The organism is Vibrio sp. B183, assembly GCF_000740665.1.
Taxonomy (GTDB): Bacteria; Pseudomonadota; Gammaproteobacteria; order Enterobacterales; family Vibrionaceae; genus Vibrio; species Vibrio coralliilyticus.
In genome coordinates this window covers 1-56,809 of sequence record NZ_JPQB01000039.1, presented here as the reverse complement: position 1 = coordinate 56,809, position 56,809 = coordinate 1, and the positions used below count along the sequence as shown (strand labels likewise).

General features: G+C 45.7%; 52 protein-coding genes, 1 tRNA gene and 1 pseudogene. 39 read left to right on the top strand and 15 right to left on the bottom strand.

Annotated features, from left to right (window positions below; all coding sequences use genetic code 11):
* Positions 1-50: 50 nt before the first annotated feature.
* Positions 51-127, top strand: a tRNA-Trp gene (locus IX95_RS25075).
* A 570-nt stretch (positions 128-697) separates the two neighbouring features.
* On the opposite strand, the gene suhB is transcribed toward IX95_RS25075, so the two are convergent.
* A complete protein-coding gene (gene suhB / locus IX95_RS25065; RefSeq protein ID WP_006959833.1) occupies positions 698-1,501 on the bottom strand; it encodes an inositol-1-monophosphatase in 804 nt (267 codons plus the stop codon).
* 178 nt (positions 1,502-1,679) lie between these two features.
* On the opposite strand from suhB, the gene trmJ reads away from it, so the two are divergent.
* The 12 genes from trmJ (at position 1,680) to fusA (ending at position 12,377) form a co-directional block, all read left to right on the top strand.
* Positions 1,680-2,405 carry a tRNA (cytosine(32)/uridine(32)-2'-O)-methyltransferase TrmJ gene (gene trmJ, locus IX95_RS25060; RefSeq protein ID WP_031342476.1) on the top strand — a complete coding sequence of 242 codons (726 nt, stop codon included), beginning with the start codon at positions 1,680-1,682 and terminating at the stop codon, positions 2,403-2,405.
* Between the two features lie 118 nt (positions 2,406-2,523).
* The gene (gene iscR, locus IX95_RS25055) at positions 2,524-3,030 is read left to right on the top strand and encodes a Fe-S cluster assembly transcriptional regulator IscR (RefSeq protein WP_029235945.1); all 507 of its coding nucleotides are present in this window, start codon (positions 2,524-2,526) and stop codon (positions 3,028-3,030) included.
* A 29-nt stretch (positions 3,031-3,059) separates the two neighbouring features.
* Positions 3,060-4,274, top strand: a complete 1,215-nt coding sequence (locus tag IX95_RS25050; protein WP_019274075.1) for an IscS subfamily cysteine desulfurase — start codon at positions 3,060-3,062, stop codon at positions 4,272-4,274.
* Positions 4,275-4,325: 51 nt separating this feature from the next.
* Positions 4,326-4,709 (top strand): Fe-S cluster assembly scaffold IscU, encoded by a 384-nt coding sequence (gene iscU, locus IX95_RS25045; RefSeq protein ID WP_004412993.1) that lies wholly within the window; start codon positions 4,326-4,328, stop codon positions 4,707-4,709.
* A 67-nt stretch (positions 4,710-4,776) separates the two neighbouring features.
* Positions 4,777-5,100 (top strand): iron-sulfur cluster assembly protein IscA, encoded by a 324-nt coding sequence (iscA, locus tag IX95_RS25040; RefSeq protein WP_006959829.1) that lies wholly within the window; start codon positions 4,777-4,779, stop codon positions 5,098-5,100.
* A 55-nt stretch (positions 5,101-5,155) separates the two neighbouring features.
* Positions 5,156-5,671 carry a co-chaperone HscB gene (gene hscB, locus IX95_RS25035; RefSeq protein ID WP_021455722.1) on the top strand — a complete coding sequence of 172 codons (516 nt, stop codon included), beginning with the start codon at positions 5,156-5,158 and terminating at the stop codon, positions 5,669-5,671.
* Between the two features lie 19 nt (positions 5,672-5,690).
* On the top strand, positions 5,691-7,544 hold the full coding sequence (gene hscA / locus IX95_RS25030; protein WP_038164974.1) for a Fe-S protein assembly chaperone HscA: 1,854 nt from the start codon (positions 5,691-5,693) through the stop codon (positions 7,542-7,544).
* 13 nt (positions 7,545-7,557) lie between these two features.
* Positions 7,558-7,896, top strand: a complete 339-nt coding sequence (gene fdx / locus IX95_RS25025) for an ISC system 2Fe-2S type ferredoxin (protein WP_006959826.1) — start codon at positions 7,558-7,560, stop codon at positions 7,894-7,896.
* A gap of 23 nt (positions 7,897-7,919) precedes the next feature.
* A complete protein-coding gene (gene iscX, locus IX95_RS25020) occupies positions 7,920-8,114 on the top strand; it encodes a Fe-S cluster assembly protein IscX (protein ID WP_006959825.1) in 195 nt (64 codons plus the stop codon).
* Positions 8,115-8,276: 162 nt separating this feature from the next.
* On the top strand, positions 8,277-9,575 hold the full coding sequence (pepB, locus tag IX95_RS25015; RefSeq protein WP_038164971.1) for an aminopeptidase PepB: 1,299 nt from the start codon (positions 8,277-8,279) through the stop codon (positions 9,573-9,575).
* A gap of 58 nt (positions 9,576-9,633) precedes the next feature.
* A complete protein-coding gene (ndk, locus tag IX95_RS25010; RefSeq protein WP_006959823.1) occupies positions 9,634-10,062 on the top strand; it encodes a nucleoside-diphosphate kinase in 429 nt (142 codons plus the stop codon).
* Positions 10,063-10,289: 227 nt separating this feature from the next.
* Positions 10,290-12,377 (top strand): elongation factor G, encoded by a 2,088-nt coding sequence (gene fusA / locus IX95_RS25005; protein ID WP_038164967.1) that lies wholly within the window; start codon positions 10,290-10,292, stop codon positions 12,375-12,377.
* A gap of 88 nt (positions 12,378-12,465) precedes the next feature.
* On the opposite strand, the gene IX95_RS25000 is transcribed toward fusA, so the two are convergent.
* Positions 12,466-13,398, bottom strand: a complete 933-nt coding sequence (locus IX95_RS25000; protein WP_038164964.1) for a LysR substrate-binding domain-containing protein — start codon at positions 13,396-13,398, stop codon at positions 12,466-12,468.
* Between the two features lie 98 nt (positions 13,399-13,496).
* Here IX95_RS25000 and IX95_RS24995 point away from each other — a divergent pair, with 98 nt between their 5' ends.
* Entirely contained in the window at positions 13,497-13,703 is a 207-nt protein-coding gene (locus tag IX95_RS24995; RefSeq protein WP_019274081.1) for a DUF1127 domain-containing protein, read from the top strand.
* Here the strand turns inward: IX95_RS24995 and IX95_RS24990 are convergent.
* The 3 genes from IX95_RS24990 to IX95_RS24980 all read right to left on the bottom strand — a co-directional run bounded on the left by IX95_RS24990 (position 13,700) and on the right by IX95_RS24980 (position 17,269).
* Complete coding sequence (locus tag IX95_RS24990) at positions 13,700-14,608, bottom strand: LysR substrate-binding domain-containing protein (RefSeq protein WP_019274082.1); 909 nt, start codon at positions 14,606-14,608, stop codon at positions 13,700-13,702. The genes IX95_RS24995 and IX95_RS24990 overlap by 4 nt on opposite strands.
* 101 nt (positions 14,609-14,709) lie before the next feature.
* Entirely contained in the window at positions 14,710-16,395 is a 1,686-nt protein-coding gene (locus IX95_RS24985) for an AMP-binding protein (protein WP_021455726.1), read from the bottom strand.
* Between the two features lie 136 nt (positions 16,396-16,531).
* Entirely contained in the window at positions 16,532-17,269 is a 738-nt protein-coding gene (locus tag IX95_RS24980; protein ID WP_021455727.1) for a helix-turn-helix domain-containing protein, read from the bottom strand.
* A gap of 503 nt (positions 17,270-17,772) precedes the next feature.
* On the opposite strand from IX95_RS24980, the gene IX95_RS24975 reads away from it, so the two are divergent.
* The 15 genes from IX95_RS24975 (at position 17,773) to IX95_RS24905 (ending at position 30,465) form a co-directional block, all read left to right on the top strand.
* A complete protein-coding gene (locus IX95_RS24975) occupies positions 17,773-17,940 on the top strand; it encodes a hypothetical protein (RefSeq protein WP_038164961.1) in 168 nt (55 codons plus the stop codon).
* Positions 17,941-18,031: 91 nt separating this feature from the next.
* Positions 18,032-18,184 (top strand): Flp family type IVb pilin, encoded by a 153-nt coding sequence (locus IX95_RS26725; RefSeq protein WP_171353332.1) that lies wholly within the window; start codon positions 18,032-18,034, stop codon positions 18,182-18,184.
* A 26-nt stretch (positions 18,185-18,210) separates the two neighbouring features.
* Entirely contained in the window at positions 18,211-18,735 is a 525-nt protein-coding gene (locus IX95_RS24965; protein WP_019274088.1) for a prepilin peptidase, read from the top strand.
* A gap of 16 nt (positions 18,736-18,751) precedes the next feature.
* Positions 18,752-20,098, top strand: a complete 1,347-nt coding sequence (locus IX95_RS24960) for an ATPase AAA (RefSeq protein ID WP_038164953.1) — start codon at positions 18,752-18,754, stop codon at positions 20,096-20,098.
* On the top strand, positions 20,095-20,838 hold the full coding sequence (cpaB, locus tag IX95_RS24955; RefSeq protein WP_019274090.1) for a Flp pilus assembly protein CpaB: 744 nt from the start codon (positions 20,095-20,097) through the stop codon (positions 20,836-20,838). Before IX95_RS24960 ends, cpaB begins: the two co-directional genes overlap by 4 nt.
* A gap of 8 nt (positions 20,839-20,846) precedes the next feature.
* The gene (locus tag IX95_RS24950; protein WP_021455733.1) at positions 20,847-22,310 is read left to right on the top strand and encodes a type II and III secretion system protein family protein; all 1,464 of its coding nucleotides are present in this window, start codon (positions 20,847-20,849) and stop codon (positions 22,308-22,310) included.
* Between the two features lie 11 nt (positions 22,311-22,321).
* Positions 22,322-22,591 (top strand): hypothetical protein, encoded by a 270-nt coding sequence (locus IX95_RS24945; RefSeq protein ID WP_038164950.1) that lies wholly within the window; start codon positions 22,322-22,324, stop codon positions 22,589-22,591.
* Between the two features lie 17 nt (positions 22,592-22,608).
* Positions 22,609-23,838: a Tad domain-containing protein gene (locus IX95_RS24940; protein WP_038164946.1), complete on the top strand. Its 1,230-nt coding sequence runs from the start codon at positions 22,609-22,611 to the stop codon at positions 23,836-23,838.
* Positions 23,835-24,278, top strand: a complete 444-nt coding sequence (locus tag IX95_RS24935; protein WP_051912659.1) for a TadE/TadG family type IV pilus assembly protein — start codon at positions 23,835-23,837, stop codon at positions 24,276-24,278. The genes IX95_RS24940 and IX95_RS24935 overlap by 4 nt, the downstream gene beginning before the upstream one ends.
* Positions 24,275-24,760 carry a TadE/TadG family type IV pilus assembly protein gene (locus IX95_RS24930; protein WP_038164939.1) on the top strand — a complete coding sequence of 162 codons (486 nt, stop codon included), beginning with the start codon at positions 24,275-24,277 and terminating at the stop codon, positions 24,758-24,760. Before IX95_RS24935 ends, IX95_RS24930 begins: the two co-directional genes overlap by 4 nt.
* A gap of 11 nt (positions 24,761-24,771) precedes the next feature.
* Positions 24,772-25,995, top strand: coding sequence for an AAA family ATPase (locus IX95_RS24925; RefSeq protein WP_038164936.1), 1,224 nt, complete (start codon positions 24,772-24,774; stop codon positions 25,993-25,995).
* A 28-nt stretch (positions 25,996-26,023) separates the two neighbouring features.
* Complete coding sequence (locus tag IX95_RS24920; RefSeq protein ID WP_038164933.1) at positions 26,024-27,502, top strand: CpaF family protein; 1,479 nt, start codon at positions 26,024-26,026, stop codon at positions 27,500-27,502.
* Positions 27,503-27,513: 11 nt separating this feature from the next.
* Positions 27,514-28,482 (top strand): type II secretion system F family protein, encoded by a 969-nt coding sequence (locus IX95_RS24915; RefSeq protein WP_038164931.1) that lies wholly within the window; start codon positions 27,514-27,516, stop codon positions 28,480-28,482.
* A 1-nt stretch (position 28,483) separates the two neighbouring features.
* Entirely contained in the window at positions 28,484-29,431 is a 948-nt protein-coding gene (locus tag IX95_RS24910) for a type II secretion system F family protein (RefSeq protein ID WP_021455741.1), read from the top strand.
* A 14-nt stretch (positions 29,432-29,445) separates the two neighbouring features.
* Positions 29,446-30,465, top strand: a complete 1,020-nt coding sequence (locus tag IX95_RS24905) for a tetratricopeptide repeat protein (RefSeq protein WP_038164926.1) — start codon at positions 29,446-29,448, stop codon at positions 30,463-30,465.
* Between the two features lie 55 nt (positions 30,466-30,520).
* Here IX95_RS24905 and chrA read toward each other — a convergent pair whose 3' ends face one another.
* Entirely contained in the window at positions 30,521-31,666 is a 1,146-nt protein-coding gene (gene chrA, locus IX95_RS24900) for a chromate efflux transporter (protein ID WP_038164923.1), read from the bottom strand.
* Positions 31,667-31,770: 104 nt separating this feature from the next.
* On the opposite strand from chrA, the gene IX95_RS24895 reads away from it, so the two are divergent.
* Positions 31,771-32,679 (top strand): LysR family transcriptional regulator, encoded by a 909-nt coding sequence (locus tag IX95_RS24895; RefSeq protein WP_038164920.1) that lies wholly within the window; start codon positions 31,771-31,773, stop codon positions 32,677-32,679.
* On the opposite strand, the gene IX95_RS24890 is transcribed toward IX95_RS24895, so the two are convergent.
* Positions 32,660-33,763, bottom strand: coding sequence for a phosphatase PAP2 family protein (locus IX95_RS24890; protein WP_038164916.1), 1,104 nt, complete (start codon positions 33,761-33,763; stop codon positions 32,660-32,662). The two genes, IX95_RS24895 and IX95_RS24890, sit on opposite strands and share 20 nt — an antisense overlap.
* A gap of 78 nt (positions 33,764-33,841) precedes the next feature.
* Positions 33,842-34,852 (bottom strand): transcriptional regulator MelR, encoded by a 1,011-nt coding sequence (gene melR, locus IX95_RS24885; protein ID WP_038164913.1) that lies wholly within the window; start codon positions 34,850-34,852, stop codon positions 33,842-33,844.
* Between the two features lie 332 nt (positions 34,853-35,184).
* Between melR and IX95_RS24880 the strand changes: the two genes are divergently transcribed.
* The 3 genes from IX95_RS24880 (at position 35,185) to IX95_RS24870 (ending at position 40,345) form a co-directional block, all read left to right on the top strand.
* Positions 35,185-36,537, top strand: a complete 1,353-nt coding sequence (locus tag IX95_RS24880; RefSeq protein WP_038164910.1) for an alpha-glucosidase/alpha-galactosidase — start codon at positions 35,185-35,187, stop codon at positions 36,535-36,537.
* A 58-nt stretch (positions 36,538-36,595) separates the two neighbouring features.
* Complete coding sequence (gene melB / locus IX95_RS24875) at positions 36,596-38,026, top strand: melibiose:sodium transporter MelB (protein ID WP_038164907.1); 1,431 nt, start codon at positions 36,596-36,598, stop codon at positions 38,024-38,026.
* Between the two features lie 75 nt (positions 38,027-38,101).
* The gene (locus tag IX95_RS24870) at positions 38,102-40,345 is read left to right on the top strand and encodes a hypothetical protein (RefSeq protein ID WP_038164904.1); all 2,244 of its coding nucleotides are present in this window, start codon (positions 38,102-38,104) and stop codon (positions 40,343-40,345) included.
* 51 nt (positions 40,346-40,396) lie between these two features.
* Here IX95_RS24870 and ygjK read toward each other — a convergent pair whose 3' ends face one another.
* From ygjK to IX95_RS24855, 3 genes are all read right to left on the bottom strand, one after another.
* Positions 40,397-42,772: an alpha-glucosidase gene (gene ygjK, locus IX95_RS24865; RefSeq protein ID WP_038164901.1), complete on the bottom strand. Its 2,376-nt coding sequence runs from the start codon at positions 42,770-42,772 to the stop codon at positions 40,397-40,399.
* 340 nt (positions 42,773-43,112) lie between these two features.
* Positions 43,113-43,451, bottom strand: coding sequence for a DUF5329 family protein (locus tag IX95_RS24860; RefSeq protein WP_038164898.1), 339 nt, complete (start codon positions 43,449-43,451; stop codon positions 43,113-43,115).
* An 11-nt stretch (positions 43,452-43,462) separates the two neighbouring features.
* Entirely contained in the window at positions 43,463-44,479 is a 1,017-nt protein-coding gene (locus IX95_RS24855) for an MBL fold metallo-hydrolase (protein WP_038164895.1), read from the bottom strand.
* 149 nt (positions 44,480-44,628) lie between these two features.
* Here IX95_RS24855 and IX95_RS24850 point away from each other — a divergent pair, with 149 nt between their 5' ends.
* A complete protein-coding gene (locus tag IX95_RS24850) occupies positions 44,629-45,240 on the top strand; it encodes a TetR/AcrR family transcriptional regulator (protein WP_038164891.1) in 612 nt (203 codons plus the stop codon).
* A gap of 68 nt (positions 45,241-45,308) precedes the next feature.
* Here IX95_RS24850 and IX95_RS24845 read toward each other — a convergent pair whose 3' ends face one another.
* The 4 genes from IX95_RS24845 to ebgR all read right to left on the bottom strand — a co-directional run bounded on the left by IX95_RS24845 (position 45,309) and on the right by ebgR (position 51,732).
* Entirely contained in the window at positions 45,309-46,736 is a 1,428-nt protein-coding gene (locus tag IX95_RS24845; protein ID WP_019274111.1) for an amino acid permease, read from the bottom strand.
* 101 nt (positions 46,737-46,837) lie between these two features.
* Complete coding sequence (locus tag IX95_RS24840; RefSeq protein WP_038164888.1) at positions 46,838-47,290, bottom strand: beta-galactosidase subunit beta; 453 nt, start codon at positions 47,288-47,290, stop codon at positions 46,838-46,840.
* Between the two features lie 2 nt (positions 47,291-47,292).
* Entirely contained in the window at positions 47,293-50,382 is a 3,090-nt protein-coding gene (gene ebgA, locus IX95_RS24835; RefSeq protein WP_038164885.1) for a beta-galactosidase subunit alpha, read from the bottom strand.
* Positions 50,383-50,745: 363 nt separating this feature from the next.
* Positions 50,746-51,732, bottom strand: coding sequence for a transcriptional regulator EbgR (gene ebgR / locus IX95_RS24830; protein WP_038164881.1), 987 nt, complete (start codon positions 51,730-51,732; stop codon positions 50,746-50,748).
* A 340-nt stretch (positions 51,733-52,072) separates the two neighbouring features.
* On the opposite strand from ebgR, the gene galE reads away from it, so the two are divergent.
* The 5 genes and pseudogenes from galE to IX95_RS26170 form a co-directional block, all read left to right on the top strand.
* A complete protein-coding gene (gene galE, locus IX95_RS24825) occupies positions 52,073-53,092 on the top strand; it encodes a UDP-glucose 4-epimerase GalE (RefSeq protein ID WP_038164878.1) in 1,020 nt (339 codons plus the stop codon).
* A 61-nt stretch (positions 53,093-53,153) separates the two neighbouring features.
* Complete coding sequence (locus IX95_RS24820) at positions 53,154-54,206, top strand: UDP-glucose--hexose-1-phosphate uridylyltransferase (protein ID WP_038164875.1); 1,053 nt, start codon at positions 53,154-53,156, stop codon at positions 54,204-54,206.
* A gap of 111 nt (positions 54,207-54,317) precedes the next feature.
* On the top strand, positions 54,318-55,478 hold the full coding sequence (galK, locus tag IX95_RS24815) for a galactokinase (protein ID WP_038164872.1): 1,161 nt from the start codon (positions 54,318-54,320) through the stop codon (positions 55,476-55,478).
* 9 nt (positions 55,479-55,487) lie between these two features.
* Entirely contained in the window at positions 55,488-56,546 is a 1,059-nt protein-coding gene (gene galM / locus IX95_RS24810; RefSeq protein ID WP_038164868.1) for a galactose-1-epimerase, read from the top strand.
* Positions 56,547-56,714: 168 nt separating this feature from the next.
* Positions 56,715-56,809, top strand: a pseudogene (locus IX95_RS26170) (IS200/IS605 family transposase); the annotation flags it as partial.

Genomic DNA, 56,809 nt, shown 5'->3' with positions numbered 1-56,809 from the left:
CCGTCCGCTCCGCCACTTATTCGAGAGTCGTCTCACTAAACACGAACTTTAGGGGTGTAGCTCCAATTGGCAGAGCAGCGGATTCCAAATCCGCGTGTTGGGAGTTCGAATCTCTCCACCCCTGCCATCTTCAAGGCTCTAGTCGAAAGACTAGAGCCTTTTTCATTTTCTCAGAACATCAATGTTTCAATTGACAGAACTGCGGGTGTCATCGTTACCAACAAGGCGGGCTGATCGTTGTAATTTCTGTAGCGTAAGTCAGAGCTCAAACTAGGTGTTTCTGATGAAAGGCCGCATTGGATAGGGTGTCAGTCTTTCAAGTTCAAGAGCATTGATTTGTCCACGCTTATTGGGTGCTTTTAGGCACAACTTTTTACTCCGATACGTTTATAAAGACTGGCCTTATAGTCGGGATTCAAGTCATAAGTGATATGCTAAGTATTGGCTGTTTCCGTATCTGTTTGCGTAGACATCTTGACCTGAGAATAGTGCCGCTAACCTGCTCTCAAGACACCATAGCGTTCATATCTTTTGTTGTAAAACATGCTGACTCAACTGTGTTTGAAAGAGTTCGGTATAACCAGAGAGCTGCCGGGTTTGATGCACTGAAAGCGAACCTTAGTGGGTTCGCTATTGGAAACAAAAAAGCCCGCTCAATAGAGCGGGCTTGATGATTCAGCTGCGACAGAGCTTAATATTACTTTAGCAATGCTTCATTGCCATTCTCACGAATGTGTTTAAGGATACCTTTTACACCGCGAGCACTTGAAGCTACAACGTTACCTGATTTTACGTAGTCTGTACCGCCAGCAAAGTCAGTAACAATAGCACCTGCTTCACGAGCAATCAGCTCACCTGCAGCAATATCCCATGGCTTAAGGCCAAGCTCAAAGAAACCATCGACACGGCTTGCAGCAAGGTAGCAAAGGTCTAGAGCAGCAGAACCAGTGCGACGGAAGTCAGAACAGTCAACGAATAGTGCTGACATGATCTTAAAGTAAGACTCTGAATGCTGTTTTTGCTTGAATGGGAAGCCCGTTGCTAAAACGGTACCTTGTAGGTCTTTTACCTGCTTGACGCGAATACGAGCATTATTAAGTTGTGCGCCAGAACCTCGTTGAGCGGTGAAAAGCTCATTTAGCATTGGGTCGTATACACAAGCGACTTCTGTTTTGCCTTTGATGCGTACAGCAATAGACACAGAGAAATGAGGCAAACCTTTTACAAAGTTTGTAGTGCCATCCAGTGGGTCGATGATCCATTGTACTTCGTCATCTTTACCTTGAAGAAGGCCTGACTCTTCACCAATTACAGTGTGATCAGGGTAAGAGGCTTTGATCGTATCGATGATGATAGCTTCTGCTTCTTTGTCTACGTTAGTAACGAAGTCATTGACGCCTTTTTGAGTCGATTCAATCTTCTCAGCATTTTCTAAAGATTTAGCAATATGGTTGCCTGCTTTTCGTGCAGCACGAATAGCAATGTTAAGCATTGGATGCATACTAATTTCCCAACGGATGTTAAAGAACAGAAAAACGGGCGGCAGTATATCAGATAAACACCGAAATGGAAGTGGTTATTTTTTGAACTTTTGGTTTTATTCCAGCAAAGGGTCTGACCATTTTACTCAGGTATATGGTAATATCGCGCAGTTCGAAATTACGTCTTGGAAAACACCAATGCTAAACAATGTCAAAGTTGTACTTGTTGGAACCTCTCACTCAGGAAATATTGGCTCGGCCGCACGAGCAATGAAGGTCATGGGGCTGACTAACTTAGTACTTGTTGACCCACAGTGTGAGATAGATGAACAGGCAATAGCACTTGCTGCTGGTGCAGCAGACATTGTTCAAGCTGCATTGGTCGTCAACACGTTAAATGATGCTGTGGCTGACTGTAGCCTTGTGGTTGGCTCAAGTGCGCGTTCACGTACTTTAGAATGGCCAATGCTAGAGCCCCGTGAATGTGGTAAGAAGTTCGTTGAGCAAGGAGCAACATCTCAGGTCGCGTTGGTGTTTGGTCGTGAGCGTACTGGCTTAACAAACGAAGAGCTTCAGACGTGTCATTATCATGTTTGCATTCCTGCTAACCCAGAGTACAGCTCTCTTAACCTGGCAATGGCTGTCCAGACGCTTAGCTACGAAGTTCGCATGGCTTACTTAGAAAAGCAGCAGAGCCAATATCAGCCTAATGAAGTTGTAGAATATCCAAGACATAAAGAATTGGAAATGTTCTTTTCGCACCTTGAAAAAGTGGCGACTGCGACCCAATTTATTAGCGACGAGCAGCCTGGAAAAGTAATGAACAAGCTGCGTCGACTATTCAATAGAGCTAGGCCGGAAGCGCAAGAGCTGAATATTCTGCGTGGTGTCTTGACCTCAATTGAGAAAAAAATTAATCAATAAATTAACCATGAAAAGTACATGGCTAAATACCTGAGTAAAACAGTCAATTAAATACTTGACCAATTTACTCAAGTATGAAAAACTTCATACCACATAAACGATGTGGATATGGTGTTATATGAGACTTACATCTAAAGGAAGATACGCAGTTACAGCCATGTTAGATGTGGCTCTGCACTCACAACAAAACCCAGTACCTTTGGCGGATATCTCTGAACGCCAAGGCATTTCGCTTTCTTACTTGGAACAATTGTTTTCAAAGTTACGTAAAGCAGGGTTAGTTGCCAGCGTTCGTGGACCAGGTGGTGGTTACCGTCTGGGAGCTGATGCTAATACTATCGCTATCGGTACAGTGATTGCGGCTGTAGATGAATCCGTTGACGCAACAAAGTGCAATGGTAAAGGCGATTGTCAGGGGGGAACGCGTTGTTTGACGCATACACTTTGGCGTGATTTGAGCTCTCGCATCAGTGACTTCTTGAACAACATCACTCTCGGTGAGTTGATGACAGATAACGAAGTCCTAGAAATTTCAGACCGACAAGATCTTGATCTTACGGTTAAACATGGGTTTTCTAACAAGAATTCTAACACCGCGCCCATCGGTGTAAATGTCCGCTCTTAAGCGGTTTGCCTGTTACATTGGAGTAGAGAATGAAACTGCCTATTTATCTAGATTACTCAGCGACTTGTCCTGTAGACCCTCGTGTAGCTGAAAAAATGGTTCAGTACATGACAATGGACGGTACGTTTGGCAACCCAGCATCGCGTTCACATCGATATGGCTGGCAGGCAGAAGAAGCAGTCGATACTGCTCGTGAGCAAATTGCTGATCTACTGAATGCCGACCCTCGCGAAATCGTCTTCACTTCTGGCGCGACAGAATCAGATAACCTAGCTATCAAAGGCGCAGCTCATTTCTATTCTAAGAAAGGTAAACACGTTATTACGTGTAAAACTGAGCACAAAGCGGTTCTTGACCCATGTCGCCAACTAGAGCGTGAAGGTTTTGAGGTAACTTACCTTGAGCCAGAATCTAATGGTTTGATTGATCTCAAGAAGCTTGAAGCGGCAATGCGTGAAGATACTGTGTTGGTTTCGATCATGCACGTGAACAACGAAATTGGCGTGATTCAGGATATCTCTTCTATTGGTGAACTTTGCCGTGAACGCAAAGTCGTTTTCCACGTTGATGCCGCACAGTCTGCGGGTAAGTTACCAATCGATGTGAAGGAAATGAAAGTAGACCTTATCTCACTGTCTGCGCATAAAGTTTATGGCCCTAAAGGTATCGGTGCACTATATGTTCGTCGTAAGCCACGTATCCGCCTAGAAGCGCAAATGCACGGTGGCGGTCATGAGCGTGGTTTCCGTTCAGGTACACTGGCTACTCACCAGATTGTTGGTATGGGTGAAGCATTCCGTATTGCTAAAGAAGACATGCAAAAAGACTACGATCATGCGATGGCATTACGTAATCGTCTATTTGATGGTGTTAAGGATCTTGAAGCTGTCACAGTAAACGGTTCATTTGAACAGCGTGTACCGCATAACCTAAACATTAGCTTCGCTTTCGTAGAAGGTGAATCATTGCTGATGTCTCTTAAAGATCTCGCGGTTTCTTCTGGTAGTGCTTGTACTTCTGCAAGTCTTGAGCCTTCGTATGTTCTTCGTGCGTTAGGTCTGGACGATGAACTGGCACACAGCTCTGTTCGATTCTCATTCGGTCGTTTTACATCTGAAGAAGAAGTAGATTACGCAATTGAACAAATCCGCGTAGCGGTTACTAAGCTGCGCGACATGTCTCCTCTATGGGATATGTACAAAGAGGGAGTGGATTTAAGCACAGTTGAGTGGGCTCACCACTAATCACTGGCTAACGCTCCAAGGATAGTAATAGAGGATTCGAGGTAAATAATCATGGCATATAGCGAAAAAGTAATTGATCACTACGAGAACCCACGTAACGTTGGTTCGTTCGATAAAGAAGACCCAGCGGTAGGCAGCGGCATGGTTGGCGCGCCGGCTTGTGGTGACGTAATGAAGCTTCAAATCAAAGTAACACCGGAAGGGATTATTGAAGATGCGAAGTTCAAAACTTACGGTTGTGGTAGTGCGATCGCATCGAGCTCACTGGTTACTGAGTGGGTAAAAGGTAAGAGTATTGATGAAGCTGCGGCAATCAAGAATGCAGAGATTGCTGAAGAGCTTGAGTTGCCTCCAGTGAAGGTACACTGCTCAATTCTTGCTGAAGATGCAATCAAAGCAGCTGTTGCTGACTACAAGAAAAAACACCAAGAATAAGTAATCTGTATATAATGGGAGCCTAAAGCTCCCATTCCGTTCGCTAATCAATAAACTAAGGTGCAGTATGGCCATCACAATGACAGAAACCGCGGCAAGTCGCGTTAGAACATTCCTTGAAAACCGAGGTAAAGGGATCGGTTTGCGTTTGGGTGTGAAAACGACAGGCTGTTCTGGAATGGCTTATGTTCTTGAGTTTGTTGACGAGCTTAACGAAGAAGACTCAGTATTCGAGCATTCAGGCGTCAAGGTCATTATTGACCAAAAGAGCCTTGCGTATTTAGATGGCACTGAGCTTGACTACGTTAAAGAAGGGTTGAATGAAGGTTTTGAATTCAACAACCCAAATGCTAAAAGTGAATGTGGTTGTGGTGAAAGCTTCAACGTATAATTGATAGCGCCTGCAGGCCATGCTTGCAGGTAGATTACCAAGGACCGAATTCTCCATGAATTACTTTGAATTGTTTGGGCTACCAAGTCAGTTTCAGCTGGATGGTAGCCTTCTTTCTTCACAATTCCGTGAACTTCAAAAACGCTTCCATCCAGATAACTTTGCCAGCGCTTCTGAGCGAGACCGTCTTATGGCGGTTCAGAAAGCTTCGGAAATCAACGATGCTTATCAAGTCTTAAAAAAACCTCTGTCTCGTGCTGAGTATATGCTGGCAGAAAACGGCGTTGATATTCGTGGTGAACAGCAAACCATGAGCGACCCTATGTTCCTAATGGAACAGATGGAATTACGTGAAGAACTTGAGGACATTCCATCTAGTTCAGATCCAGAAGACGCACTATTCGATTTTGACAGCAAGGTGAGCAAAATGTACAAGCAGCACCTGAAATCGGTAGAGCAGGAACTGAATGATGGCCTCTGGCAACAAGCGGCTGAGCGTGTACGTAAGCTCAAATTTATCGCCAAATTAAAAAATGAAATCGAGCTAGTGGAAGAGAAACTCCTCGGCTAGTTAAAGATAAGGACCAACCATGGCACTACTTCAAATTGCAGAACCAGGTCAAAGTTCGGCACCACATGAGCACAAACTGGCAGCCGGTATCGATCTCGGTACGACGAACTCTTTGGTGGCCTCTGTTCGCAGCGGCGATGCAACGACATTAAAAGACGAGCAAGGGCGCAGTATCCTGCCATCAATTGTCAATTATGCCGGTGAACAACCTGAAGTAGGTTATGACGCCAAAGCACAGGCGGAAACTGATCCACAAAACACCATCATTTCAGTGAAACGCCTAATTGGCCGCTCATTGAGTGACATTCAGACTCGTTACCCAAATCTACCTTATCAATTTAAAGCGAGCGGCAACGGCTTACCAGTGCTTCAAACAGCAGCAGGTGACAAAAACCCGATTGAAGTTTCAGCAGAAATTCTCAAATCGTTGGGTAAGCGCGCCGAACAAACACTGGGCGGAGAACTGGCTGGTGTTGTGATTACAGTGCCTGCGTATTTTGATGATGCTCAGCGCGCAGGTACAAAAGACGCGGCTAAACTGGCGGGTCTTCATGTTCTGCGCCTATTAAATGAGCCGACTGCGGCAGCGATTGCTTACGGTCTAGACTCAGGCCAAGAAGGTACTATCGCAGTTTACGATCTCGGTGGCGGTACGTTTGACATCTCTATTCTTCGATTATCTAAAGGTGTCTTCGAAGTTCTGGCGACTGGTGGTGATTCAGCATTAGGCGGAGATGACTTTGATCATCTTCTCGCTGAGTTCTTGATTGAAAAAGCAGGGATCCAAACGGATCTAACCGCGGAGCAGAACCGCATTGTTTTAAATGTCGCCACAGAGACCAAAATTGCATTTTCACAACAAGATAATGTCGACGTTGAGGTGCTTGGTTGGACTGGCTCTGTATCCCGTGAAGAGTTTGAATCTTTAATTCGTCCACTGGTGAAAAAGACGCTGATGTCTTGTCGCCGCGCACTAAAAGATGCCGAAGTAGATACGGATGACGTGCTTGAAGTGGTGATGGTCGGTGGCTCGACTCGTACGCTGTTGGTACGTGAAATGGTCGGTGACTTTTTTGGCCGTACGCCACTAACAAGCATTAACCCTGATGAAGTGGTAGCGATTGGTGCGGGCATTCAGGCTGACATTCTCGCTGGTAATAAGCCAGACTCTGAAATGTTGCTTCTTGACGTGATTCCACTGTCTCTAGGTATTGAAACCATGGGTGGATTGGTCGAGAAAATTGTTCCACGCAATACCACGATCCCGGTTGCTCGAGCGCAAGAATTTACGACATTTAAAGATGGTCAGACTGCAATGAGTGTTCACGTTGTTCAAGGCGAGCGTGAAATGGTCGATGACTGCCGTTCATTGGCCCGTTTCTCATTGAAAGGCATTCCTCCAATGGCCGCTGGTGCTGCTCATATTCGAGTGACTTACCAAGTTGATGCTGATGGCCTTCTTTCGGTCACTGCAATGGAAAAAAGCACAGGGGTTCAGTCCGAAATACAAGTTAAACCGTCTTATGGCTTGAGTGACGACGAAGTGGCAAACATGCTGCGTGACTCAATGACGTATGCGAAAGACGACATGATGGCGCGTGCACTGGCTGAGCAGCGAGTGGAAGCTGATCGTGTCATTGAAGGATTACTTGCTGCAATGCAAGCAGACGGTGATGACTTACTGTCTGAAGCAGAAAGAGAAGCCCTGATTAAATCGATTGAATCATTGATTGAACTGCGCAATGGCGACAGTGCGGATGCCATTGAGCAGGGAATCAAAGACACTGATAAAGCGAGCCAGGATTTTGCTTCGCGCCGTATGGATAAATCGATTCGAGCTGCGCTGTCAGGTCAATCGGTAGATGATATTTAAGAGATAAGAAGTTATGCCTAAGATTATAGTATTACCACACGAAGATTTATGCCCAGAAGGTGCGGTACTAGAAGCAGATACTGGTGAAACTGTACTGGACGTGGCGTTGAAAAATGGTATCGGTATCGAGCATGCGTGTGAAAAGTCATGTGCGTGTACTACATGTCACATAGTGGTTCGTGAAGGTTTTGACTCTTTGGAAGAGAGTGACGAGCTGGAAGACGATATGCTGGACAAAGCATGGGGCTTAGAGCCTGAATCACGATTGGGTTGTCAGGCTAAAGTTACCGACGAAGACTTGGTGGTTGAGATTCCTAAGTACACATTGAATCACGCGTCAGAAGATCACTAATCTCACATATAGGAAGTGTAATCATGAAATGGACAGACTCACGAGACATCGCGATTGAGCTTTGTGACAAATTTCCGGAAGTGGATCCAAAGACAGTACGTTTCACCGATCTTCATCAGTGGATTCTTGAGCTGGAAGATTTTGAAGACGAACCTAACCGTTCGAATGAAAAAATTCTTGAGGCCGTGATTCTGTGCTGGATGGATGAAATGGATTAGAACTGACCGGAAAAGTCTTTCTAGTTAACAAATTTTACTAAAAATAACGGGCCTTAGTGCCCGTTTTTTTATCAAATTGACATTTTAACCCTACAAAATGCTAACATCCGAACGTTAAGCTAAATGGCGTAGACAGCGCTAATTAAAAGACAAGGAGAAACCATGTCTACACAGATGTCAGTATTTTTGAGCCAAGAAGCCGCCGCTCCGCATTGGGGTGAAAAAGCCATTCTTTCATTTTCTGAAAGCAGCGCAACGATCCACCTTGGAGAAGGTCATGATCTTGGCGCCGTTCAGCGTGCGGCTCGTAAGCTGGATTCTCAAGGTGTCGCGTCTGTTTCTCTTGAAGGTGCAGGCTGGGACTTAGAAAGTGTTTGGGCATTTCACCAAGGTTACCGTGGGCCTAAAAAGAAGAATACTTTAGCGTTACCAGAGTTGGTTGAAACAGCTCAGGCTGAGCTAGAAGCGCGCATTAAAGCGACCGAATTTACCCGCGATATTATTAACAAACCTGCGGAAGAAGTAGCGCCTCGACAACTGGCGACAATGGCTGCTGAATTCATCAAGTCAGTTGCGCCAGAAGGCACAGTAAAAGCACGCATTGTGAAAGATAAAGACCTGCTAGCCGAAGGCTGGGAAGGCATTTTTGCGGTAGGACGTGGTTCTGAGCGCACTTCAGCGATGCTGCAACTTGATTACAACCCAACAGGTGATGAGAACGCACCGGTTTGGGCGTGTCTTGTAGGTAAGGGTATCACATTTGATTCTGGTGGTTACAGCATCAAACCTTCAGGTTTTATGGCAGCAATGAAAGCCGATATGGGTGGTTCTGGTACGATCACTGGTGGTTTAGGTCTGGCTATCATGCGTGGCCTGAACAAGCGTGTGAAACTGATTCTTTGCTGTGCTGAAAACATGATTTCAGGCCGAGCTCTGAAGCTTGGTGATGTTATTACCTATAAGAACGGTAAAACGGTCGAGATCTTGAATACTGACGCGGAAGGTCGCCTAGTTTTGGCTGATGGTTTACTTTATGCCAGTGAACAAAACCCTGAGTTGATCATTGATTGTGCAACGCTGACTGGCGCTGCGAAAAACGCACTGGGCAATGACTACCACGCATTGATGAGTTTTGATGAAGAGCTTTCTCAGCAGGCGCTATCCGCAGCAAAAGAAGAGAAAGAAGGCCTATGGCCTCTGCCGTTGGCAGACTTCCACCGTGGTATGTTGCCATCGAATTTTGCTGATCTGTCTAACATCAGCAGTGGTGATTATTCTCCTGGTGCCAGCACTGCAGCTGCTTTCTTGTCTTACTTTGTTGAAGACTACAAAAAAGGTTGGTTGCATTTCGACTGTGCTGCCACGTACCGTAAATCAGCAACGGATAAATGGGCTGCAGGCGCGACTGGCGTTGGTGTGCGAACCCTAGCTGGTTTACTGATTCAGCAAGCAAACAAATAATTCTAAGAGGTCTTGAATGACCTCTTGAAACAAAACAAAGAAAATAAAAGGATACCCTATGGCTCTAGAAAGAACTTTTTCTATCATCAAGCCCGATGCAGTAGAACGTAATCTGATTGGTGAAATCTATCACCGTATTGAAAAAGCGGGCCTTCAGATTATCGCTGCGAAAATGGTGCAGTTAACTGAAGAGCAGGCGAGTGGTTTCTATGCAGAGCATGAAGGCAAGCCTTTCTTCCCTGCTCTGAAAGAATTCATGACTTCTGGACCTATCATGGTTCAGGTACTTGAAGGTGAAGACGCTATTTCGCGTTACCGTGAGCTAATGGGTAAAACCAACCCAGAAGAAGCGGCATGTGGTACGATTCGCGCAGATTACGCATTGAGCATGCGCCACAATTCAGTACATGGTTCAGACAGCCCTGAATCAGCGGCTCGTGAGATTGAGTTCTTTTTCCCACAGGCAGAGATTTGCCCACGCACCTAATTGAAATCTAGCCCTAACTTGAGGTGCTGCGTAAGGTTATATACGCAGCACTTTTTGTTCTAAAGAAGGTTAGGTACGCGGGTTGAATTGACCAAGAAAGCTCACCATTTACTGCTAGTATTGGTGAGAAAAGTTTTTTTTATTCACATATGCACGCAAAGCTATCAGTCTTGACAGATTGTGATATACTCTGCGCGCAATTTATACCTTATAAACAGAGTAAGACAATGGCAGATTTATCAAAGTACAGAAACATTGGTATTTTCGCGCACGTTGATGCGGGTAAAACTACCACCACTGAGCGTATTCTAAAGCTTACTGGTAAAATCCACAAAACTGGTGAAGTACACGACGGTGAGTCTACAACTGACTTCATGGAGCAGGAAGCTGAGCGTGGTATCACAATCCAGTCTGCTGCCGTAACTTGTGAGTGGAATGGCCACCGCCTAAACGTTATCGATACTCCGGGACACGTTGACTTTACAGTAGAAGTATACCGTTCACTTAAAGTTCTTGACGGTGGTATCGGTGTATTCTGTGGTTCTGGTGGTGTTGAGCCTCAGTCAGAAACTAACTGGCGCTACGCGAACGATTCAGAAGTTGCTCGTCTGATCTTCGTAAACAAACTAGACCGTATGGGTGCAGACTTCTTCAACGTTGTTGACCAGGTTAAGAACGTTCTTGGTGCAAACCCACTAGTAATGACTCTGCCAATCGGTCGTGAAGACGATTTCGTTGGTGTTGTAGACGTACTAAACCGTAAAGCTTACGTTTGGGACGAAACTGGTCTACCAGAGAACTACGAAGTTCAAGACATCCCTGCTGACATGGTTGATGATGTAGAACAGTACCGTGAAGAGCTAGTTGAAACTGCTGTAGAGCAAGACGACGACCTAATGGAAGCTTACATGGAAGGCGAAGAGCCATCTATCGAGCAACTAAAAGCTTGTATCCGTAAAGGTACTCGTGACCTAGCGTTCTTCCCAACGTTCTGTGGTTCTGCGTTCAAGAACAAAGGTATGCAACTTATCCTTGACGCTGTTGTAGATTACCTACCAGCTCCAGCAGAAGTTGATCCTCAGCCTCTAACAGATCCAGAAACTGGTGAGCCAACTGGCGAAGTTGCTACTGTATCTCCAGATGAGCCTCTAAAAGCGCTAGCATTCAAGATCATGGATGACCGTTTTGGTGCTCTAACATTCGTACGTATCTACTCTGGCCGTCTGAAGAAGGGTGACACTATCCTTAACTCAGCAACTGGTAAGACTGAGCGTATCGGCCGTATGTGTGAGATGCAAGCTGATGAGCGTAACGAACTTACTGAAGCGCAAGCTGGTGACATCATCGCTATCGTTGGTATGAAGAACGTTCAAACAGGTCACACTCTATGTGATCCTAAGCACGAATGTACTCTTGAAGCTATGATCTTCCCAGAACCAGTAATCTCTATCGCTGTAACGCCAAAAGACAAAGGCGGTTCAGAGAAGATGGGTATCGCTATCGGTAAGATGGTTGCAGAAGATCCATCTTTCCAAGTTGAGACTGACGAAGAGTCTGGCGAAACTATCCTGAAAGGTATGGGTGAACTTCACCTAGACATCAAGGTAGATATCCTTAAGCGTACTTACGGCGTTGAGCTAGAAGTAGGTGCTCCACAGGTAGCTTACCGTGAAACTATCACTCAAGCAGTTGAAGATAGCTACACGCACAAGAAGCAGTCTGGTGGTTCTGGTCAGTTCGGTAAGATCGACTACCGCATCAAACCAGGTGAGCCAAACTCTGGCTTCACGTTCTCTTCAACAGTTGTTGGTGGTAACGTACCTAAAGAATTCTGGCCTGCAGTTGAGAAAGGTTTCGCATCTATGATGGAAACTGGTGTTCTAGCTGGCTTCCCAACTCTAGACGTAGAAGTTGAACTATTCGACGGTGGTTTCCACGCAGTTGACTCTTCAGCTATCGCTTACGAAATCGCTGCTAAAGGCGCATTCCGTCAGTCTATGCCTAAAGCGGGTGCACAACTTCTTGAGCCAATCATGAACGTTGACGTATTCACTCCAGAAGACAACGTTGGTGACGTAATTGGTGACCTTAACCGTCGTCGTGGTATGATCAAAGACCAACAAGCTGGTACTACAGGCGTTCGTATTAAAGCTGACGTTCCTCTATCAGAAATGTTTGGTTACATCGGTCACCTACGTACTATCACTTCTGGTCGTGGTCAGTTCTCTATGGAGTTCGGTCAATACGCACCATGTCCAGCAAACGTTGCTGAGCAAGTAATCGCAGAAGTTAAAGAGCGCAACGAGAAGAAGTAATTTTTTACGTTAGCTAGATAACTTTAAAGCCCCTGAAGCGAAAGCTTCAGGGGCTTTTTCTTTATGGGGGATCCATTTTTGTGTTCTCTCACCTAGGGCTGCGAGTATCAATGATCTCCAAGTCACTAGGGTGCTCTTTCTGACATTCTTCGACTTGGCTGAAAATCCAGTCACAGAATTGACGGATTTTCTCACGCTTAAAATAGGCGCTAGGGGCACAAAGGAAATAGTTGTAGTCCGTTCTCTGAGCGAGGTTCCCTATGCGGACTAATTTGCCTTCTTCAATGTATCTCTGAGCCAGGGTATGCTTGGCTAAAGCCACTCCTTGTACGGCCAGTGCCCCTTCCAGAACAAAATGCGAACCGTTGTATTTTAACGTCGGTTTCGAGGTCTTATGACCAACGTTTTGTAGCCATATCCCCCAATCAAGATCTCTCCAGTAATCCTCGATCAGCTCAGCGCCCGTTAAGTCACTAAGATCATAAATACCATGCCTTTCTTGGTAGATTGGGTGGCATACAGGGTAGAGCAGCTCTTCCAGCATGAGTTTGGATGTTAGATTCGGGTAATTTCCCGGCCCATAACGAATGCATAGATCAAGGTTAGATCGTTGAAAGTCCACCAGTTCGCTGGTGGGTTCAATCATGAGTTCTTGTTCTGGGTGTAGAGCTCTGAAATGACCGATTCTTGGTACAAGCCAGTGTTGAGCAAAAGAAGGCAGTGTCGAAATAGACAATAAGTTTGGGTTAGGGTCCGAATTGATTTGTCGAACGCCATCCTGAATGTGTTCAAAGCCTTTTCGTGCTTGCTGATAAAGAATCTCGCCTTCCGCAGTAAGCTGCACTTTTCGGTGCTGGCGCACAAAGAGTTCTACGCCCAGAAACTCTTCTAGCTGACGTATTTGTTGGCTGATTGCAGCGGCAGTGACAAACAAATGTTCAGCGGCTTTCTTAAAGCTACCTAATTGTGCTGCTGTGTAAAAGTAATACAGTCCTTGTAAAGGAGGGAGGCGATCTTTCACTTAAGTTTTCCTTAACTAAAGGTCAAATTCCATCGTTTGAGAGTGATGCGATATTGTCCGATTATTAAGTTAAATCTTAATAAAGGCAAGGTGAAGTTATGGAAACTACTGCTAAATCTCCAACGTGCTCAATTGATGAACGTCTTTCCTTAAGACAGAAATTCTTAACTAAAATCAAAAGATGGCGACGAAATTACCGTACTCGACGCCAGCTCAATCACTTGTCTGGGCACATGCTACGTGACATTGGTGTTGAGCATGAAGAGGCGGCACGTGAATCTCGCCGGCCATTTTGGGATGACTAGCTCTGTTGTTCACTGATTTCACTCTGGAGCCAGTTAACAAACGCTTGGATACGTTTTTTACGCGGAGAATCTTCACTATAGAAAAGATTGAATTGGATACCCGGTGTCATGCCAATATCAAAAGGTTTGACTAACAGGCCTCGCTCTACGTAATCACTGGCGAGAGAGTCAGAAGCAAGACAGGCTCCATGGCCAGACATCACGGCTTTCATCGCATGGTCAAAGGTACTGACTTCCATCCAACGAACGGAGTTTTTGCTCATGCTGACACCTGCTTGAGCGAACCATGACTCCCATGGATAGCCTCCTGATTCATAGTGAATTAGCCAGCATGCTTGGAGTTGGGATGGCTTTTTTAAATTAATAGACTTAGCAAGGTGAGGAGAGCAAAACGGATAAATCGTTTCTTCAAATAAAAACTCTTTGTGGAAGGATTTGTTGCTTTCTATGTCGAGTTGTTCGCCTTGCCAGATAGCGAGATCCGCATCACCTTGCTTTAAATTTGGTGCATCACAGCTAGTAAGGATGCGAATCGGAATGTTCGGGTGCTGAGTGGAAAACTTCCACAGCCTAGGTAGTAACCATCGGGAAGCAAACGAAGGCGTTGAATTAACGCACAGTAGGCCTTCTATGGGTTCACTTTGGATCTGATTTAACCCTGTGATGATATGTTCGAAACCATGAGATACGTGCTTGAAGAGTATTTTGCCTTGTTCAGTCAAGCGCATTTCTCGTCCGTCACGGACAAAGAGTTTGCAGCCTAGTCCATCTTCCAATTGACGTATTTTTTGGCTAACCGCAGCTTGACTGATAAACAGCTCTTCTGCTGCGCGACTATAGCTATTCAGTCTAGCGGCCACTTCGAAATAACGTAGACCTGGTAGATGATGCAACCTTGCATCCATAATAATTCCTTTCGTTGAGCTCCCTTATGGCTAAGCATCATAATCTCAATTGATAAAAAAGCAAAAAGGAGAGCTCTCGCTCTCCTTTTACCTATAGGTTTTTAGTCTTCCCAGACGACGAGTTGACCCTTAGGCCAGTTATGACCCACGTCGTGGTATTTTTGCTCAAGGACATGACGTTTGATTTTCAAAGTTGGAGTGAGGATGCCATTTTCAATACTCCATGGGTCTTTGATCATGAGAACCCCTTTAATCTGTTCATGAGACTCTAACTCTGCATTCATTCTTTCCACTACCTTCTTCGTGGTTCTTTCATATCGCGCACGATCGAAGTTAGGGAAGTCGTGAGGGACTACCAATAGGATAGGAGCCGGGAGACCTAGGCCGATTAGACACATCATTTCTACACGGCTGTATTCAAATAGCTTTTTCTCAATAGGCACAGGTGCAACAAACTTACCTTTAGCTGTTTTGAAAGTGTCCTTTTTACGGCCTTGGATGGTTAAGTAACCATCTGCGTCGATAAAGCCGATATCACCCGTGTGAAGCCAGCCTTCTGAATCAAATGACTCTTGAGTAGCAATATCGTTTTTGTAGTATCCAGAAAACAGACCTTTGCCACGAACCATGATCTCTTCATCTTCTGCGATCTTAAGCTCGATCCCTGGGCCTGCATTACCGACTGAGCCAATTTTATCTGCTCTGAATGGGTAGTTGAGGGTACTGTATGCGAATGACTCGGTCATTCCCCAAGCTTCGGTAATGTTGAGGCCAACGCTATGGTACCAGTTGAGCAAGGCTGGAGAGACGGGAGCAGACCCACAGCCCAAAACGCGAGCCTGATCCAGTCCAAGACCGTCAGCGAGTTTCTTCTTAATCAAGGAGTTAACAAAAGGAATCTTGAGCAGGATATTGAGTTTCTTCTGCGGTAGTTTGTCTTGAATGCGTTGCTGGAATAAGGTCCAAAGGCGTGGCACCGAGATAAACAGTGTAGGGCGGTGCATTTTGACGTCTTCGATGAAAGTATCAAGGGATTCAGGGAATGCAGTCGGGACTCCACCCATGATGGAAGAACCAAAGATGTACACGCGCTCAGTGATATGCGCCAGCGGTAAATAAGAGAACAAACGGTCATTTTCCTGAATGCCGATATGATCGATCAGTTGCTGTACTGACCAGCTAAATGCGCCATAGGTGAGCATCGCGCCTTTTGGTAAGCCGGATGTACCTGATGTGTACACCAGCGACATTAACTTATCATCGTAGTGTTCAGGACGAGCATTGCTTGGCTGAGATTTAGCAATTAAGTCGTTAAAGCTGTGCTGACATTTCGGTGCTGTATCGTATGGAAGCGAAATGCTGATTAGATTTGGCATTGCATCCAGTACTTGCTGAGTTGCAGCAGCATCGTCAAGCTTACCGCCAATTAGCGCTTTACTTTCACTATGAGTGACGCAGTACTCAATGGTGTCGGCCCCCGCTGTTGGGAAGATGGGGACGCTGACAAAATCGCCCAGCATCATTGCCAAGTCGCAAATAAACCATTCAGCACAGTTTTTCGAGACCAGAGCCACTTTATCGCGAGGTTGTATACCTAACTCTTGTAAGGCTGATACCAGCTTTAGTGCTTTGTCAGCAACTTCTGCATAGGTGAACTCGACGAATTGACGGTTAATAATCTGTTTTAGATACACTTCATTTGGGCGTTCCTCTGCCCAGCGAAGGATCATTTCATTTGGTGGTGGGAGAGCACAAGTCGTTTTGCTTAACTCGTTAGGCTGAATCATTTTCTAACTCCATGTTATTGGCAAAGTTATGGTATTTTTTATATTGTTAACAGCTTGTTAACTTTAGCACGCGGGGTGAAAAAGAGGGAAGTATTAGAGGGTAGTTCAACAGGAACTTGTGACCGTGATGTGAAAACTAATGTAGCTGGCGGTAGATGGCCGGACTGAAGCCCGTTTTTTTCTTAAAGATGCGAGAGAAATAGGATACGTCATTGTATCCACACTGGAAGGCAATAAAGGAAATTTTGTCTTTTCTTTGTTCGCTAAGTAATTGCTTAGCAAGGTTTATTCTTTTAAGTGTGAGGTAGTCTCTAAAACTGACGCCTATCGATTTATGAAAAAATCTAGAAAAATATGTGACAGAGTAATGACAGTACTCGGCGATATCTTCTTCACGAATAGTTCGCGAAAGGTTTTTGTCTATGTACCTAAGAATTTCGACTAGATCCTTACTGATCTCTTTCTGCTCAGAGATAGCTGGAAGTTTATGGATCTCTAAGATCTCTTGGTGCTTATTGAACTGGTAGTAAACCTGCTTGCTTAGCTCTTCTGCCCAGGGCTTCGCCGACTTACCGTTAAGATCAAGCGTTGAGAACACGACTTCAAGTTGCTCAACTTCTGGATCTAAATGCTCACGATAGAGCAGAACGAGATGTTTGTGTAAGTTCTGACAGAGCTTCGCGGTGGTTAGAAACAGAGAGTCAAAGTTTTCTTCGTAGAAAAAGAAACAGAAGTCGATATCAGATTCACTCAACACGGAAACATCATAGCCATAGTCAAGAAGATGAAAATACCTCTCTAGATCTCTCACCGTATCTTTATCAACGTAACTTATTGATTGGCCTAGCCAATATCCTTTATGTAACACATCCACTGAAAGCGTATTCCTAAGTCATTGTTCTAGTGCTCTATTAATAAGGTTAGGTGAGAGGCGAGTAATCTCAACTACTACTTTTCTATCAATTTTTATCCCTAAACTACTGTCAATTTGCATACGTTATTGAGTTGTTAGTAATTATTCTTAAGTTTTGTTGAGATCAGGATCTCCTTTTTTGTATTGGTTAGATCTTGTCAAGTATCAAAAATGATACAAGAAAAAAATAATTCACCGGACCTCGAAAGAGATTATTACTGGAAAATATTTATTTTTACAAAACAGTATATTATGAATTTTTTCTTTGTGTTTTAAATTAGGGTAATAAATCTAAATTATGACCTAAGTATTATTTTTATTTCATTTTTATTCCTTTATTTAAGCAAACATATGGCAAAAAAGTACCAAAGATGGTTAAAAAAATCCTAACTGTTATCTGATGAAATATCTAAATTAAAGGTTAAGCGAGACAGCTTAATGTACTTTCAGAAAGGAGACAGGTCATGAATAAAGTACTAACTAATATCAAAGCATTTCTTAAGGATGAAGAAGGTTTAACAGTAGTTGAATACGTTGTCGGTGCTGGTCTTTTAGTTGCAGGTCTAACAGGTATTTTTACCACCTTTAGTAGCACACTTACTACTCAGCTTGGAAGCATATTTACCAGTTAACTTTCGATGGCTAACCTCAGCGTAGTTAATGATTCAGACCCATGGCAGTGGCCGTGGGTCATTTGTGCGTTTGTTGAAGGAGAGTGGCATCGTGAAAAGTATAAAACGTTTTTTAGATGATGAAGAAGGCCTTACTGTTGTGGAGTATGTTGTTGGTGCTGGCCTGATTGTGGTGGGTTTTGCAGGTTTATTTGTTGCTTTTAGAGGAATACTGACAACTGAATTTGCATCTATATTTAGTTAGTGAATTAGGACGCAAGGAGCGGTTAAATGAACTTACTTATATGGACTGTGTTGTTTGCTGTAGCCGTCTCCGATGCCAAAGAACATCGTATTCCTAATACTTTGTTATTAGCTGTTGTCGTTTTGGTTTTTATTAATATTGTTTTTCTTATTCAAGATTTTTCCCTTCTATTTTGGTCATTTATAACTGGTATTACTTGCTTTATTTGTGCGCTACTTCTTTACTTTTTAAAAGTGATGGCTCCAGGAGATGTAAAACTTTTGGGTGTTATTGGTTTCTGGTTAGGCACTGAGCATATTACGCAAGCTATATTTTGGATTGCAGTTTCAAGCGTAATAGTTGGTATTTTCTATGCGTTATTGAGAGTGGCAGAGTCCCCGGAAAAAGCTAAAGCACTGTTTAACAAATACTCCCTTCTGGCCATGTATGGTGAATCTGAAGCGAAATTAGCTGGCGATTCACCGAAAAGAAAGATGAGTGATCACTATAGGATGCCGTTTGCACCAGTCGTTGTGTTAGGGATTGCGCTTTACTTTTATTTTTTGAATTAAATGACAAGGAGTCATTATGGTTCAGGTTACGTCTCCAAAGCGACATAGAACTGAGCTTACTCCGCAAGCTCCGGAGCCTCCGGTCCCAACCACTTTCGATGATTTGGGTATACCCAAAGCTGTGGTCGAAAACCTTGTTATCAAACACATTGCTGCCTACCCAAAATCAGATATTCTCCAGCTTACAAAACTCCTGTGTATAAATAGCCATCTGATTGAAGATATCATCGCTGGCTTGAGAGCAAAATCATTAGTCGAAGTGTTTCAAGCTGCTTCAAGTTCCTTTTCCGTTCAATCCAGTGGTCACGTTCGTTATGGCCTATCAGAGTCGGGTATGCAAGAGGCTGATACAGCTTTCATTAAAGATGCTTACCTTGGGCCTGTGCCTGTATCTCTCAATGCTTACAGTGAAATGGTTACCGCTCAGGATGTGAGAGCGCAAATGGTAAACCGGGATGATGTTGAATACGCATTATCTGATGTGCTTGGCGCTCATCGAATGGTTGGAGTATTAGGTCCCGCGATTAACTCAGGTCGAGCGCTACTTTTGTACGGGAGTGCAGGTTCGGGCAAAACTTTTGTCGCGACTAAAATTCTAAACTCGTTAAACACATCTATCTATGTTCCCTACTCAGTGTTTGCCGCGGGTAACATCATAAAAGTGTTCTCGCCTCAACATCACAAACGCGTTCGCAGTGATGAACTTCATTCCATTACGTTTAGAGAGCATTTCGACCGTCGTTGGGCATTGTGTGAGAGGCCAAGTATTCAGGTGGGTGGTGAACTGACCATGGACATGCTGGAGGTCAACCACAGTGAACACAACAAGGTGTGGATGGCTCCGCTTCAAATGATGGCCAACAACGGCATTTTCATTATCGATGACTTAGGTCGCCAACCCATGCCAGTCGATACATTGCTTAATCGCTGGATTGTTCCAATGGAGTATTTCTATGACTACTTAAATCTTCCAAATGGCCAGCAAATCAGTATTCCATTTATCCTTACCCTCGCATTCTCTACGAACTTAGATCCGGAAAAGATCAGTGACCCCGCATTTTTACGCCGTTTGGGCTACAAGATTCAATTTGGGCCGCTACTAGAAAATGAATACAGAGAATTGTGGGGAATCATTTCTAAATCGAAAGACCTCTCCATAGCGGATGGGTGCTTTGACACATTATTTGACTTACATCGTCAGCATAACGTGGGCTTTTATCCTTGTTTGCCCAAGGACATAGTCGGTATCAGCCGAGATATCATCATTTTTGAAGAAGTTGAGCCAGTTATCTCCCCTGAAATAGTAAGCCGCGCGTGGGAAGTGTATTTCACAGCTGATGGCAAGGGAGGAGGTGCTCGATGAGTCGGAATCAGGTGATCTTACTTTTTTTACTCTCTATTGCATTTGGTTTAGGTGCCGTATTTTTCGCTAAACAATGGATGGACAGACAAATGCAGCCTCAAACAGAAGTTGAGGTAGTTGAAAGAGAGCCCGTGATAGTGACTACCCAGGAAATCCTAGCGGGAAGTGTCATTGAAGAGCAGCACATTACCACTAAGCTGCTTGAAAAAGCATGGCGCGATGAATTTCAGTTTTCTAACGCAGAAGACCTAGTGGGCCAAGTGGTGGCAACGACCATTTACCCTGGAGAAATAGTGACAATCCATCGTTTGGCGATACCTGGGGAAGGATCCACGTTAGCGTCTTTGATCCCAGAGAATAAACGTGCGGTCACCATACGAGTGAATGATGTTATTGGTGTGGCTGGATTTCTTTTGCCTGGCAACAAAGTCGATGTACTCAACACGATCAAATACAGCTCAACATCAGCCTCTACGGTGACAGTTCTTAAAGAAATCAAAGTATTGGCTGTAGACCAAACGGCAAAAACAAAAGAGAACAAGCCGATTATCGTTCGTGCTGTGACGTTGGAAGTGTCTCCTAGAGAAGCAGAGAAGTTGTTATCTGCTCAGAGCAAAGGTGAAATTCAGCTTGCTCTACGTAATCCTCATGAAGAAGAAAAAGTCGTCAAACGCTACGTTGCACCTAGTGTCACCATTATCAAAGGCACCGAATCTCGCAACATCAGAGTTAAGGACTGAGGTGAACCATGCGAAATCTAATAATTCTAATCTCATTATTGTGTTTCAGTGCAGCTGGTACCTATGCGGCAACCCAATCCAGTAAAGCGGTACGGGTTCCTCATCATAAATCCACTCATGTGACTTTAGCCGGTAAAGCTAAGCGAGTTTCTTTGGGTGATCCAGAAGTGCTGGATATTGTGATGCTTAAATCCAATGAAGTTTTCTTAATCGGTAAAAAGCTAGGTTCAACAAACCTGATGGCTTGGGATAGCCGCGGACGGTTGATTGAATCGATCAATATTGAGGTCACCCATGATCTCAATAGCTTAAAAGCGAAGTTATTTGAGTTCTTACCGGATGAAGAGATCAAAGTACACAGTGCTCAGAATCGTCTTATTTTAAGTGGTCAAATCAGCAATCAGGCGGCAATGAATATTGCGTTAAGGGTTGCAGAAACCTATGCCGCTGGTGAAGAGGCAGATAAGCAGACCATTTCGCTGAGTCAGCAAGTTGAGAAAACGGGCGTCATAAATTTAATGACGATTGGTGGTGCTCAGCAAGTGATGCTGGAAGTGACCGTCGCTGAAGTACAAAGAAGTTTGGTCAGAAAGTTTGATGCGAACTTCCACTTTCTACAACAGAGTGGTGACTTTTCATGGGGAGGCACCTCTGCTGGTGGCTCGTTACCTACTACAACCACCGCGGTTTCTCCGGTCTTCAATTCGCCAACCATTGAGAATACAGGCTTGCTTGGCTCTTTCATCGATAGCAATACCTTGTTCTCATTTGCTTTAGATATTGCTAAGCAAAACGGTTCAGCGAAAGTTCTGGCTGAACCTAACTTGACGGCACTAAGCGGTGCAAAAGCAGAGTTTCTGGCTGGTGGTGAGTTTCCTATCCCAGTGCCGGATGATGACGGGATCACTATTGAGTACAAAGAATACGGTGTGGGTTTGAAATTTATTCCAACGGTATTAAGCGACAAGAAGATCAACCTCAACCTTGCAATCGATGTCAGTGAAATTGCCAATACATCTTCATTAACGCTTAGTCCTGATCTGACGAATACGACCTATGTTATCCCTCCTATTACAAGACGAAGTGCATCTTCGACGCTAGAGCTAGCCGATGGCCAAACCATTGGTATCGCAGGCCTAATTAGCGAAAACGTAAGGGATATTGTGGGAGAAATGCCAGGCTTTAGTGATATCCCAATCTTAGGGCAAATGTTTAATAGCCAAGAATACATCTCAGGTGAAACTGAGCTGGTTATTTTAGTGACTCCAAGATTGGCAAGGCCTGTGGATAGAAACAAAGTTTCACTGCCAACAGACTCCTTCGTTGAGCCAAATGACTTTGAATATTACTTGCTAGGCCGTGGTGCATACATTGCCCCGGACAGTCCTCATCAGACTCAGCAGGTAAAAGATGAAAGCTTTATTGACCACTCTAAGGGTGGAACAGAAGGCACATTTGGTCACAGCTTATAGGGACGATTAGCATGAATAATAATCTATTAATCATTAGCGCTTTTTGCTCATCATTATTGCTCTTGGGTTGTGTGAATAACGCTGAAAGACTAGGTGCTCATGTAGCGAAACTTAAAACTGAGCAAACTTATAATTTGAATGCCACCCGAGATAATTTGGGTGTCATTCCAACGGGCAGTGGTGAGCGAATGGAAGGGGCTTATCAGGTTTATACCGGTAAACAGGATATGGATCTGGAAGGGACCGAAAGTCAATTTGTTGAAGAAGGGCAGAGTAAATAGCCCTTAAGGAAACCACTATGAATTTGGCAAGGCGATGTCGGGGAACGCCAAACCGGCAAAAAGGCTTAGTATTAGTCATGGTCACTGTTGCGATGCTCTCTCTGATGGGTATCGCAGCCTTGTCAATAGACGTAAACCACGCAATTCTGAACAAAACACGATTGCAAAATAGTGTTGATGCGGCGGCACTGGCTGCGGCAATTGTTATGGATAGTGAAGGGACAAATGCAGATGCCACATCTGCGGCCAATACCACATTGAGCAATATGGCTGGTGCGACAGGTAATGATGAGATGGACTTTTCGTCTGCCAGTGTGTCCATTGAATATTCCAATGACCCCAGTATTTTCCCTCAGGCAAGCTACGACGCTAACTTGGATACTTATGTTCGAGTCACTGTAAGCTCTTACCCACTAGATAACTTCTTTGCTGGTATTTTTGGAGTCAATAAGCAGCTAGGGGCTAGTGCGGTGGCCGGTCCAAGTCCAGGTGCGGCTGCTGTGAATGTTGTACCTATGGCAATATGCGAAGGAGATGATGGAGGTTCGGCTGGTTATACACCGGGAGATTTGTATGCCCTCAAGCTAGCCGACCAAAACCTAAGCTCTATGGGGAGTGGTAACTATCAACTTTTGGATTTTGGATCCGGTGCGAGTACTGTCAGGCAAGGTCTAGCCGGTGAATATGCGGGTAGTGTTGGCATTGGGGATATTGTGACAACTAAACCGGGTAATTCTATTGGCCCTGTTGGTCAAGGCTTGAATACACGTTTGGGTATATATGGTGGTGGTGGTGTTTCCTCCAGTGATTACCCACCAGATATTTACGTAAAAGAGCCATCCACTCCTGCCACACTAGATAACGATGGCAATATTGTCTATGCCGATACTAGCGGTGCTGGAGGAACGCCTTGGAGCTACGATGATTACCAAGATGCTTTGCCCGATTGCACGGGGGATTCCGATTGCCGAATTGCATCGGGAGGCCAACATGATAGAAGAATTTTAGCTGTTCCAATTGTTGACTGTTCTACTGCGAGTGGGGGGACAACTTCATTTACGGTTACTGCTCTAGGGTGCTTTTTCATGCTTCAAGAAGCACCATCCAGTAACGGTAGTAAAGAACCGGTGTTTGGTGAATACATTGATGATTGTTCCGCTAGAGGAGGGAATCCAGGTCAGAACTCCAGTAGTGATGGACCTTATCTCATTGTGTTGTACAAAGATCCTAGTGGGGAGGAATCATGATGTATCCAATTATCTCTCTAAGGCATCGAACTCAAAAAGGTTTAGCAGCAGTTGAGATGCTTATCGCCGTCCCTGTCTTGATGATGGTTTTAATGTCCATCACAGAGTTTGGGAACGCATTCATCCAATATGCAACGCTAAATAAAATGGCGCAGAGCGGTATTCGTTACGCGACTGCTGGGGTTACAGGCACAGCAACTTATGATCAAATTGCAGATGTTGATGAGATCAAGAATATGGTTGTATATGGCCATACAGGTTCAGGTTCAACGTCTTTGATGTCAGGAATCAGTGCTTCAGATGTGTCGGTTAACCATGCCAGCGGATATGTAACGATCACGATAAACCATACCTATACCCCGCTTATTTCTGGTTTTAGTTCATCAATTAACTTTAGTGTTCCCCTCAATGCCTCTGCCACGATGAGGACAGCGCCATGAAGATGCAAAAAGGGGTCACGATCATTGAATTTACCCTAGTGTCGACCACGTTGTTGCTCATCATCTTTGGTGTGATTGAAGTGGGGCGCTATGTGTATTCGCTGCAAGTGGTAAATGATATGACACGCGTTGCGGCACGTCTTGCCGTTGTGTGCCGTGTGGAAGACCAAAACGACATACCAGGGCTCGCGTTGTCTGATAACGCGCCAGTTGGTTTTACGGCAGCTAATTTAACCGTGGAGTACCTTGATGCTTCAGGAAATGTTGTTACGGGAACTCTGACAGATAACGATGTGTTTTCTACAATTGAATATGTAAGGGCGAGAGTTGTTGATTTTGATTACCAATTTACAGGTTTACTAAGCTTTGTCAGCTTAACGGGATTATTGGCCGTACCTGAATTTGAAACGACTCGTCCGAGGGAGAATTTGGGGCATCATCGAGAGACGCCGACAAATCCAGCCAATAGCACGGATTGCTAGGAGAAACATATATGGGAGAGGCGGTTAAGCTAACTCCAAATGGAGAGAGTCCTATCAGATTAAAAACGAGCTTAACAGTTTGGGTATTCTATTCGTCTGATGCTTTTCATCTGCACATTAGCCATGAGCTTTCAAAGTGCCAAAGCATTAGCTTCGAAATGATCTCGTTCCATGGATTGGTCGTGGGGAACCTTGCTCATTTTTCTCCACCTGATCTTATTTTTGTTGAAACTGGGCCTAACTGGGCACAGAAAATTGTTGAGCTGCAGCAGTTTGAAGCACCTGAGTCTCATGATGGTAATCATGATGCCTCACTGATTGTCTTTGGTAATGAAAGTGATAATGGGGCGCTCAAAATTGCATTGCGCATAGGGGCTGCTGACTTTATTTCTGACAAGGCGACTCTCGAAGAGCTCGTTCCTCTTTTAAAAAACGTCGCCGAAGAAAAAGTGGCGAATCGCAATCTTGGTGAGTTATTGGTGTTTATGAACACCAAAGGTGGGGCTGGGGCGTCTATGTTGGCGCTCAATACTGCAATTACGGTGGCCCGAAGGCATCCTGATGAAGTTTTGCTCCTCGATTTGGATATGCAGTTTGGAGTGATTGAAGACTATCTGAACGTCAACAGCACTTATGGGTTAGCGGATGCTATTGCCAATGTTGCTGATTTGGATGATGTATCGCTAGGTAGTCTGGTGACTAAACATGAATCAGGGCTACATATTATTGGTTTTAAAAGAGAAAATAGCCACGATAACTTTGATAAAGCCCACCATATGAACAAGTTAATCCCATTGCTGAGGGAGCGCTACCCTTACGTTATCGTTGATTTATCTAGAGGGTTAGACCGACTGTTTGCATCGGTGATATCCCCTGCAACAAAAATATTTCTAATTACCCAGCAAAACTTAGTAGCGATTAAAAATACCACTCAACTTTTAAAACTGCTTACGTTTGAATTTGGTGTTGCCAAAGAGCAGATGGAGGTGGTGGTTAATAGATATGAAAAACGTCAGTCAATCAAACTCAAAGATGTAAAGGATACTGTAGGTAATATTGAAGTTCACACTGTGCCCAATGAGTTTAAGGTTGCTATCGAAAGTGCCAATCTTGGTCGTCCATTTATTCAAGCTAAGAAAAGCAGCTCAATCGCTAAGTCTGTCAGAAAACTTGCCAACACTCTATTACCCGACCAGGAAGTCAAAAAAGGTTGGTTCAAAAGACTATTTTCATAGTTGGCATTGTGCATAAAAGGGACTCTTTATGTTTTTTAAAAGGAAAAATATAAACCCAGAACTACAGCAAAAAGTTGCCGAAGCAGAAGAACAGCAAAAACCACAGCAACAAGATTTGACCCCTACGGTTACTTTAGACGTTCAGGTAAACACGGAAGCGACTGAAACCTTTCAAGAAAGGCGAAAGTTGGAAGCTGAAGCCAAAGAGCATGCTGTTGAAGAGGCGAAGAAGCAATTAGAACAAGAATTAGCGGTTAAGCATTATTATCACCAGAGATTGCTTGAAACTCTTGACTTGGGACTGTTGGCAAGCTTAGAGAAAGACCGAGCCAGAAAAGAGCTACATGACGCTATCGTGCAACTGATGGCGGACGATCAGACACACGCTTTAAGTGCTGAAGGTCGTAAACGGGTGATACAACAAATCGAAGATGAGGTGTTTGGTCTCGGCCCGTTGGAGCCACTGCTCAATGACCCTACTGTTTCCGATATCTTGGTTAATGGACCAAAGCATGTGTTTGTAGAGCGCAGAGGTAAGCTTGAGCTGACGCCTTATACCTTTCTTGATGAGCGTCATCTAAGAAACATCATCGACCGAGTGGTTAGCCAAGTTGGTCGACGCATCGATGAAGCCTCACCAATGGTGGATGCGCGTTTAATCGACGGCTCTCGTGTTAATGCCATTATTCCTCCTTTAGCTCTCGATGGCTCATCGGTGTCTATACGTCGCTTTGCGGTTGAAAAGCTCAATATGGACAATCTCCTGAACTTCAATTCCTTATCACCGGAAATGGCAAAGTTTGTGGAAGCCGCCGTTCGGGGGGCGATGAATGTGCTGATTTCTGGCGGTACCGGCTCAGGGAAAACCACAACACTGAATATCTTTTCTAATTTTATCCCATCTGATGATCGCATTGTCACCATAGAAGACTCCGCTGAACTTCAACTTCAACAGCCACACGTGGTGCGTTTAGAAACTCGACCTGCCAACCTTGAAGGTAAAGGTGAAATCACCCAGCGAGACTTGGTGAAAAACTCCTTACGTATGCGACCAGACAGAATCGTGCTTGGTGAGGTTAGGGGCGCTGAAGCGGTTGATATGTTGGCGGCAATGAATACGGGGCACGATGGCTCTTTGGCAACCATTCACGCCAATACACCACGCGATGCTCTTTCGCGGGTTGAGAATATGTTTGCGATGGCGGGCTGGAACATGTCGGCCAAAAACCTTAGGTCCCAGATTGCTTCTGCGATTCATCTTGTCGTTCAAATGGAGCGTCAAGAAGATGGTAAGCGTCGTATGGTGAGTATTTGTGAGATAAACGGCATGGAAGGCGAAATCATTACCATGTCCGAAATATTCAAATTCCAGCGAAAAGGAATGGACGAAGAAGGCAACGTCATTGGTCACTTTACTGCGACTGGGGTTGTCCCTCAATGCCATGACCAATTGGCTAAAAAAGGGATGCATTTGCCATTTGATATTTTTAATGAGTCTTACTCATAAGGAGGGGAGTCATGCAGCAGGATGCCACGCTATTTTTCATACTATTATTCTTTGCGGTTGTATTCATATCGCAGGCACTGATTCTCCCAGCTGCGGGTAGCAAGGCGAAGCATAAGGAACTGTCTGACCGACTGAGAGAGTCCCAATCTAAGTTAGACGAAGAAGCTCGTTCTTTACTCCAAGAGCACTACTTGAAGAGTTTGACGCCACTGGATAGAAAGCTTGTCAAGATAGAGGTGTTTTCATCGCTAAAGAAAATGATCGAGCTTTCAGGCTATGACTGGAGTTTAACTCAGACTCTGATGGTGACGTCTATTTTGTCTGTTTGTGCTTTTTTCATTGTCTTGTTAATCGGTCAGCCAATCTATGTTGGTGCAGCAGCAATTGTGGGTGTCTGGGTATGCCTCTACTTTTGGCTCAATAAGAAAATTTCGGATCGGCTTTCAGCGTTTGAGGAACAGCTTCCAGAAGCGTTAGATATTATGAGGCGTATGCTTCAAGCCGGTCAGCCCGTAACGCAAGCGTTCAATGAAGTAGGGACAGAGATGCCTGCTCCGATTGGTATTGAGTTTAAGAATACCTTTAACCTTCTTAATTACGGTTATGACATGCGTATGGCGATCATGCAGATGGCAGAGCGGACTCCAACGGTCTCTATGCTGGCATTTTCCAGTGCAGTGCTATTGCAGAAGGAGACTGGGGGGAACCTGTCGGAAAACCTCGAAAAAGTATCTAAGGTGTTACGTTCAAGGTTTAAATTACAGCGAAAAATCAAAACGTTGTCGGCTGAGAGTCGTTTGTCTGCCTGGATTCTAGTGCTGTCTCCTTTTGTGTTGTTTCTGTTCCTTAGCTTTATTAACCCTGGGTATGTCGAGCCGTTATACACCGATCCAAGAGGAATGACTTTGGTGAGTGGTGGTGTCGTTAGTTTGTTTATTGGTTCTTTGTGGATCCGCAACATCATTAATTTTGAGGTGTAGCATGGAGAACTTATTTGAACAATTTACCGCTTACAACCTAGATGAACAGACTGTATTTCTCGGGCTCATTCTACTCGCCACCATCTTGATTGTGTTCACTTTGTCTTTGTTGTTGGTTGGCTCCAAGTCGCCATTGAGAGCTAAGTTAGAACAACTAAGGGACTCGACTCGTGCTGACAAACTGAAAAAAGGTCGTAAGTTTGATAACACGCTTGAGTCACTAGCACCAATGATGAAACCTTCTAACTCAAAAGAGAGTGAAAGTATTCGTCAAAAGCTCATGCATGCTGGGTATCACGACGCTAACGCTTTGACCGTTTTTTATGCCTTCAAGGGGATGTCACTAGTTGTTGGTTTGGGAATGGCTGCTGGTTTTTATTTTCTCGCTCCTGATATGTCGATGTTGAACTTGGTAATGGCAGTCAGCGCAGGCGCGGGTTTGTATGCACCAAATATGGCGCTTAACTACAAAGTTGAAAAGCGTCAGAAAAAAATTCGAGGCGGTATTGCCGATGCATTGGATTTGCTGGTGGTATGTACCGAATCCGGGCTGGGTTTTAACTCCGCGCTTCGAAGAGTCGCTGATGAGCTCACTATCTCTCACCCAGACTTTGCGGATGAATTGGATACTGTGTGTGTCAAGATTAATGCAGGTATTGAAATGTCAGATGCGTTTGAAGACCTGATCGAACGTACTGGTCTGAATGAAATTGCAGGGCTGGTTACCATGTTGGCTCACGCTTCGCGTATTGGCGGCAGTTTATCGCAAACATTGCGTGAATATACGGAAGACTATCGAGATAAAAGAAATCAGGAAGTCGAAGAAATTGCAGCAAAAATTCCAACAAAAATGATTTTCCCATTGTTGCTGTTTATCTGGCCATGCTTCTTTATTGTAGCGATTGGCCCATCTATGTTGCTGTTCACTTCGACTTTAGGTAATGGCTAATTAAGGAGCAAGTTATGAAAGGACTTCATCTTATAGTGCTCTCTCTGTCTATGTTGTTTTTGACAGCTTGCGCATCCAATGAACCGAGTATCGATACCTCGCTATATGAAGGTAAGCCAATTGATTCTCTGTCCTCCGATGAGCCGCCCAAAACAGAGCAAGAAGCGATTACACGAGGTGACACCGCGTTAAGTGCGGGAAATAGCGACTTAGCTCTCTACGAATATATTCGCTCTTTATCGTTTGAGAACGGCCAGTATAAAGACCGTTCTCTGTACAACATCGGTCGAATTCATCAGTCGAGAGGAAATTTGTCCTTGGCTGAGAAAGCCTACTTGTTAGCTGTTGAGCAAAACCCGAACAATATTGAGGTGTTGGAGCAGTTAGGAACGATCTACAGCAAAACGGGTGATTTAGATTTGGGTAAGAGCTATTTTCTTCGCTCAATTAATGCCGATCAGATTCGCTTCAAGAGCAACAAAACTCTCAATGAAAAGGACTTGGTGAAACCGCAGGAAGTAATCGAACTTAAAGTCGATCACTACTCACCTGAATATGCATATATGGGCCTTGGTGTGATTGCAGATTTGAATACAGATCATAAATTGGCACAAGCGTTTTATAAACAAGCCTTGAGCATAAAGCCGGATTCAATCAAGACCTTGATAAACGTAAGTTACTCCTTTTATATGTCGGGTGACTATCGCAAAGCGCAACGTTTCGTTTTACAAGCACTGAAAAAAGACCCGCAAAACGAAAAAGCACTGAATAATCTCGCGTTGATTTACTTGGGTAAAGGTGAGATTACTCGTGCAGTGAACGTGTTCTCTAAGCATATGGAAAAGCCAGAAGCCTTAAACAATGTCGGATATTTCTTGATCCTACAGGGTAAACCCGATCAGGCGATTCCGTACTTGCAGCAAGCAATAGATACCAAAACTTCCTATTACAAGGTAGCGAATGAAAACCTTGAAAAAGCATTGGCTATGGTAAGGGAAGAGAAAGCTGCGGAAGTCGTTGCCGTAGCAGAATAATAAAAGGGAGAGCTTTAGCTCTCCCTTTTGCTTAGTTTAGTTTCTTGCCTTGTCGTTAAGCGAGGTACCCACCTGCAATACCCGCTGCCATAAAGAAGATGACCATCCAGACAATCGGCAGTTTCAGTTGCTTAAGCAGATAAAAGCCAATCAGAACAAATGAAATATCAATTGGGCTCATGACCGCGCTGGTAAATACAGGCTGATAGAGAGCTGCAACCAATAAACCTACAACGGCTGCATTTACGCCGTTTACAGCCCCCGATACCTTGGGCATCTTGGCTAAGGATTGCCAGTTTTTCAGCACACCTAAAAGTAGTAAGAAGCCTGGTAAAAAAACACCCAGAGTGGCAATCAATGCACCTGCAATAGGAGCTTGTGGTAACAACTCATAACCAATGTAAGTAGCAAAGGTAAACATTGGCCCCGGTACTGCTTGAGCCGCAGCATACCCTGTCAGAAAAGCGTCCTGACTGAGCTGGTCACCGACAATATTCTGTAGTAATGGTAGGACAACATGCCCCCCGCCGAATACCAAACTGCCTGCTTGGAAGAAATCGCTGAATAACTCTAGAGCAGGTAAGCTTTGAGCAACAAAAGGCAATCCAACAATCAGCACAACAAATAAAACAAGAGGGAACACCGATGGTTCAAAACGTGTCTGGGGGCCTTGTTCTTGACTGCCCAAGTACTTCATACCGACAAGCGCTGCGATAACCAGAACCAACATTTGGGTAGCAATACCGGGGAAGACCAAAAGTGATATGGCGGTAATTAAGCACAGAGTGACCGATAGCCTCTCCTTACAGAAGTTCTTGTACATTCCCCATGTGGCATCTGCCACAACGACAACCGCTAAAAGCTTTAGACCATGGACGATATTTTGGAATAGGGAAGTCTCCGTTAGCTGACTGCTGAGTACAGCGAGAGCCAGCATGATAAGAACTGAAGGGAGGGTAAAACCCAAAAATGCCATGCAGGCGCCGGGCAATCCGCCGTGTTTGTAACCTAGAGCAAAGCCAACCTGACTGGAACCAGGTCCAGGCAGAAACTGACTCAGAGCGACAATTTGTGCGTACTCTTTATCGTCAAGCCATTTGAGCTTTTCAACAAAGGTATTGCGAAAATAGCCGATATGGGCAGCGGGGCCGCCGAAGCTTATCCAACCAAGCCAAAAAAAGGTTTTAAAAATAGACAACATCGTCTGGTTACTCTTAGAACAAATACTGCGCATACTGTAAGAAATGTACTAAAATGATTCCAATTAATAGTTTTAATATGATGTATGAATAATATGGGATTGCTGTGAAAGAGTTTAATTGGAAAGGCGTTGACCTCAATCTCTTGGTCGCCTTTCAGGCTTTATACGATACACAAAGCGTGAGCCTAGCGGCTCAGGAGTGTTATGTCAGCCAATCAGCTATGAGCCATACCCTACAACGTATGCGTACTTTGTTTGATGACCCCCTCTTCGAGCGTGTAGGCGCACGTATGGAACCGACACAGCGCTCTCATGACATGGCTCCACTTGTTCATAATCTATTGGCGAGTATTAAAAACGATTTATTGAGTAAGAAAGGTTTCGACCCCAAAAGCTATCGTGGTGTATGGAAAATTGGCTTGACGGATTATGCTGAGCAACTTTTTGCCCCGATATTATTTGATGCGATTAAGAACGAATCGCCTCATTCACAAATTAGCTTTTTTAACGTGAACAGAAGCAACTACCAATCGATAGCAGATAGCGAACAGATCGATGCAATCATTGGTAGTATTGATGACCATAATCGTCGTTTCGTCTCTCAATATCTCTATTCTGAACGGCATTTGTGTTTGTTTGACCCACTTACCTTCGATCATCAGAACCCTTTGACGCTGGAACAGTTTGTGTCTGTTGAACATGCGCTAGTTAGCCCAGATGGCAGCTTGGAAACTCAGGTGGATAAAAAGCTGGCTAAAATGGGTCATGAGCGAAGAGTTGGTGTGGCCTCTCGAAATTTTTTGACCATTCGGAAGTTGTTGATTGGCCGGAAGATGGTTTGTATCGTCCCGAAAAGATTTGCGGAAATGGAAATGTATAACCACAGCTTAAAAGCGGTTGCCGCTCCCTTGGAGGTACCGGACTTCGACATTAAGTTGTTGTTTCTTAGCGCTAACCAGTATGAAGAAAAGAGTATCTGGTTACGCAATATCGTTACACGAGTTGTGAAGTAATTGTTCGGCGGAATCGAGTCTGCAGCCATCCGACTAGCTTCCAAATTACGATTGTCAAAATAAAGCTCAAGTATCCGTCGATTGCGTAATGCCACGCGAGGTGGACGGAGCCAATTTGTATGGCTAACGCATAGCTCCACATGACGAACCCTAGTTTTCTATTGCGTCGATAAGCGGCCAGCGCCATGGCGACAGCTATCGCTACATGCATGCTCGGCATCGCTGAGATACCTCCTCCAATCCCCGGCTCTTCGCTTATGTGCATTTGCCAGAGAGTATCCTGAACATTTAACGCCCATAAGCCGAACCAGCCATTCTGAATAAGTTGCTGATTCTGCACCTCAAGCCTTTGCATTAGTTGTTCATATTGAAGCGCTTGAGGATCTAGCAAGTGTAGGTAGCAAGGCCCTGCTGAAGATAGAAGTATGGCGCCAACTCCCCCAATAAGAAGCCAGCTGGTAAGAAAGGTGATAAGGAATTGGGTCCGTAGTTTGGTCAGGTCCCGTCGAACAATAAAAAATAGTACTGAGCCCCACATGAGTAGGAACCAAAGATGGTAAAGAAAATTAAGCAAGCTTGTTGCGAACGCGCTGCTGAAGAGGGAGTGCGTCAGCTCCCATGGTGAGTATCCTAGGTGAAGCCACTTGTCTAGGTCGTAGAACAGTGCATCGTATTGAAATGGGTTAATTTCAGGAATCAGTGGCTTGAGAAATGTATAGCTGGAAAAAGTCAGGTTGAGCGCCAACACCAGTAGAATAAAACTGACCGCTTGAGATAGAGGCTGAAAGAACCCTTTTATCGCTTGAAAGAAATGAGCTAGTGGATGCGGTGTTTTGTGGTAAAGCAAATACAAAAAATAGCCGCTTGCCCAAACTAGAAACGAGACATAACAAACTTGAACTAATGTTGCGAGATAGATAAAAGGGTTGAAATCAAACTTAGTGTCGTTACCGAGAAGGAAAGACAGCGCATATAAGAGTAACGTGGTTACAAACACATACCCATAAAGAAATCGGTCCTGATAAAGAGCCGTTTTTATATGTTGCCATTGCGAGGATTGCGAAGTCTGAATCAAAGGTTCCATTTAAAATGAAGGTCTTATTGTTCCTCATCTAAGTGTAGAGCAACTCTCCCTGAGTGGAATTAGATACCGATAGCGTGTCTATTTTTCGATATTGTGACTGACCACTAAGGGTCGCTTACCATCACAGGCACCCTTCTCTAATTGATTAAGCGGGTTGGCGTCTTTCCAGCCCCAGCGATGATCTTCTCGACTTAGCTTACGATACTGAGTGGGTGTGACCTCCATACATCGACGGAAGGTATCGTAAAATCGGCTGATGGAGTTAAATCCTACCGTAAGGGAAATGTCGAGTATGGTTCGTTCCGTATCACTCAGCAGCGCACGCGCATGATTGATTCGCATCGCAGTGATGTATTGCTTGATGGTCATTTGCATGGTGCGCTGAAAAATAGTCATGGCGTAATTGGCGTGCAAGCCTGCATAGTCAGCGACCTTTTGTGCTGTAAGCGGGGTATTGTGGTGTGTCGCAATGTACTCCAGCATCTGGCTGACATAAAACTGCGAGTGCTTTGAAGTATTGCTCTTCGCGGCCTTATCTGCGCGACCTGTTGAAAGTTGCTGCCAACCATCGAGACAGACGCGTTTGAGCATCAATCCAATTTCATCGGTGACTAACTGCTGGCGACTTTCCGACGGGTGTTGACTCTCTTCTGCCCAGCGAGCAATTTCAAATTCGCTGATTAAATTACAGGACTTAGATTGCAGCACAGCGCCATGGGTAAGTTGGCTCACCAGATCACGGTTAAGCGGCCAAGACATAAAATGATGAATTGGAATATTGATGATGCCCATGTTGTGGCTTGCGCCAGGGTCAGTGAGACGGTGTGGCACCGAAGCCCAAAAGAGTCCAATACTGCCATTTTTGAGGTGAATTGGGCTGCCATTCATCATGTACTCTACGTTGTCACCAAACGGAATATTAACTTCGATTTGCCCATGCCAGTGGTAACCGGGCATCGCGTGGGGCGCACGCATCTCCACATCAATTTTTTCGTAAGAGGAATAGAGTGACAATGGGCTGACCGAGACACATTCTGAGGAGTACTGCTCTTGAGCAGTCACAGAGAGTAGGTCGTTAGGCGAGGGCATGTCGGCTCCTTACGAAATGGTAGTTACAGGGTTGTAACAGACCTTTGTTTGGTAAAAAGAGAGGTAGTTCAAAAGCTGAATAAGTCGCCCATTTTGTGGCTGAGAACGTAACACGGCTAACATTTTGCCGTTATTGACGGTGGTTTTTCGATTTAAATGCTCAATCAATCCCGAATATCTCTTAAAGACTCCTAAAAACACTTTTTCTGTTACATGAGGCATTAAATCTTAGTAAATGAGAGAGTGATGAGTTGAACCGAGACGACTTAATCATAATCAAGTCAGTAATGTGGATGCATGACCTAGACCTATCAATAAAGGATCACATGAGCATGAACAGTCCAAAAATTACGTTTATCGGTGCCGGCTCGACCATCTTTGTTAAAAACATTCTTGGTGATGTATTTCATAAGCCAGCGTTAAAAAGTGCGCATGTAGCGCTAATGGATATTGACGAGATTCGTCTTGAAGAGTCGCATCTTGTCGTCAGTAAGTTGATGAATTCTGCAGGCGCCACAGGTACCATCTCTTGTCACCTTGATCAGAAAGAAGCGTTGCAGGACGCGGACTTTGTTGTCATCGCATTTCAGATTGGGGGCTATGAGCCTTGCACCGTGACCGACTTCGACGTGTGCAAGCGCCACGGATTAGAGCAAACCATTGCTGATACCTTAGGCCCGGGCGGTATTATGCGTTCGTTACGCACCATTCCGCACCTGTGGAGTGTGTGTGAAGACATGAAGCAAGTCTGCCCGGATGCCACCATGCTGAACTACGTGAACCCAATGGCGATGAATACTTGGGCCATGTACGAAAAGTACCCAGAGATCAAACAGGTTGGCTTGTGTCATTCAGTACAAGGGACGGCGGAAGAGTTAGCTCGTGATCTGGATTTGGATTACGCCGACTTGCGTTATACCTGTGCGGGCATCAACCACATGGCTTACTACCTAACTTTGGAGAAGAAGGACGAGCAAGGCAATTACGTTGATATCTATCCAGATTTGCTCGATGCGTTTGAGCGTGGCGAGGCCCCTAAACCAGGCTTGCATCACGATGGCCGCTGCACCAATTTAGTTCGCTATGAAATGTTCAAGAAGTTGGGCTACTTTGTCACGGAGTCTTCGGAGCATTTCGCTGAATACACGCCTTACTTTATCAAGCCAAATCGACCGGATCTGATTGAGCGCTATAAAGTGCCAATTGATGAGTACCCAAAACGTTGTGTTGAACAGATTGCTGCATGGAAGCAAGATTTAGAAAACTACAAACAAGCTGACCAAATCACAGTGAAAGAGTCTCAGGAGTACGCCAGTACGATCATGAACTCGATCTGGACGGGTACGCCAAGTGTTATCTACGGCAACGTCAAGAATGAAGGCTTAATTGATAACCTACCGCAGGGCTGCTGCGTTGAAGTGGCTTGTCTTGTTGACGCCAATGGCATTCAGCCGACCAAAGCAGGACGCTTGCCGAGCCATTTAGCGGCATTGATGCAGACTAACGTTAACGTTCAAACGCTGCTTACAGAAGCCATCTTAACGGAAAATCGTGAGCGTATTTATCACGCTGCGATGTTGGATCCACATACCGCGGCTGTTCTCGGTATCGATGAAATCTATGCGCTGGTGGATGACTTAATCGAAGCACATCAGGGATGGCTTCCTGAATGGGTTTATCAATAAAAACAATAATAACGTGAATCATATACGCTCCCAGTGATGGGAGCGTTAAGGAGCAAACATGAGTATTTCGATGAGCACCAAACTCAGCTATGGGTTTGGTGCCTACGGCAAGGATTTCGCCATCACAATCGTCTACATGTATCTGATGTTTTACTACACGGATGTGGTCGGTATTTCAGCGGGTATTGTTGGCACCATCTTTTTGGTGGCGCGGATCTGGGATGCAGTCAATGACCCACTCATGGGCTGGGTGGTAAACAATACCCGAACCCGTTGGGGGAAATTCAAACCCTGGATTCTGATTGGCACCCTAACGAATTCTGTCGTCTTGTATATGGTGTTCAGTGCCCACCTGATTGAAGGCCCATGGCTTATCGTCTACGCTGCCATTACCTACATTCTATGGGGTATGACCTACACCCTGATGGATATCCCCTTCTGGTCTCTGGTACCGACATTGACGATCGATAAGCGAGAGCGTGAAGAGCTGGTCCCTTTCCCGAGGTTCTTTGCTAGCTTAGCGTGGACGGTAACTGCTGCGATTGCGATGCCATTCATTAACTATGTTGGTGGCGAAGACAACAAAGGGTTTGGTTTTCAGATGTTCACCCTGCTACTGATCGTTTGTTTCCTGATTTCCACTTTTGTCACTCTACGCAACGTAAAAGAGCGTTACTCAACTACCAAGCTCAATAAAGCTCAGCCTGAAGAGAAGGTCTCTCTGAAGAAAATGCTGTCGTTGATCTATAAGAACGATCAGCTTAGCAGCCTGCTGTGTATGGCTCTGTCTTACAACCTAGCGACCAACATTATTACCGCCTTTGCCGTCTACTACTTCACTTATGTTGTAGGGGATGAGAGCCTGTTCCCTTACTACATGGCGTACGCCAGCATCGCTAACCTCATCACGTTGGTTCTATTCCCTAAACTGGCTCAGTGGTTCTCTCGCCGAGTTCTTTGGGCCTGCGCGTCTGGCTTCCCGATTATCGGTAGTGCAGTGTTGATCTACATCGGCATGAACGATACCCAAAGCGTGCTGCTTATCTCTACCGCAGGTGTGTTCCTGCAAATTGGTACGGCACTGTTCTGGGTACTTAACGTGATTATGGTGGCCGATACTGTTGATTACGGTGAAGTGAAGCTTGGTGTGCGTTGCGAAAGCATTGCCTACTCAGTACAGACTCTGGTGGTAAAAGCGGGCTCAGCGTTTGCGGCTTTCTTTATCGGTATTGCCTTAACCGCTGTGCACTACGTGCCTAATGTAGAGCAAACGCCGGAAACCGTCTTTGGCATGCAGTGCATTATGATTGGTTTTCCAAGTTTGTTCTTTGCTATCGCGCTGTTTATGTACTTCCGCTACTACAAACTTAATGGCGCGTATCATCAACAGATCCAGCAACAGTTGATGGAAAAATATGAGCTAGTCGACAACGATGAGCATAATGAAGACATCGTTTCTTCCGACAAACCTCAGCCTGCTCAGGCGTAATCTGTTCAGCCCTTTTATCCAAAGGGCTGCTTTTCTAATTTCTGAACATCCCCATGGAATAGGGAGCTAAACAAGATGAAACACTCATTGATTGCCAGCATGATCCTAGGATCTCTGCTGAGTGGAGCGGTGTCTGCTAACACTTTACCTGAGACAGCACTTGCAGCTGGAGAAAACCACAACGTTCTGGCTAACCCAGGGTTTGAAGACAGTGGCCTAGGTTGGCATTACTGGTTTGCCAACATCAAAGACGATAAAGCGTTTGAAGGCCAATATCGCGGCAGAATTGCCATTGGTGCCGGACACAGCATCAGCCAGATAGTCACTATACCTGAAACGGGCTTTTATCAGCTGTCGGTTCAAGCGATCAGTCCAGGCAAAGATGCCCGCGTTGAATTGACTAACCTTGGCGATGAAGCTTTCTTGAGTAAAAAACTCAAAAAGAGTCGCGACTACAAGCACAATAAGGTTAAACAGATCCCGCTGGAGAAGGGTGAGCAGATAAAGCTGCGCTTCACTGGGTCAGATGCGGGCAGCGTCAGTATCGATCAGGTTGAACTGGTAAAAAGCACTAAATCCAATTCGCCGCACTTTAATCAAATCATAGGGTTCAAAGTTGCAGGACAATCCGGTGAGAGCATCATCGATAAAGAACGTAGAACCATCGAGTTTGAATTGCCGTATGCGAGTGACGTCTCTGAAGTAACGATTGCTAAACTGCGTGTGTCTAAAGGCTCTCGAGCGTCTGTCGAGCAGGGGGAAGTCCTCGATTTCAGTCAGCCAGTTCATATCAAACTTAAGGATGAAAAAGGGCGGGTTGAGAACTGGAAAGTACGTGCTCGGGTTAAAGCGAAGCAAGTCACCGTTTCGTCTTCCAATGATAAATTGCAGGACTCGTTTGACTGGGCGATAGAGAAGACACGTCAGTTTGTGATGACGGGGCAGCACGACTTGATCAATCGTGATGAAAATAACAATGATGGCACGGGCAGTGCGGATTACTTACCTTCCTATTGGGCTGGTTATTTTGATCGTACGGCTTTCTACTCTCGGGACTTTCTTCACCAGTCGGCTGGCGCCAAGTTAGCGGGCTTAGATCGTGAAAATTTCTCTATGTTCAAAACCTTCGCTAAGCACTCTACTGAGTCGAGAAAGTGGTACACCCTATGGGCGATCAACTTTGATGGCAGCCCACATTTGATTGATTACGAAGACGACGACTGGTTTGTGCGTGAGGTCCCGGCGCAGTTTGAATTTCTTGAGAAGGCTTGGGAGCAATACCAATGGACGGGTGATAAGCGCTACATTGAAGACAAAGATCTGTGGCGTTTTTACACCAAAGTGATGACCGACTACATCGCATTGCATGACGATCAGGACCCAAACGGTATCGCTGAAGGTTATGGTGGTATCTTTGAAGGCTCGGCAACCTATAACGAACGGGGCGAATTCCCGATTGAAGCGGGTGACGGGATTGGCTCTCAATATCAAGCAACGGTGGCTTATGCGGCCATGCTTAACGCCAGAGAAGAGTACAGTGAATCTCGCCAATGGCAGCAAAAAGCCCAGCAGTTGAAAGACTACTTTAATCAGGAATGGAGTATTGCTGATCCAGAAAAGCCTTTGGATAACTACGTCAACATAGTGCAGAAGGATGGCTTGAGGCTGAACGACTTTGGCAAAGAAAACAGCTGGTTTATGCCGATGAAGTTGATCACTGAGCCGGGTGAGCGCAATGACCGATATCTAGACTTTATTTCACAAAGTCTCGGCGATGGCATTGGCTCGACGCCAGATGCTCCGAACAATATCGAGGCGTACAGCTACATCCCAGAGACCTATTTTCCATACAACCGCAATGAGGAAGCTTGGAAGTGGATGCAGTACATCATGGATATGAAAGACTTACCTCATGAGCGTCCGACACAAGGCACCAATGGCGATTATCCGGAGATCTCGTTTACCTTTATCGCCAATACCATTGAAGGGCTGATGGGGGTGAAACCAAACGCAGCAGACAGTCATCTGATCACGGCATCGCATCTGACAGCGGATATTGACTGGCTCGCGGTTGACTACTTACCAATGGGTGAGCATGAAGTCGCGCTGCGCCATGAGGGTACTGACCATTCGACATTAACCAATAACAACAATAAGCCGCTCACGTGGGAAGCGTGGTTCTATGGAGACTATCCAAAGCTGGTGGTCAATGGAAAGACCGTTGAAGCGAAACACAAAGTGGTTAATGGTCAGAAGGTGAGCTACGTATTGGTTAATGTGCTAGGGAAAGAGTCACATACGGTGTCGAAAAGCCTCTAACTTACATAAAATTTAATTGAAAGGGCGCGATTAAGCGCCCTTTGTTGTTTGTTATTTTTCCGAGGTAAAGAAATCGTTGTAAAGCATATACAGGTGAGCTGCACTCCAAGAGAAGTTCGGAGCACCTTGTTGAGCGCCGGTAAGAGGATTGTAGTTCTCTCTGATTGGACCGTCTTGAATCAAGCCGTCGGCATTGTCGAAGAAAGCCGTGGCCATCTCGACTGCATCATCACGGTAACCGTATTTCTCCATTCCTTTAAGGCCAAAGTAGAATTGGTCGACCCACACACGCCCACGCCAGTAGATATCAGCCCCAAAGGCAGGGTTAGACAGCGCAGCGGTACCCAGAGGCACGTAAGTGTTGAACTCTTCGGTATCTTTCATCACTTTCACCACCGCATCGGCGTGTGCTGGACTTGCTGCGCCATTAAACAGTGGTGACCAGCCCTCTGGTCCTTTGCCACGTTCAACGATCGGTTTGCCTGCACAACCATTGGCAAGTGGCTTATCTTCGATGCGAATGTCGTAGAAATAGCCACTTTCTTCATCGAACATGCAGGTATTGATGTAATCAGCCAAGTGTTCGGCTTTCTCGCGGAAAACTTTTCCTTCTTCTTGCTTGCCTATGATGTCCGCCATTTCAGCAAGGAACTGATTATCGCTGTACATATAGCTGGCTTGATCGACCGACTCTTGCAGTAATGAGTAACCTAGTAGGGTGCCATCTTGTGCTCGGTTCTGAGCGAATTGCACATCCCAGTCACTGCGTTTTCCACCCTTCTCGACATACTTGTCCAGTTGCTCTTTGTCGATAAAGCCAAATACTGCCGCATCATCGCGGCCAGACTCCCATGACGCCGCGGTTTGGGCCGGGATTTCAATATGGTCGTATTGGCCATTGGCAATGATTGCTTGATATTGATCGAGCCCGCTAAAGGTTTGTTCTTTGTCGCCACGAGTGACGGTAAACAGCATCTGACCGTCAGGGGTGTTATGGGCTTTGTCACGAGCCGCGCCATACTCAGGTACACCATTACCATTGTTGTCGCGATTACGTAACCACCAGTTGTGGTAAGTGACCAATTTAGGGTACATCTCTTCTAACCACACTTTATCACCGGTTGTTTTGTACACTTCCATTACTGCCCATGCGGCTAAGCTCGGCTTAGTGTTACGCTCATTCCAGTTACCACCATCGCCGCCACGCTCAGGGCTTAAATTGTAAGCCAGTAAGTCAGGTACATAACCTTCATCCCACGGGCGAACAGGATCATCGGCCTGAATCTGGTAGGCGAACATGGCGCGAATATTGTCTTTCGCTACTTCTGGGTTGAAATGTGCCATTGCGTAGGCTTGCTTCCATGTATCCCACGGCCAAGTCTGATTACCAGAGAACCAACGAGCGGTTACCGATGGAGTAACAGAATCAAATTTCATCGCACCAGCTACACCACGCCAGTTTCCATTCAACGTCTCCATCGCTTTGACTGCCACTCGCTCTTGTTCTGGAGTGGCATTCGGGTTGGTCAGCCCTTTCTCAAGGTAGTGTTCCCAGCGCTGAACGGACGCTTTTTGATACTTGTCTGGGTGGGTGAGTATGTCTTGTATTTTGCTCTGTTCAGCTTGGTTTTCTTTTGCTGTCAGCACATGAGTGTATGTGGTGTAGAGGGTTGTAGAGCCAGAAATGTGCGCTTTGGAAACAAACTGGTGGCCCTCGATTTCGGTCTTCATCGGGATGGATTTGTGGATCTGATATTCAGATTCGCCTGAAGTCAGCAATGTCCATGTTTCACGGACTTTACCAAACGTCACTTTGAGGCCGTCATCGGTAGCGACAATCTGGCGTTCATAATCCGGATAAGCCTGATCGATGGTTTTATCGGATTGAGGCTTGCCTTCTTTAGCGTGGTATTTTTCCAGCAGTTCACCATCCCACACCAGATCAAGTGGCTGCTCTGAAGTGATCTTAGTTTCAAGCAGCGAAGTGCGGTTGCTAGCAAAGCGCAGCGTCATCTCGATTTGTACATCGTCAGAATGCAGCTTTTGAACCAAGGCGCCGGGCAGGCTGTACGCTTCCATCTCAAAATTCACTTTCTGGCCATTTTTGTACACGGTTAAACGGTCAAAGTTGTTGGCCATAAAGTTGATGTATTCTTCAGTCAGCAATGCGGTCCCCGGAAATCCACCCATACCGTCTTTATTGTCTGGTAACAGGTGGCCATGCCACGCGCCCAAATCGAAGAAAGGGTTAAAACGCTGGTGGTCATCAAAATCATAGTCGCGCATATATTCTGGAGAACCAGTGCGATCAATGACGTTCTTGAATTCCAGTGCCTGTGGTGTTGGCTCACTGGTGACTGAAGCGCAGCCAGAAATGGCCACAGCGGAACTTACAGCAAGGGCGATAAAAGTTTTACTAAGGGTCATGTCATTTTCCTTGGTCAAAGGTCTGAACGTTGTTTGACAAGATTTTATCCGCCATGAATACAAGGTTTAACTGAACTTTAGTTAATGTGTGATCTTAATTTAGTAAAATTTTACTTGATGGGTGATTACATGGAACCTGTTAATGATGGGCAGAGAGAGCATTATCGATCTAGGTGCAATTGATTGATTCATCTGCAAGATAAAGAATGGGCAAGCATGTGCGAGTGCTTATATGGGGGATGCTTCAAGAAAGGTAACGGGTCGTCATTGTGATGCCTAGCGCTCTGAACACCAATGAAGCCAAAATAAAAAAGCACCTCGCGATGCTTTATAGAGATTGTTAGGGCTGCTCGGCTTGCTGCCATAATTGATTGAGCCAGGCTTCGCTGGTGATTTGCGTTTCTCCGCATTTGACCATATATGGCTTGCCGCTAAACCAACTTTTAGACGCCACCTCGCTAATAAACACCTGAATATCCGCAACATCATCTTTAGCGTAGTGCCATTTTTTACGAATATGTTCCGCAGCCTGCTGCTGATTATATGACTCGCCGTTACGGATAAAAGTGCAAGGTGATTGCGCGATTTGCTCTATCAAAACGTCGACATCTTGCTCGACATTCGCCGTTGCGGGAAGAGCCAATATGCTTACGAGTAAGAGAAGGTATTTAAGCTTCATTGTCGCCTCTTTTACAAATTCCACCAAGGTTTGATTGGCAGAGGCTGGGAAAGCTCGACCCGTTGACCAAACTCAGGGCTCACCATGGTTACACCACGTTCTTCACTGATCTCCATCGCTTTCTGCATTGGCTCATTCCAATCGTGCATGGCGAGATCAAAGGTGCCGTTGTGAACTGGCATCATGACCTTACCTTTTAAGTCTATGTGTGCTTGAACGCTTTGTTCAGGGAACATATGGATGTCTGCCCACAGGGTATTGTATGCCCCTGTCTCTATCATGGTGAAATCAAACGGGCCATATTTATCGCCAATCTCTTTAAATCCAGAGAAGTAGCCAGAATCACCACTAAAGAACACTTTATGTTGCTGTCCATTGATGACCCAACTGCCCCATAGGGTGCCGTCGCGATCGGTTAAGCCGCGACCAGAGAAGTGTTGTGTTGGTGTCAGTACATATTCGACGCCATTGTGAACATGTGATTCCCACCAGTTAAGCTCAATGATCTTCTCTTCTGGGACATTCCACTCTCTCAATGTTTGACCAATTTTAAGTGGGACAAGAAATACGTCGACTTTGTCTGCCAGCGTTTTGATCGATGCTTTATCCAAGTGATCGTAATGGTCATGGCTGATCAAAACGGCATCAATGTTTGGTAGCTCTTGTAATGAAATCGGCGGTTGGTGAAAACGCTTTGGTCCTGCCCACTGCACGGGGGATGCGCGCTCACTAAACACAGGATCGGTTAGGATTAACTGCTGATCGATCTTCATCGCAATACTGGAATGGCCCAAACGATACAACACGTCTTGCTGTTCATTGGCTAACTGATCAGTGCTGATCGCGTGGACTGGCAGCTCAAAGGTTGGCGTTGGGTTAAGGCGCTCAGTGGTGAAATAAGCCTTAGTGATCTTAAGAATGTCACCAAAACCGCTTTTGTATTCTAGCTCTGTATTAGCAAATTTCTCAGGATATTGCTTACCAGAAGCCTTGTCAGAACTGGTACAAGAAATGATTGAGGTAGTCATAATTATCGCTCCTACAGTGGCTAACAATACGCGTTTCATATGGTTTATCCTAAAGTAAACTATACGGTGTAGTTTACATGTTTTGCTTTTAAAGTAAACTGCTTGGTGTAAAATAGATCTCAGCGGAATGAAGTGGGATCGTTAACTCTATGAAAGTGAGAAAAAAAGGTCGTAGCGAAATTAAACGTGAAGCGATATTGGTTGCGGCAAAACAGGCTTTTCAGGAATTTGGTGTGCAAAATACCAGCATGGATAAGCTGTCTGCTATGGCAGAGGTCTCTAAGAGAACGGTTTACAATCATTTCGAATCGAAAGAAGCGATTGTTATGGAATTACTGTCAGAGCTGTGGCGAACTTCGATGGCAGATCATGAAGTTGCAGGTCTTGTTGAACTGGATTTAGAGCAGCAGCTCGTTGCTCTGCTTGAAAGTGAAATCAACGTGGTGACTGACCCTCACTATGTTGATTTGGCGAAAGTCGCTCTGGGGTATTTTTTCTATAAGCCTGATGAGCTTAAAGAACAAGAAGAGAAGATGTCGAAGCAAGAGACTGCGTTGTTTCGTTGGCTGAATGAGCAGGCGGAGAAACAAACCCTTGCGATGGACGATATCGTCGTCGCGAGTACTCAACTGCATAGTTTGGTTAAAGGCAGTGCGTTCTGGCCTCAGGTTCTTGGTATGAAAGCGTCTCTGAGTAAGCAAGAGGCGAGGGTGCTGGCTGAGCAAACCGCAAGACTGTTTATGAGTCAGTATCGCGTTTAAATAAAATTAGAAAAGCCCTTACCATTTTAGGTAAGGGCTTTTTTATGAGTCACGTTTAAGCCTAAGTATTAAGGCTGTTTAGCGGTTTCTAACTTGACCTCTTTGCTCGCTTGCTTTTTTTCAAAGCGAGAAATCCACCACCAAGCAATACCTGAGAATACCGCTGTCATAAATACGTTGATGAAGAAAGCGCGAACCAAATCAACGCCTGTCGGGAAGGCGGAAGCCGTCATACTGATCACAAAGATGGCAATCAGAATGGAAACCACACCCATACCAAACTTGCGGGAACCCATGCGGAAATCACGCGGTGTATCGTCGTGTTTCCAGCGGAAGATGAAGTAAGCCACCATGATAAAGATAGGCGGTAACATGGCGGTGCCCGCTGTCAGGTTGATGGCTTGATTCATCATGTCCTGAACGGACTCAGAGCCAAAACCGTTCACCACTAGCATCACGACAACGAAAGCAAACTGCCACCAAGCGGCACGAACAGGAACACCATGTTCATTCAGCTCGGTTGTTTTCTCACCGTATACGCCCTGCGGAATTTCAGAGAAGTGAATTTTTACTGGTGCCGCTGTCCACATCATCATTGAACCAAACATGGCAATGAACAGTACGATGCCCACGAAGCGGCCAACCATGGTTTCGGAGATGTTGAAGTAGTTCGCCATACCGGTAAAGATTTCGACCATGCCGCCCGCATACGTGAGGTCTTCACGAGGAACAAACACGTTAACCAATAGAGAGCCGACGGCGTACATGGCACCAATCAGCACGCCAGCGATGATGATAACTCTGATAAAGGCTTTTTGACCGCCCTTGACATCTTTCAGATACGCCGCTGCTGTTTCTGCACCGCCCGCCGCCTGGAAGATCCAACACATGATACCTATGGTTGCCCAGTTGATGGTCGGGGTCATGGCTTCCAGCGTTATTGGCTCTGCAGGTGTGTAATCGCCGCCGCCAAGCGCCATTAATGCACCCAGCACGTAAATACCAAACAAGGCAAATACCCCGTAAGCGACGATTTCTGAAATCTTGCCCAGCCAGCTCGCGCCTTTGGTTGAGATATGTGTCGCCGCTGCAAACAGGACGATAGAAATCAGCGATGTCACCATAGGTGAGAAGGTGTATTCATAGCCGAGCATCGCATACGATGCGTAGGCAATCACGTTGGGCAGTAAGGAGACGAACCAGAACAGGTTGACGAACCAGTATAGGAACGAACCCAAATAGGCATTTTTGGTGCCCAAAGGTTGCTTGAGCCAGTCGTACATCCCCGACTCAGAGTTTTTGTTCGCCGAGACAAATTCCGCGATGATGAACACGAAAGGGATAAAGTAAATGATGGTCGCCAGCAAGAATACGGGGGCAGAACTTAACCCCAGTTCAATGTTGTTGTTTACGATGTTACGGACGTTAAATACCGCCGCAAAGGTCATCGACAGCAAGGCAAATTTTCCAATTGTGCCGCGTAGAGATTCAGACATAATGTCCTCCAATGAATCACGTCAATTATACGCCCAATTGCTCGTGAGCGTGATAGTTGCTGTGGGCCAGATTCAGTGTCTGGCCCGATTATTATTCAGGGTTATTTGTTGAGGAAGTAGCCGTCCTCAACGGTGACTTTAAGTACCACTTTCCTTACGGCGTGATCGCCGTGAAAGCGGTAAGCGTTGTGGTTATCGAAGATGGCGACTTGGCCTTCTACCAGCTCGCGGGTATTACCTTGGCCGGAAAAGTATTCTCGGTCGGTCTCGTCGCGATAGTTGTCGACAAGCTCAAGCTGAGATTTTTTAGCAAATTCAACCGTCTCTTTTCCTTCCAGGTAGTAATGAATGTCGAAGTAGCGACGGTTACCTTCAAAGGTGTCAGTGTGACGAGCCACTCCATCTTCAATCATGTAAACCAGAGAGTCGCCAATTGAATGCATCACGCCATCTTTGATGTTGGCGATGTTTTCAATCGCTTCAATACAGCGGTTCCATTTACGACCATCGCGGTAAACGACTTTGAATTGCGCTAAGTTTTCTAACACGATCATGGTTATGCCTCGTTTCGCTGAGTGGGAGTAAAGAAGTCGTGACCAAAGTTATGGGCGGCTAGGTCTTGTGCACTGCAATCTCCGGCCTGCAATGGCATCAGGGTGAGGCCATAGCGGAAGGTATCCATATACACTCGGTATGAGTCGAACACTTCACTGCCCCAAGAGTTAGAACCAAGTCCCATCAATTTATGGTCGAGGTTGAGGGTGATGTAACCGCTCTTTTCTAGCTCCGTTGTGTGTTGTGCCTGATGCAAGTTTTGGTTGGTGTAGAACCAAGCGCTGAAGTTGATCTCTTGTTGCGGTTTTACCAGTAATCCCATGCCGTCACGGTTGGTTAGTGCTGCCCAGCGAACATGTTGGCGGTTGCCATTGTTTTGTGGGAACGGGTAGTTTTCGAACATGTCAGCGACTGTGCTTTGGTAAACATCGATCAGGTTGGCTTGTTTGCTGTCTTGGTAGTTCTCTTCAGGGCCGCGACCGTAGTATTTCACTTGGTCGAAGTGACCGTTGATGCCAAGGTCCAAGCCGATGACAGGTATCACATGCGGGTAATCACCGTAACGCTCGCCGCTTAGCTCGAGATTCAACTGACCTTCGGCATTGATTTGGTAGCGGTACTCGCAGCGCATACCAAAATCAAACACGGGCGGCGCAATAATGCTGGTGGTCGTGATTTCTATTTTGCCGTTCACTTGCTCAACATTTAATGTGCGGAAGTGCTCTTGCATGATTTGCAAGTGCGCAGGTTCCCATAGACCGTCATGCTCTTGTTTATGGTTATCGATCATTGGCTTAAAGAAGTTGAGCTTGGGCTCAGACTTGACCAGTTCTTCACCATTAACCAGCCAAGAGGTCAGCTTACCGTTCACTTTCGAGAAGTTGAGAGCGAAGTTGTGGCCTGAAATCAGATAGCTAAGTCGGTTCTCTTCTACGTGAAGTGGTGTCGCGTTGTGATTGGTAAAAATTTCTTCAACAGCAGTGCTCTGTTTGAGCGGGTATTGGTAAACGGCAATCTCATGATTGGCTTCGCTGTAAAGCGTGCGAGAATCTTTGCGTACTGTGAAGTTGATGAAGGCTTCACGCTCGTCCAACTGCGGAATCGCAATGTCGATTTCGCGCTCAGAATTAGCGGCAAGATCATCTACCTTGAAATGAACGCTGCGCAGCGTTTCACCTTCAGCACGGATATCTGCGGTGATGGTGTAGTCATTGAGATCGCTGAACCACAATTTGTTTTCAACCTTGAACTTGCTAGCTCGCTCATCAACCGCACGGATTTTCACTGGTGCAATGACTTGCTTGTACTCTTTCAGGCCCGGACCAGGTGTTTGGTCTGGGTACACAAGGCCGTCCATACAGAAGTTGTAGTTGTTCGGATAATCGCCGTAGTCGCCACCGTACTTGTAGAACTCCGTCCCGGCTTCATCACGAGCGAGAATGCCATGGTCACACCATTCCCAAACATAGTGACCTTGAATGTGGTCGTGTTGGTAGAACACATTCTGGTATTCGGTTAAACCGCCTGGACCATTGCCCATTGCATGTGCGTATTCACAGATGATGCGCGGTTTCTCGTGTGGGAACTCACCAAAGTAATTCATCAGCTGCGCACGGGAGTACATGGTGGAAATGACATCGACCACTTCCGCATCACGGTCTTCTTCGTAATGGACTAGGCGAGTGTCATCGATGGCTTTGGTGGCTTGGTACATCGCGCGAATGTTGCAGCCGTAGCCTGACTCATTACCCAGCGACCACATGATGATAGAAGGATGGTTTTTCTGAGCGTGGACGTGGCGCTCTGCACGGTCTACGAAGACGGCTTCCCACGCAGCATCGTTAGTGATGCGGCTTAAATCCCCGACATTGGCAAAACCATGAGTCTCAACATCGGTTTCAGCCATCACAAACAAACCGTAAATGTCACACAGCTCGTAGAAGCGTGGATCGTTCGGGTAGTGCGCGGTACGGACTGAGTTGATGTTGTGCTGCTTCATCAACACCAAATCTTTCTCTACGCGATCCATTCCGACAGCACGACCTTTTAGGTGATCGTTATCGTGGCGGTTAACACCATGCAGCATCGCATATTGGTTGTTGATGTAGAACAGCCCATCGCGCACTTTGATGTCACGGAAACCAACACGTTGAGGAATGACTTCGAGGGTTTTACCTAGCTGGTCTTTTAAGGTTAAAACCAGTTGGTAAAGGTATGGATTTTCGGCTGTCCAATGAATGGGAGCGTCGATCTCAAGCGTAAAACTCGCCTGCGTTTTGTTGTCGATGGTCAGGTTACTGCATGAACCTTGCGCAACAAGCTGGCTTTTATCCATCAATGCATAATCAAGGGCATAGCCCGAGGCTTGCAGGGCTGATAGGTTTTCTATTTCGACTTGGCAAGAAAGTGTCGCCGCGACGTAATCGTCGTCGAAATCAGTGCGAACCGTTATGTCTTGGACGTGAACTTGTTCTTTTCCTAGCAAATAGACGTCACGAAAGATACCTGCTGTCCACCACATGTCTTGGTCTTCAATATAGGTGGAATCTGCCCACTGCATAACTCGTACTGAAAGCAGGTTTTCACCTTGTTTAACATAGTTAGAGATATCGAATTCAGCGGTTAAACGGCTGCCTTTACTAAAGCCTACGTATGTGCCGTTTACATACACTTCAAAGTAAGTTTCTACGCCATCAAATTTGATGATGGTTTGCTTGTTTTTCCAGTTCTCACCGAGTGTGAATGTACGTTGGTAAGCGCCAGTTGGGTTGTCACTTGGAACATAGGGCACATCGATTGGGAATGGGAAGCCTTCGTCTGTGTACTGAAGGTCGCCGTGGCCTTCCATTTGCCACATATTAGGAACCGTAATCTGGCCCCACTGTTCCATCTTTTGTGAGTAGAACTCTTCGGGTACCAGCATGGAGTTAGTAAAGAAGTTAAAGTTCCATTGACCACTTAGCAGCATAAAGTGGCGGCTTAGTTCACGCTGGAATGTTTGAGCGGTTTTTACTGAGTCGTATGAGAAGAAGTAGGCACGTGGTGCCATACGGTTCTCATGCAAATGTAGGAAGTTTTCCCAGTTGTTCACGTTCGTTCTCCCTCGGCCAAGGCAGCTTGTTTGCACTTTAAAAAAGTCTGGTGGTGAATACGCTCACACTGATTCAAAGTGAATTGGGCTATGCCGACGTAATAGTGAGTAAAAGTCTTTTTTGACTATCTGGAAAATATATTAGTAAAAATTTTACTAAAACAAATGTGTGAAAACGTTTTACTTTAACTTGATCACGAATTATTGAGCGATCTATCTGAAAGCTGTGATCTGGGTAAAGGAGTGATTATCTGGAAAGTAAAAATCAGTAAAACAGCAGCGTAATGTAGGTGTGTGCTTGTTTTTGATAATAAAAAAGCGCTGAAAATCAGCGCCTTAGATGACGGGGAAGGGGAGCGACTATTAAGGTTTTGTCGTGTCGCGAAGCTTGAGTTTACTTGGAACATAGACCTGAAGCGGTAACGCTCGACCATCGCGAGCTTTTTCTACCAGCAGGTTAACGCCCTGAATCCCCATCATCTCAGAATGAATCCGCACGGTAGACAAAGACGGGAAGGTAAATTTAGCCGTCGGAATGTCATTCACACTGATTAGAGCAATATCCTGAGGAATGCTTAGGCCTTGCTCATGAATCGCACGCAATACGCCGATGGCAATCGAGTCAGAGGCAATAAATAGAGCGCTCGGGTGGTCATTCTTTGCCAGCATTTGTTTCGCTAAATCGTAACCAGAAGAGCTGGTGAAATCACCACGATAGATATCGCCCAAAGAGACCACGCCTTTCAGTTGACCGTACTCGGCAAAGGCCACCTCACGGATGTCTGGCGTGTCAGTGGTATCTTGACCGCCGATAAAGCCGATACGCTGATAGCCTTGGTCGATAAAGAAATCGGTAATCTCTTTGCTGATGCGCACTAGGTCAATATCGACGGAATCGAAGGGTGACTCGCTATCACCGAAATCCACATAGCAAATATTGTCGGTGAATTTTTCAACGTCCTTTAGCACTTCGGCGCTACTACGGCCGACTAGGAGAACACCTGTGATCTTATTGCTCTCTACTGATACTTCGCTGTCGTAACAATTGGTCAATTCAATGCCCAGCTTGTCACATTGGGTTTCTATACCATGGCGAATCGAAAGGTAGTAAGGGTCGTTAACTTCCGCTTCCTGCTTGTAATTGTATACCGCCAGAAAGTGGTGCTGCTGTTTTCTGACCAGAATCGACTTTTTTGAGCTGCTGGTTTTGTATTCCAGCTTTTCGGCAATTTCCAGAATCCGGTGTTTGGTTTCTTCTTTGACGCTCAATGTCGGATCGTCATTGAGAACTCTGGAGACGGTCGCTAATGAAACGCCCGCTTCTGTTGCAATATCTTTTAATGTAGCCATGTGTTTTTTCCGTTGGCGAGCCCAACTCCTTTGGGCAAGTCACTGTTTCCGCCATTGTAAACAATCCTCATACGCTTGTAATAATTTTTAGTAAAAATTTCTGACCAGGAATGTGTAGGGCAACAGAATGTCACTGTGAACAGGTATCCTACTGATTAAACTCAACAATGTCGTATTTACCTATCCACTTTTACTTGATTGGTTATATATAAGTTTAAATGATAATTTGTGGAAACGTTTACACAATGCGAATTTGATCACGGAAAGTGATCCTTGTTGATTGCTAGACTTTTCAGCGAACCGAAGATCACACACTAAGTGTTTAGACAGAGAGGCAAGAGTGAAAGTACTAGTCACAGGTGGAATGGGTTACATCGGCAGTCATACCTGCGTGCAGATGATTGAAGCGGGCATGGAACCGATCATCATCGATAACTTATGTAATGCGAAACAGGCGGTGTTAGATCGAATCGAAGCGCTTACAGGCCAGCGACCGTGTTTTCATCTGGGCGACATTCGTGACGAAGCTTTTCTGGATAGCGTTTTTGAGCAGCATCAGATTGGCGCGGTCATTCACTTCGCTGGTCTGAAAGCGGTGGGGGAGTCAGTGCAAAAACCACTTGAGTACTACGATAACAACGTGAATGGCTCTTTGGTGCTGGCGCGTGCGATGCGCAAAGCTGGTGTAAAGAGCATCGTCTTCAGTTCGTCCGCGACCGTTTATGGCGACCCTGAGGTAGTTCCGATTACGGAAGACTCGCCAACTGGTGCCACGACCAACCCTTATGGCCGCAGCAAATACATGGTGGAGCAATGCTTAAGTGACCTTTTCGCAGCCGATGATAGCTGGAGTATTACCTTATTGCGTTACTTCAACCCGGTCGGGGCTCATCCGTCCGGCACTATGGGTGAAGACCCGCAAGGCATTCCAAACAATTTGATGCCATTCATTGCTCAAGTGGCCGTTGGGCGCCGAGAAAAGTTATCGGTGTTTGGTGATGATTATCCAACCCCAGATGGCACCGGAGTACGTGATTATATTCATGTTATGGATTTAGCCGATGGCCACATTGCGGCCTTAAAGTCAGTCGGTGAACAAGCCGGGCTACACATCTATAACCTGGGTACGGGCCGAGGTTCCAGCGTACTTGAGATGGTGGATGCGTTTGGCTCCGCTTGTGGAAAGCCAGTGCCTTACGAGTTGTGTCCGCGTCGACCGGGTGACATTGCGGAGTGTTGGGCAAGTACTGAAAAGGCCGAACAGGAACTGGGCTGGAAAGCGACGCGCAGTGTGGCGGAGATGAGCGCAGATACTTGGCGCTGGCAATCGGACAACCCGTCCGGATATCCCGATGTTTAGGTGGGACTGATCCTGATTGAAATGCAGAAAAAGATTGAATTTTTTAAGTTGAGTAATTGAGATGTCGAAGATTGAGTTTAACCCTGTGGATCACCCACATCGCCGCTACAACCCACTGACAGGTCAGTGGATATTAGTCTCACCACACAGAGCGAAACGCCCTTGGAGTGGAGCCGATGAAAATCCAGCGGTTGATGAGCTTCCGAGCTATGACGAGAAATGTTTTCTGTGTCCGACAAACGAGAGAATCTCTGGTGATGTAAATCCGGATTATCAGGGGACGTATGTGTTTACCAATGATTTTGCCGCTTTGATGACGGACTCGCCTGAGGCACCGCAATCTAACAGCCCATTGTTTAAAACTCAGGGTGCTCGCGGATTAAGTCGAGTGATCTGTTTTTCTCCAGACCACAGCAAAACATTGCCAGAGCTGCCAGTGGAAAAGATCCGCGATGTTATTGATACCTGGAATGAGCAAATTGAAGAACTGGGTCAAGAGTACGTATGGGTGCAAGCGTTTGAGAACAAAGGCGAAACCATGGGCTGTTCACAGCCTCACCCGCACGGACAAATCTGGGCCAATAGCTTTTTACCCAACGAAATTGAACGTAAAGAGCATCACTTAAAAGCGTATTACGACGAACATGGCTCCAATCTTCTGGTCGATTATGTGGACGCTGAGCTCAAAGATGGCTCACGTATTGTGGTTGAAACCGAGCATTGGGTGGCATTGGTGCCGTACTGGGCGGCTTGGCCGTTTGAGACCATGTTATTACCGAAAACTCATATCCGCCGCATGAATGAGCTGAGCGAAGCGCAGCGTGACGATCTTGCCGTAGCAATCAAAAAGCTCACGAGCCGTTATGACAACCTGTTCCAGTGCTCTTTCCCATATTCCATGGGTTGGCATTACGCGCCTTTCTTTGAACAGGGAATGGATATCGAACATTGGCAATTGCATGCGTTGTTCTACCCGCCGCTACTGCGCAGTGCCTCAGTGCGTAAGTTTATGGTCGGGTACGAGATGCTGGCGGAGAGCCAGCGTGATTTGACTGCGGAACAGGCGGCACAGCGCCTGCGTGACGTCAGTGATGGGCACTACAAAGAAGGATAATTCCGCTCTATTTTGAGCGCTAACCTTTATCCAATAGAGATGTGACGAATCAAATTTTCGGTGGTAACTATTGATCACTGAAAACTAACAACTTAAGGCTAGGAATCTAATATGTCAGAACTCACTCAAGCAGTAAAAGCATCGTTTACACAGGTGCTGAATTACCAACCCAGCCACATTATTCAGGCGCCGGGGCGAGTCAACCTGATTGGAGAGCACACCGATTACAATGATGGTTTTGTCCTACCATGTGCCATTAACTATCAGACGGTAGTGGCGGCTGCAAAACGAGATGACAGTCGAGTCCGTGTCATTGCGGTTGATTATGATGATCAGGTGGATGAGTTTGACCTCGCTGAAGAGATCACTTTCCAACAGGACAAGATGTGGGCGAATTACATCCGGGGTGTGGTGAAGTTTTTACTGCAGCGTGGTTATGACATCCAAGGTGCTGATCTTGCCGTGAGCGGTAACGTCCCTCAGGGGGCTGGGCTGAGTTCCTCGGCTGCACTTGAAGTCGTGATTGGTCAGACGTTCAAGGTACTCTACAACCTTGAAATGACTCAGGCAGAAGTTGCACTCAATGGCCAACAGGCAGAAAACGAATTCGTCGGCTGCAACTGCGGGATTATGGATCAGATGATTTCGGCTGAGGCAATGGAAAACCACGCCATGCTGCTGGATTGCCGTTCTCTGGAAACACAGCCCGTTTCTATGCCAGAAGACGTGGCCGTGATGATCATTAACAGTAATAAACAGCGCGGTTTAGTGGGGAGTGAATACAATACCCGACGTGAGCAGTGTGAGATCGCTGCACAGCGTTTCAGTGTTAAAGCGTTACGTGATGTCACCATTGAGCAGTTTAATGAGCAATCTGACATGCTTGATGACGTTGTTGCCAAACGCGCTCGCCATGTCATTACTGAAAATGACCGTACGCTTGAAGCCGCTGATGCATTAAGAGCCAATGACCTTAAACGTATGGGAGAGTTGATGGCTCAGTCTCATGCTTCGATGCGCGATGATTTTGAGATTACTGTGTTTGAGGTCGACACCTTAGTTGAGATTGTTAAGTCCGTGATTGGTGAGCAAGGTGGCGTACGTATGACAGGTGGTGGCTTCGGCGGTTGTATTGTGGCTTTAGTACCGCCCGCACTAGTAGATAAAGTGACGGAAGCGGTTGAGAGCCAGTACCACGCGGCGACAGGGCTCAAAGAATCTATCTATGTTTGTCAGGCTAAAAGTGGTGCTGGCTTAGTCGAAGTCTTATAAGGACCAACCATGAAATCATCCTTATTGGTGACAATGACTGAGCAGCCTGCTTTTGACGGTCAGCCTGCTCAGCTTGTGGAATTGACCAATGCTGCAGGGGGCAGCATTGTGTTGATGGACATCGGAGCCACCTGGCTCAGTTGTCAGCTACCTTTGGCGTGCGGCGAGCAACGCGAGGTCTTACTTGGTGTAGGGGCCATGTCTGACTTTCAAGCTCAACAAAGTTACTTGGGGGTAACAGTAGGGCGCTACGCAAACCGCATTGCCAAAGGTTGTTTTGAGTTGGAAGGGAAGACACATCGGGTCACAACCAATCAGGCTGGTAACTGCTTACATGGCGGTACAGTCGGAATGGATAAAGTACGCTGGAAAATTGTCGAGCAAAGTCAAAGCAAGGTGGTGTTCAGCTATCAATCTAAGGATGGCGATCAGGGTTTTCCTGGTAACTTAGATGCGTCAGTTTGCTATTCGCTGAGCGAAGACAATCAGGTCGAAATTCGTTATCTGGCAACGACCGATAAGGCAACGCCGGTCAACTTAACCAATCATGCCTACTTTAACCTTCATGGTGCTGAATCCGGTGTTGACGGACGTGAGCATCTTCTGCAAATCGACGCAGATTATTACTTGCCGACATCTGAAGTTGGCATTCCACATGGTTCATTGTCTTTAGTCGATGGTAGTGGGTTTGACTTTAGATGGCAGAAAGTCATTCGTCAGGACTTTTTGCTTGATGGGCAGCAGCAAATCGCTAAGGGGTATGATCACAGCTTCTACTTCGATCCTAAACGCAATAAACGTCAGCCAATCGCCCGTTTATCCAGTCAGGATGGCAAAGTGAAGATGAGAGTGACCACTGATAAACCCGCGCTTCAACTTTATACGGGAAACTGGTTAGAAGGCACACCTAGCCGCAGTGGTAGCACGTATTCTGACTACGCTGGGGTGGCGCTAGAAACTCAATTTTTGCCTGACTCACCCAATCACTCAGAGTGGCCTCAACCGAGCTGCATTCTCAAACCGAACCAAGAATATTGTTATTCGACGGTTTACGCTTTTGAGTGCTAAACATGGAAGGCTAACTATCAATAAGGCGCTGAGACAGCGCCTTATTTGTTTTCTAGCCCTAAACCACCTTCTTTAGAAGGTGGTGATCGTTCTTTTGGGCTTTGCCCGAAGAACGCTCATGTTCAAGATGTCCTCGTTTGCAACCAACAAATGAAGGAAATAACGAACATGAGCAGATATGAATCCGCTTCACACGTTTATCATCGGTGCCAATATCATATTGTTTGGACACCTAAATATCGACTAAAGATTCTGAAAGGAAA

What these genes read in the sequence shown, in the direction of transcription:
- IX95_RS24960 (WP_038164953.1), top strand. Translation starts at nt 18,752, where the DNA reads ATGGTTCAGGTTACGTCTCCAAAGCGACATAGAACTGAGCTTACTCCG.
- IX95_RS24840 (WP_038164888.1), bottom strand. Translation starts at nt 47,290, where the DNA reads ATGATCGTGTTAGAAAACTTAGCGCAATTCAAAGTCGTTTACCGCGAT.
- IX95_RS24940 (WP_038164946.1), top strand. Translation starts at nt 22,609, where the DNA reads ATGAATTTGGCAAGGCGATGTCGGGGAACGCCAAACCGGCAAAAAGGC.
- ndk (WP_006959823.1), top strand. Translation starts at nt 9,634, where the DNA reads ATGGCTCTAGAAAGAACTTTTTCTATCATCAAGCCCGATGCAGTAGAA.
- IX95_RS24935 (WP_051912659.1), top strand. Translation starts at nt 23,835, where the DNA reads ATGATGTATCCAATTATCTCTCTAAGGCATCGAACTCAAAAAGGTTTA.
- IX95_RS24975 (WP_038164961.1), top strand. Translation starts at nt 17,773, where the DNA reads ATGAATAAAGTACTAACTAATATCAAAGCATTTCTTAAGGATGAAGAA.
- trmJ (WP_031342476.1), top strand. Translation starts at nt 1,680, where the DNA reads ATGCTAAACAATGTCAAAGTTGTACTTGTTGGAACCTCTCACTCAGGA.
- iscU (WP_004412993.1), top strand. Translation starts at nt 4,326, where the DNA reads ATGGCATATAGCGAAAAAGTAATTGATCACTACGAGAACCCACGTAAC.
- IX95_RS24950 (WP_021455733.1), top strand. Translation starts at nt 20,847, where the DNA reads ATGCGAAATCTAATAATTCTAATCTCATTATTGTGTTTCAGTGCAGCT.
- pepB (WP_038164971.1), top strand. Translation starts at nt 8,277, where the DNA reads ATGTCTACACAGATGTCAGTATTTTTGAGCCAAGAAGCCGCCGCTCCG.
- ygjK (WP_038164901.1), bottom strand. Translation starts at nt 42,772, where the DNA reads ATGACCCTTAGTAAAACTTTTATCGCCCTTGCTGTAAGTTCCGCTGTG.
- IX95_RS24870 (WP_038164904.1), top strand. Translation starts at nt 38,102, where the DNA reads ATGAAACACTCATTGATTGCCAGCATGATCCTAGGATCTCTGCTGAGT.
- hscB (WP_021455722.1), top strand. Translation starts at nt 5,156, where the DNA reads ATGAATTACTTTGAATTGTTTGGGCTACCAAGTCAGTTTCAGCTGGAT.
- hscA (WP_038164974.1), top strand. Translation starts at nt 5,691, where the DNA reads ATGGCACTACTTCAAATTGCAGAACCAGGTCAAAGTTCGGCACCACAT.
- IX95_RS24915 (WP_038164931.1), top strand. Translation starts at nt 27,514, where the DNA reads ATGCAGCAGGATGCCACGCTATTTTTCATACTATTATTCTTTGCGGTT.
- IX95_RS24990 (WP_019274082.1), bottom strand. Translation starts at nt 14,608, where the DNA reads ATGGATGCAAGGTTGCATCATCTACCAGGTCTACGTTATTTCGAAGTG.
- chrA (WP_038164923.1), bottom strand. Translation starts at nt 31,666, where the DNA reads ATGTTGTCTATTTTTAAAACCTTTTTTTGGCTTGGTTGGATAAGCTTC.
- galK (WP_038164872.1), top strand. Translation starts at nt 54,318, where the DNA reads ATGTCAGAACTCACTCAAGCAGTAAAAGCATCGTTTACACAGGTGCTG.
- IX95_RS24995 (WP_019274081.1), top strand. Translation starts at nt 13,497, where the DNA reads ATGGAAACTACTGCTAAATCTCCAACGTGCTCAATTGATGAACGTCTT.
- suhB (WP_006959833.1), bottom strand. Translation starts at nt 1,501, where the DNA reads ATGCATCCAATGCTTAACATTGCTATTCGTGCTGCACGAAAAGCAGGC.
- IX95_RS24860 (WP_038164898.1), bottom strand. Translation starts at nt 43,451, where the DNA reads ATGAAGCTTAAATACCTTCTCTTACTCGTAAGCATATTGGCTCTTCCC.
- IX95_RS24850 (WP_038164891.1), top strand. Translation starts at nt 44,629, where the DNA reads ATGAAAGTGAGAAAAAAAGGTCGTAGCGAAATTAAACGTGAAGCGATA.
- fdx (WP_006959826.1), top strand. Translation starts at nt 7,558, where the DNA reads ATGCCTAAGATTATAGTATTACCACACGAAGATTTATGCCCAGAAGGT.
- IX95_RS24985 (WP_021455726.1), bottom strand. Translation starts at nt 16,395, where the DNA reads ATGATTCAGCCTAACGAGTTAAGCAAAACGACTTGTGCTCTCCCACCA.
- IX95_RS24945 (WP_038164950.1), top strand. Translation starts at nt 22,322, where the DNA reads ATGAATAATAATCTATTAATCATTAGCGCTTTTTGCTCATCATTATTG.
- IX95_RS24880 (WP_038164910.1), top strand. Translation starts at nt 35,185, where the DNA reads ATGAACAGTCCAAAAATTACGTTTATCGGTGCCGGCTCGACCATCTTT.
- IX95_RS24925 (WP_038164936.1), top strand. Translation starts at nt 24,772, where the DNA reads ATGGGAGAGGCGGTTAAGCTAACTCCAAATGGAGAGAGTCCTATCAGA.
- iscR (WP_029235945.1), top strand. Translation starts at nt 2,524, where the DNA reads ATGAGACTTACATCTAAAGGAAGATACGCAGTTACAGCCATGTTAGAT.
- IX95_RS24855 (WP_038164895.1), bottom strand. Translation starts at nt 44,479, where the DNA reads ATGACTACCTCAATCATTTCTTGTACCAGTTCTGACAAGGCTTCTGGT.
- IX95_RS24905 (WP_038164926.1), top strand. Translation starts at nt 29,446, where the DNA reads ATGAAAGGACTTCATCTTATAGTGCTCTCTCTGTCTATGTTGTTTTTG.
- galM (WP_038164868.1), top strand. Translation starts at nt 55,488, where the DNA reads ATGAAATCATCCTTATTGGTGACAATGACTGAGCAGCCTGCTTTTGAC.
- IX95_RS25050 (WP_019274075.1), top strand. Translation starts at nt 3,060, where the DNA reads ATGAAACTGCCTATTTATCTAGATTACTCAGCGACTTGTCCTGTAGAC.
- IX95_RS24820 (WP_038164875.1), top strand. Translation starts at nt 53,154, where the DNA reads ATGTCGAAGATTGAGTTTAACCCTGTGGATCACCCACATCGCCGCTAC.
- melB (WP_038164907.1), top strand. Translation starts at nt 36,596, where the DNA reads ATGAGTATTTCGATGAGCACCAAACTCAGCTATGGGTTTGGTGCCTAC.
- fusA (WP_038164967.1), top strand. Translation starts at nt 10,290, where the DNA reads ATGGCAGATTTATCAAAGTACAGAAACATTGGTATTTTCGCGCACGTT.
- IX95_RS24930 (WP_038164939.1), top strand. Translation starts at nt 24,275, where the DNA reads ATGAAGATGCAAAAAGGGGTCACGATCATTGAATTTACCCTAGTGTCG.
- IX95_RS24920 (WP_038164933.1), top strand. Translation starts at nt 26,024, where the DNA reads ATGTTTTTTAAAAGGAAAAATATAAACCCAGAACTACAGCAAAAAGTT.
- iscX (WP_006959825.1), top strand. Translation starts at nt 7,920, where the DNA reads ATGAAATGGACAGACTCACGAGACATCGCGATTGAGCTTTGTGACAAA.
- IX95_RS24965 (WP_019274088.1), top strand. Translation starts at nt 18,211, where the DNA reads ATGAACTTACTTATATGGACTGTGTTGTTTGCTGTAGCCGTCTCCGAT.
- cpaB (WP_019274090.1), top strand. Translation starts at nt 20,095, where the DNA reads ATGAGTCGGAATCAGGTGATCTTACTTTTTTTACTCTCTATTGCATTT.
- IX95_RS24845 (WP_019274111.1), bottom strand. Translation starts at nt 46,736, where the DNA reads ATGTCTGAATCTCTACGCGGCACAATTGGAAAATTTGCCTTGCTGTCG.
- melR (WP_038164913.1), bottom strand. Translation starts at nt 34,852, where the DNA reads ATGCCCTCGCCTAACGACCTACTCTCTGTGACTGCTCAAGAGCAGTAC.
- iscA (WP_006959829.1), top strand. Translation starts at nt 4,777, where the DNA reads ATGGCCATCACAATGACAGAAACCGCGGCAAGTCGCGTTAGAACATTC.
- IX95_RS24910 (WP_021455741.1), top strand. Translation starts at nt 28,484, where the DNA reads ATGGAGAACTTATTTGAACAATTTACCGCTTACAACCTAGATGAACAG.
- IX95_RS24890 (WP_038164916.1), bottom strand. Translation starts at nt 33,763, where the DNA reads ATGGAACCTTTGATTCAGACTTCGCAATCCTCGCAATGGCAACATATA.
- ebgR (WP_038164881.1), bottom strand. Translation starts at nt 51,732, where the DNA reads ATGGCTACATTAAAAGATATTGCAACAGAAGCGGGCGTTTCATTAGCG.